The 57,671-nt window shown below is 68.4% G+C and carries 45 protein-coding genes, 1 pseudogene and 3 CRISPR repeat arrays (1 of these 49 cut by a window edge); of the genes and pseudogenes, 29 read left to right on the top strand and 17 right to left on the bottom strand.

From position 1 onward, the window contains the following. Window positions 1–175, bottom strand: the start of a protein-coding gene (locus tag HNR61_RS40815; RefSeq protein WP_182848495.1) for a hypothetical protein. The gene continues 434 nt to the left of window position 1, outside the view; only the first 175 of its 609 coding nucleotides appear in the window; its start codon is at window positions 173–175; its stop codon lies beyond the left edge, outside the window. A gap of 75 nt (window positions 176–250) precedes the next feature. Continuing rightward, window positions 251–481: a hypothetical protein gene (locus HNR61_RS40810; protein ID WP_182848494.1), complete on the bottom strand. Its 231-nt coding sequence runs from the start codon at window positions 479–481 to the stop codon at window positions 251–253. Window positions 482–718: 237 nt separating this feature from the next. On the opposite strand from HNR61_RS40810, the gene HNR61_RS40805 reads away from it, so the two are divergent. Further along, window positions 719–1,039, top strand: a complete 321-nt coding sequence (locus tag HNR61_RS40805; RefSeq protein ID WP_220510387.1) for a helix-turn-helix domain-containing protein — start codon at window positions 719–721, stop codon at window positions 1,037–1,039. A 449-nt stretch (window positions 1,040–1,488) separates the two neighbouring features. Continuing rightward, complete coding sequence (locus tag HNR61_RS40800; RefSeq protein ID WP_182848493.1) at window positions 1,489–2,955, top strand: site-specific integrase; 1,467 nt, start codon at window positions 1,489–1,491, stop codon at window positions 2,953–2,955. Window positions 2,956–3,404: 449 nt separating this feature from the next. Continuing rightward, window positions 3,405–4,831: direct repeats of the CRISPR family, unit length 37 nt; unit sequence GTGGCGCCCGCCCTCCGGGGCAGGCGAGGATCGCAAC. 288 nt (window positions 4,832–5,119) lie between these two features. On the opposite strand, the pseudogene HNR61_RS40795 reads toward HNR61_RS40800, so the two are convergent. Both HNR61_RS40795 and HNR61_RS40790 read right to left on the bottom strand, forming a co-directional pair. Beyond that, window positions 5,120–5,880, bottom strand: a pseudogene (locus tag HNR61_RS40795) (transposase family protein); the annotation flags it as partial. Window positions 5,881–6,012: 132 nt separating this feature from the next. Further along, the gene (locus HNR61_RS40790; RefSeq protein WP_376770305.1) at window positions 6,013–6,651 is read right to left on the bottom strand and encodes an IS630 family transposase; all 639 of its coding nucleotides are present in this window, start codon (window positions 6,649–6,651) and stop codon (window positions 6,013–6,015) included. A 680-nt stretch (window positions 6,652–7,331) separates the two neighbouring features. On the opposite strand from HNR61_RS40790, the gene HNR61_RS40785 reads away from it, so the two are divergent. After that, complete coding sequence (locus HNR61_RS40785) at window positions 7,332–8,216, top strand: hypothetical protein (RefSeq protein ID WP_182848492.1); 885 nt, start codon at window positions 7,332–7,334, stop codon at window positions 8,214–8,216. Next, complete coding sequence (locus HNR61_RS40780; protein ID WP_220510386.1) at window positions 8,213–9,028, top strand: AfsR/SARP family transcriptional regulator; 816 nt, start codon at window positions 8,213–8,215, stop codon at window positions 9,026–9,028. Before HNR61_RS40785 ends, HNR61_RS40780 begins: the two co-directional genes overlap by 4 nt. Before the next feature lie 11 nt (window positions 9,029–9,039). On the opposite strand, the gene HNR61_RS40775 is transcribed toward HNR61_RS40780, so the two are convergent. After that, entirely contained in the window at window positions 9,040–9,438 is a 399-nt protein-coding gene (locus HNR61_RS40775) for a hypothetical protein (RefSeq protein WP_182848491.1), read from the bottom strand. Between the two features lie 220 nt (window positions 9,439–9,658). Between HNR61_RS40775 and HNR61_RS40770 the strand changes: the two genes are divergently transcribed. The 5 genes from HNR61_RS40770 to HNR61_RS40750 all read left to right on the top strand — a co-directional run bounded on the left by HNR61_RS40770 (window position 9,659) and on the right by HNR61_RS40750 (window position 16,369). Next, window positions 9,659–11,167 (top strand): phage tail sheath family protein, encoded by a 1,509-nt coding sequence (locus HNR61_RS40770; protein ID WP_220510385.1) that lies wholly within the window; start codon window positions 9,659–9,661, stop codon window positions 11,165–11,167. A gap of 10 nt (window positions 11,168–11,177) precedes the next feature. After that, a complete protein-coding gene (locus tag HNR61_RS40765; protein WP_182848489.1) occupies window positions 11,178–11,696 on the top strand; it encodes a phage tail protein in 519 nt (172 codons plus the stop codon). Continuing rightward, the gene (locus HNR61_RS40760) at window positions 11,693–12,406 is read left to right on the top strand and encodes a hypothetical protein (protein ID WP_182848488.1); all 714 of its coding nucleotides are present in this window, start codon (window positions 11,693–11,695) and stop codon (window positions 12,404–12,406) included. The genes HNR61_RS40765 and HNR61_RS40760 overlap by 4 nt, the downstream gene beginning before the upstream one ends. 859 nt (window positions 12,407–13,265) lie before the next feature. Further along, on the top strand, window positions 13,266–14,513 hold the full coding sequence (locus tag HNR61_RS40755) for a Pvc16 family protein (RefSeq protein ID WP_182848487.1): 1,248 nt from the start codon (window positions 13,266–13,268) through the stop codon (window positions 14,511–14,513). Continuing rightward, window positions 14,510–16,369: an ATP-binding protein gene (locus HNR61_RS40750; RefSeq protein ID WP_182848486.1), complete on the top strand. Its 1,860-nt coding sequence runs from the start codon at window positions 14,510–14,512 to the stop codon at window positions 16,367–16,369. Before HNR61_RS40755 ends, HNR61_RS40750 begins: the two co-directional genes overlap by 4 nt. A gap of 17 nt (window positions 16,370–16,386) precedes the next feature. On the opposite strand, the gene HNR61_RS40745 is transcribed toward HNR61_RS40750, so the two are convergent. Genes HNR61_RS40745 through HNR61_RS40700 form a run of 10 tightly spaced genes read right to left on the bottom strand, consistent with a single transcriptional unit; the run spans window position 16,387 to window position 29,320 of the window. After that, window positions 16,387–18,990 carry a DUF6519 domain-containing protein gene (locus tag HNR61_RS40745; protein ID WP_182848485.1) on the bottom strand — a complete coding sequence of 868 codons (2,604 nt, stop codon included), beginning with the start codon at window positions 18,988–18,990 and terminating at the stop codon, window positions 16,387–16,389. A 1-nt stretch (window position 18,991) separates the two neighbouring features. Continuing rightward, window positions 18,992–21,109 carry a phage tail protein gene (locus HNR61_RS40740; protein WP_182848484.1) on the bottom strand — a complete coding sequence of 706 codons (2,118 nt, stop codon included), beginning with the start codon at window positions 21,107–21,109 and terminating at the stop codon, window positions 18,992–18,994. Beyond that, window positions 21,106–23,538, bottom strand: a complete 2,433-nt coding sequence (locus tag HNR61_RS40735; RefSeq protein WP_182848483.1) for a baseplate J/gp47 family protein — start codon at window positions 23,536–23,538, stop codon at window positions 21,106–21,108. The genes HNR61_RS40740 and HNR61_RS40735 overlap by 4 nt, the downstream gene beginning before the upstream one ends. Then, a complete protein-coding gene (locus tag HNR61_RS50285) occupies window positions 23,535–26,063 on the bottom strand; it encodes a putative baseplate assembly protein (RefSeq protein ID WP_182848482.1) in 2,529 nt (842 codons plus the stop codon). Before HNR61_RS50285 ends, HNR61_RS40735 begins: the two co-directional genes overlap by 4 nt. Then, entirely contained in the window at window positions 26,060–26,431 is a 372-nt protein-coding gene (locus HNR61_RS40725; protein WP_182848481.1) for a GPW/gp25 family protein, read from the bottom strand. Before HNR61_RS40725 ends, HNR61_RS50285 begins: the two co-directional genes overlap by 4 nt. Next, window positions 26,431–26,751, bottom strand: coding sequence for a hypothetical protein (locus HNR61_RS40720; protein WP_182848480.1), 321 nt, complete (start codon window positions 26,749–26,751; stop codon window positions 26,431–26,433). The genes HNR61_RS40725 and HNR61_RS40720 overlap by 1 nt, the downstream gene beginning before the upstream one ends. After that, window positions 26,751–27,245 carry a phage baseplate assembly protein V gene (locus tag HNR61_RS40715; RefSeq protein ID WP_182848479.1) on the bottom strand — a complete coding sequence of 165 codons (495 nt, stop codon included), beginning with the start codon at window positions 27,243–27,245 and terminating at the stop codon, window positions 26,751–26,753. Before HNR61_RS40715 ends, HNR61_RS40720 begins: the two co-directional genes overlap by 1 nt. Next, a complete protein-coding gene (locus HNR61_RS40710; protein ID WP_220510384.1) occupies window positions 27,242–28,369 on the bottom strand; it encodes a hypothetical protein in 1,128 nt (375 codons plus the stop codon). Before HNR61_RS40710 ends, HNR61_RS40715 begins: the two co-directional genes overlap by 4 nt. Before the next feature lie 14 nt (window positions 28,370–28,383). Next, window positions 28,384–28,692: a LysM peptidoglycan-binding domain-containing protein gene (locus HNR61_RS40705; protein ID WP_182848477.1), complete on the bottom strand. Its 309-nt coding sequence runs from the start codon at window positions 28,690–28,692 to the stop codon at window positions 28,384–28,386. 1 nt (window position 28,693) lies between these two features. Further along, a complete protein-coding gene (locus HNR61_RS40700; RefSeq protein ID WP_182848476.1) occupies window positions 28,694–29,320 on the bottom strand; it encodes a hypothetical protein in 627 nt (208 codons plus the stop codon). A gap of 435 nt (window positions 29,321–29,755) precedes the next feature. Here HNR61_RS40700 and HNR61_RS40695 point away from each other — a divergent pair, with 435 nt between their 5' ends. The 10 genes from HNR61_RS40695 (at window position 29,756) to cas2 (ending at window position 41,249) form a co-directional block, all read left to right on the top strand. Then, complete coding sequence (locus HNR61_RS40695; protein ID WP_182848475.1) at window positions 29,756–31,510, top strand: eCIS core domain-containing protein; 1,755 nt, start codon at window positions 29,756–29,758, stop codon at window positions 31,508–31,510. 226 nt (window positions 31,511–31,736) lie between these two features. Then, a complete protein-coding gene (locus tag HNR61_RS47070; protein ID WP_220510383.1) occupies window positions 31,737–31,949 on the top strand; it encodes an SRPBCC domain-containing protein in 213 nt (70 codons plus the stop codon). Beyond that, window positions 31,950–32,177 (top strand): SRPBCC family protein, encoded by a 228-nt coding sequence (locus HNR61_RS47065; protein WP_220510382.1) that lies wholly within the window; start codon window positions 31,950–31,952, stop codon window positions 32,175–32,177. A 1,566-nt stretch (window positions 32,178–33,743) separates the two neighbouring features. Beyond that, window positions 33,744–35,939: a CRISPR-associated helicase Cas3' gene (gene cas3, locus HNR61_RS40685; protein WP_182848474.1), complete on the top strand. Its 2,196-nt coding sequence runs from the start codon at window positions 33,744–33,746 to the stop codon at window positions 35,937–35,939. Between the two features lie 32 nt (window positions 35,940–35,971). Next, window positions 35,972–36,625 carry a type I-C CRISPR-associated protein Cas5c gene (cas5c, locus tag HNR61_RS40680; protein WP_312898330.1) on the top strand — a complete coding sequence of 218 codons (654 nt, stop codon included), beginning with the start codon at window positions 35,972–35,974 and terminating at the stop codon, window positions 36,623–36,625. A 3-nt stretch (window positions 36,626–36,628) separates the two neighbouring features. After that, on the top strand, window positions 36,629–38,398 hold the full coding sequence (gene cas8c, locus HNR61_RS40675; RefSeq protein ID WP_182848473.1) for a type I-C CRISPR-associated protein Cas8c/Csd1: 1,770 nt from the start codon (window positions 36,629–36,631) through the stop codon (window positions 38,396–38,398). A gap of 20 nt (window positions 38,399–38,418) precedes the next feature. Next, a complete protein-coding gene (cas7c, locus tag HNR61_RS40670) occupies window positions 38,419–39,297 on the top strand; it encodes a type I-C CRISPR-associated protein Cas7/Csd2 (RefSeq protein WP_182848472.1) in 879 nt (292 codons plus the stop codon). Then, a complete protein-coding gene (gene cas4 / locus HNR61_RS40665) occupies window positions 39,294–39,941 on the top strand; it encodes a CRISPR-associated protein Cas4 (protein WP_182848471.1) in 648 nt (215 codons plus the stop codon). Before cas7c ends, cas4 begins: the two co-directional genes overlap by 4 nt. Further along, window positions 39,934–40,959, top strand: coding sequence for a type I-C CRISPR-associated endonuclease Cas1c (cas1c, locus tag HNR61_RS40660; RefSeq protein WP_182848470.1), 1,026 nt, complete (start codon window positions 39,934–39,936; stop codon window positions 40,957–40,959). Before cas4 ends, cas1c begins: the two co-directional genes overlap by 8 nt. Further along, a complete protein-coding gene (gene cas2, locus HNR61_RS40655) occupies window positions 40,959–41,249 on the top strand; it encodes a CRISPR-associated endonuclease Cas2 (protein WP_182848469.1) in 291 nt (96 codons plus the stop codon). The genes cas1c and cas2 overlap by 1 nt, the downstream gene beginning before the upstream one ends. Window positions 41,250–41,379: 130 nt before the next feature. Continuing rightward, a CRISPR array of direct repeats spans window positions 41,380–42,217; the repeat unit is 37 nt; unit sequence GTGGCGCCCGCCCTCCGGGACGGGCGAGGATCGCAAC. A 435-nt stretch (window positions 42,218–42,652) separates the two neighbouring features. Here the strand turns inward: cas2 and HNR61_RS40650 are convergent. After that, entirely contained in the window at window positions 42,653–43,327 is a 675-nt protein-coding gene (locus HNR61_RS40650) for a hypothetical protein (protein WP_182848468.1), read from the bottom strand. Window positions 43,328–43,667: 340 nt separating this feature from the next. Between HNR61_RS40650 and HNR61_RS50280 the strand changes: the two genes are divergently transcribed. The 6 genes from HNR61_RS50280 to HNR61_RS40620 all read left to right on the top strand — a co-directional run bounded on the left by HNR61_RS50280 (window position 43,668) and on the right by HNR61_RS40620 (window position 50,903). Next, window positions 43,668–44,603, top strand: coding sequence for a LuxR C-terminal-related transcriptional regulator (locus HNR61_RS50280; protein ID WP_182848467.1), 936 nt, complete (start codon window positions 43,668–43,670; stop codon window positions 44,601–44,603). A 19-nt stretch (window positions 44,604–44,622) separates the two neighbouring features. Next, window positions 44,623–46,419: a S9 family peptidase gene (locus tag HNR61_RS40640; RefSeq protein WP_182848466.1), complete on the top strand. Its 1,797-nt coding sequence runs from the start codon at window positions 44,623–44,625 to the stop codon at window positions 46,417–46,419. Continuing rightward, window positions 46,416–47,651: an MFS transporter gene (locus tag HNR61_RS40635; protein ID WP_182848465.1), complete on the top strand. Its 1,236-nt coding sequence runs from the start codon at window positions 46,416–46,418 to the stop codon at window positions 47,649–47,651. Before HNR61_RS40640 ends, HNR61_RS40635 begins: the two co-directional genes overlap by 4 nt. A 259-nt stretch (window positions 47,652–47,910) precedes the next feature. After that, window positions 47,911–48,474 carry a hypothetical protein gene (locus HNR61_RS40630; RefSeq protein WP_182848464.1) on the top strand — a complete coding sequence of 188 codons (564 nt, stop codon included), beginning with the start codon at window positions 47,911–47,913 and terminating at the stop codon, window positions 48,472–48,474. Between the two features lie 128 nt (window positions 48,475–48,602). Beyond that, entirely contained in the window at window positions 48,603–49,070 is a 468-nt protein-coding gene (locus HNR61_RS40625) for a plasmid mobilization protein (protein WP_182848463.1), read from the top strand. Between the two features lie 21 nt (window positions 49,071–49,091). Further along, window positions 49,092–50,903 (top strand): relaxase/mobilization nuclease domain-containing protein, encoded by a 1,812-nt coding sequence (locus HNR61_RS40620; RefSeq protein WP_182848462.1) that lies wholly within the window; start codon window positions 49,092–49,094, stop codon window positions 50,901–50,903. Here HNR61_RS40620 and HNR61_RS40615 read toward each other — a convergent pair whose 3' ends face one another. Further along, window positions 50,904–51,611, bottom strand: a complete 708-nt coding sequence (locus HNR61_RS40615) for an HAD family hydrolase (protein ID WP_182848461.1) — start codon at window positions 51,609–51,611, stop codon at window positions 50,904–50,906. It lies immediately after the preceding gene. A 34-nt stretch (window positions 51,612–51,645) separates the two neighbouring features. Here HNR61_RS40615 and HNR61_RS40610 point away from each other — a divergent pair, with 34 nt between their 5' ends. The 4 genes from HNR61_RS40610 (at window position 51,646) to HNR61_RS40595 (ending at window position 56,931) form a co-directional block, all read left to right on the top strand. Then, a complete protein-coding gene (locus tag HNR61_RS40610) occupies window positions 51,646–52,854 on the top strand; it encodes a helix-turn-helix domain-containing protein (RefSeq protein ID WP_182848460.1) in 1,209 nt (402 codons plus the stop codon). 104 nt (window positions 52,855–52,958) lie between these two features. After that, window positions 52,959–54,341, top strand: a complete 1,383-nt coding sequence (locus HNR61_RS40605; protein ID WP_182848459.1) for a UDP-N-acetylmuramate--L-alanine ligase — start codon at window positions 52,959–52,961, stop codon at window positions 54,339–54,341. A gap of 208 nt (window positions 54,342–54,549) precedes the next feature. Next, window positions 54,550–55,413, top strand: a complete 864-nt coding sequence (locus tag HNR61_RS40600; RefSeq protein ID WP_220510381.1) for a D-alanine--D-alanine ligase family protein — start codon at window positions 54,550–54,552, stop codon at window positions 55,411–55,413. Between the two features lie 129 nt (window positions 55,414–55,542). Then, on the top strand, window positions 55,543–56,931 hold the full coding sequence (locus tag HNR61_RS40595) for a UDP-N-acetylmuramoyl-tripeptide--D-alanyl-D-alanine ligase (protein WP_182848457.1): 1,389 nt from the start codon (window positions 55,543–55,545) through the stop codon (window positions 56,929–56,931). Between the two features lie 215 nt (window positions 56,932–57,146). Then, window positions 57,147–57,620: a CRISPR direct-repeat array (repeat unit 37 nt; unit sequence GTGGCGCCCGCCCTCCGGGGCGGGCGAGGATCGCAAC). Window positions 57,621–57,671 lie beyond the last annotated feature (51 nt).

The following is a 57,671-nucleotide window of genomic DNA, read 5'->3' as shown; positions in this document are numbered from 1 at the left end:
GGGACAGGGCCGCCGCCGAGGCGACGCCCAGCGTCCCGGCCCGGGTCGCGAGGTTGGTGCGCATGGTGTGCTCCTTGCTGATCGGGTCGGCGGTGATCGGTGGTGACCACCGCTCGGAACCGATCCTGATCAGCGGACCGGCGGCCCGGAACAGGCCCGGCTCCAGTCGGGACACTGCGAAACGTCCCGCCTTCTGACCAGCCGGGACGCACCCGATGGCGGGACGCGCAGGGACGCCCGCGGGACGACGTCAGCTGGACTTGCGCGAGCTGCGCCGCACCCGTCGCGACGGCGCCACCGAGACCCTGTATGGCCGCTTGATGCGCAAGGGCTCGCGCTCCATCCCGATCCCGGTGCGGATGAACAATGGAGCCTCGGGCACCCGCTCCTGCACCAGCGACTTCAAGATCCGCGTCATCGGTAAATGGCTGCGCGCCCACGGTGCCAGCGCCGCCAATCCCGCCACGGTCGGTATCGGCATCAGCGTGGATGAGATCCATCGCGCCAACAACCGTCGCTGCGAACCCTACGAACGCGTCGTTTACCCGCTGCTGGTTCTGTCCCTTCCACCGGCTGACCAACTGGCAGGACATGCGCCGCGACGAACCCGAACTGTTCGCACGCGCCTGCGACCTGGAGACCACGATCAACACCCGCCGCGGTCCTGGGCCGCGACCCGGTCTGGCTCACCCGCTACGCCGCCCCGCTGGCCGACGTCGTGCCCGACATCGACGTCCTGCCGCTCGACGACGGCGACGGCACCTGCGACGGCGGCTGGTGCTTCACCTGGCCTGCAAGGAGGACATCTGTGCACGCTTTCAAGCGCTCTGATCTCGACCACCTCCCGACCGTGGTGGACATCCCCACGGCGGCTCGGGTGCTCGGGCTCTCCAGCTCCTACGCCTACGTTCTGGCCAAGGAAGGTCGCTTCCCCTGTCGTCTGATCCGGGCGGGCGCCGCTTATCGGGTTCCCACCGCCGCGCTTCTCGCGGTCCTCGGAGAGGAGAGGCCGCGGTCGGTGACTGACTCCACCGCGTAGGGAGGTCGGGAGTCGCCCGGCGGGATCACCCCGGCTTCGTGGGGTCGTCCCGCCGGGCGTCGCCCGATAACGATCATGTCGCGGTGATGTCCGATCGACGCCGCGCCGGTCCGCTGAGGTGCTGGTCAGGTGGCCGGAATCCGCCAAGATCACGCACGGTCACAGTGATGGAACCAGTGATAAAAGATCTTGAGCCCTGATCATCTTTGGATGATCAGGGCTCTGACCTGCGGTGATGGTGGAGCGGGCGACGGGAATCGAACCCGCGTAGCCAGTTTGGAAGAAAGTATTTCTGTCCAATTCACCTCCTCATCGACTTGCTGATTTCTTGCTAACCTGCAGGTCAGGGTCAAGATGATCGTACTGGGAAATCCATTCCCGTGTCACTCTGTCACTCATGATCCAGTGACAAATAAGTGACAAACGATCATCCTCTCAAGGAGGTTCGAATGGGCTTCACTCGAAAGCGGCGAAGCAGGAACGGCAAGATCCGCTACCAGGCCCTCTACGAGGACGCGTGCGGCGTCCGCCAGACGGCCGGCACCTACGCCACCCTCAAGGAAGCCGACAAGGCCTGGCAGCGCGCCGAATCCCGCACCGCAGAAGGAAAACGAGGAGATCCAAGACGCGCTAAACAGAGGTTCCGCGTCTACGTGGAGGCAACCTGGCTGCCCAACCACCGCATCGAGGAGAGCACCCGCCAGGACTACGTCTACGCGATCAACGCGCACATCATGCCGTTCTTCGGCGAGATGCGACTGAAGGACATCAGCTCCGAGACCGTCCGCAACTGGATCACCCACCTCAAGGAGCGCGGCGTCCCGGCTCACCGGATCAGGTACTGCAAGACCTCGATCCTGAACGCCATCTTCACTACCGCCGTCAACGACGGGATCCTGGAGTACCACCCCAGCAGGGGAGTGGAGACCGACCCCGTCCCCGAAAAGCCCCGCAAGACCATCACCCCCGAGCAGTTCAACCTGATCTACCAGGCGCTCCCGGACGCCGACGCCCAACTGCTCATCGAGACCGACATCGAAAGCGGTCTGCGCTGGGGCGAGCTCACCGAGCTGCGGGTCAAAGACCTCGACATCCCCACCCGCATCCTCACCGTCAGCCGAGCCGTCGTCCAGCTGGTCCGCAAGCACCACCCCGAAGGCAAGCGGTTCCTGATCAAGGAGTACCCCAAGGGCAAACGCTGGCGCCGCATCAAGCTCAGCGCCCAGATCGTCGCCAAGCTCAAAGCCCACATCGAAGCCGAGGGCCTGCAACCGGGCGACCTGCTGTTCGCCCGCCACCGCCCAACCCCACCACCCGCGCTGCAGATCGTCACCCCCGAAAACCTCACCTTCGAAGCTGCGAATGGCCGCACTTATACCCACGGCACGATCACCGCCTACAACTTGGGTAAGTGCAAGTGCGACCGCTGCCGCGGCGCCTACGCCACCTACCGCGCCAAGCGCCGCGCCAAAGGCAAGGACAACCCCCGCAAGCCCCGCACCATCGACGACGACCCGCACATCTCGGCGAGCTGGTTCCGCAAGCACTGCTGGTACCCCGCCCGAGACGCCGCCGACCTGGACTGGTCACCGCGCATCCACGACCTGCGCCACGCCCACGCCTCCTGGCTCCTGGCAGGCGGCGCCGACCTGCAGGTGGTCAAGGAGCGTCTCGGTCACCGCAAGATCTCCACCACCGAGCGCTACTTGCACACTCTTCCCAACGCCGACGAAACCGCCCTCGACGCCCTCGATAAGATCCGCGCTCCCCAGGCCGCGCCACAGGGCGACCAGCCCAACGCCGCTGAACTGGAACGCGAACTTGCGGAAGCCCAAGCCCGCATCGCCGAACTCCAGACGGTCATCACCGACCAACTGATCGCGCAAACGACGAAGTCCGCCCTCCGTCCCGCCTGACACGAACATGTGGCCCGCCGGACTCCACCTCCGGCGGGCTACGCATGTCCGATGCCTCGGAGGCTGCTACCGCATTAGCAGTGCCACACCCTGCGTGCTATCAGGTGTTCTGTCATCCCCCATGTTCCTGCTTCCGCAGGTCAGACGTCTAATGGGTGCATCATCATCCACCATGATCCATTGCAGTTCGTGTCCACTGTGTGCCCACCGTCATGCTGGCCAGACGTGCAGGGCCACGCTTTGAACTCTCACACAGAGTGATAATCGGCGAAGCTCTCATGGTTGGCGGTTCGTTGCTGGAGTGGGCAGCGCGCAAGTCTTCGGAACCTCAAGCTCCCATGGCTTCCCCAGGAGGTTCCCAACTACCTATGGCATCATTTGCGAAGTATCTCCGCAATCCATTTCGTATTCGAGTGATCGCTTACGGTGATTGGTGCAGGTGGGATGCTGTGGCGCCCGCCCTCCGGGGCAGGCGAGGATCGCAACCGCTCACCGGCCGCCGCGTCGGCACGGGCGGCACGTGGCGCCCGCCCTCCGGGGCAGGCGAGGATCGCAACCGAACTGGCGTCAACGGGATTTGTCAGGCACCGGGAAGTGGCGCCCGCCCTCCGGGGCAGGCGAGGATCGCAACCCGAGGGGGAACGATGGATCGGCAGCAAGTAGAGATCGTGGCGCCCGCCCTCCGGGGCAGGCGAGGATCGCAACCGGCCTCGACACCGTTTCCGGTCCCGGCGGCACGGGTGGCGCCCGCCCTCCGGGGCAGGCGAGGATCGCAACGTGCTGGCGCTGCTGTGCAGGCGTACGGGTCTGGACCTGTGGCGCCCGCCCTCCGGGGCAGGCGAGGATCGCAACGGTCGGGTGAGTGGCCTGGTGGGTGGTGATCACAGCGGGTGGCGCCCGCCCTCCGGGGCAGGCGAGGATCGCAACGTCCAGATCGATGACGTCCCGCAACTCCGGGTGGTGCGTGGCGCCCGCCCTCCGGGGCAGGCGAGGATCGCAACAGCACGCAGGACACGAACGACGAGCAGTCGGTACAGCTGTGGCGCCCGCCCTCCGGGGCAGGCGAGGATCGCAACGTTCCCGAGCCGGAGCAGGGTCCAGCCCGGGCCGTGTGGCGCCCGCCCTCCGGGGCAGGCGAGGATCGCAACAGGAAAGTCACGCAGGCCATGGCCCACGCCGTAAGCGTGGCGCCCGCCCTCCGGGGCAGGCGAGGATCGCAACATCGCGAAGGCCCGCTGCTTGACGGCGGCCGCAAAGGTGGCGCCCGCCCTCCGGGGCAGGCGAGGATCGCAACCACTGGAGGCCGCGCTCCTCCTTCTCCAAGACGTGGTGGCGCCCGCCCTCCGGGGCAGGCGAGGATCGCAACTACTTCACGGTGAACGTGTTCGTGCCGGCAGTGAGTCGTGGCGCCCGCCCTCCGGGGCAGGCGAGGATCGCAACAGTGCGTCGAGGAGGTCGGGGACGTCGCCGCGGATCAGTGGCGCCCGCCCTCCGGGGCAGGCGAGGATCGCAACAGTTTCGGCCTGGGGAACCTGCGGCACCTGCGCGCCGTGGCGCCCGCCCTCCGGGGCAGGCGAGGATCGCAACACCATGCGGACGGTGACGGTGTTGGCCGCCGACACCGTGGCGCCCGCCCTCCGGGGCAGGCGAGGATCGCAACAACGTCCGCCGCTACGACTTGACGCTGCTGGACCGTGGCGCCCGCCCTCCGGGGCAGGCGAGGATCGCAACTCGGGATCACCGGCCGCCGTCTGCGGTGCGGCCAAGTGGCGCCCGCCCTCCGGGGCGGGCGAGGATCGCAACCGTCGGCCGCAGCAGCCCGAGCTGCTGCGCAACGCAGTGGCGCCCGCCCTCTGGGGCGGGCGAGGATCGCAACGGGATGTGGGTGGCGGTCAGCAGTGGCGCGATCCCGATCAAAGCGAGCCACGCTTTGCAAGCTGGACGGGCTAGCCATCCGGCTTGCAAAGGAGGTGTGAGTGACTTCTAGTGTCCCGCGCCAGGAATTCGATCAATATATGAGGTGAGGTGTTCGAGGATTTCGTCAGCGGTTTTGCTTCAGGTGAAGGGGCGGGGATTGTCGTTCCAGGCCTTGATCCAGTCGCGGATGTCGTTCTCCAGAGCGCGCAGGGTCTTGTGGACGCCGCAGTGAGCCTTTTTCAGTAGGTGTTGGCTTGCGGTGCTGGAGCACCAGGATGGCCTTGGCCAGGTGACCGGCCCGGTGCGGGCAGCAGCGCAGCTTGTGCAGGATGCGCCAGGACTTCAGTTGCGCGTTGGCGCGCTCACTCGGCCCGCGCATTTTGGCGTGCGCGCGGTTGGCCTCTTTCTGCGACTCGGGCTTGTTGCGTCCTTTGTAGGGCGCGAGGGTCTCGTCCATGCCCTGGTAACCCTTGTCGGCCAGTACCAGCAGATCGGTGGTGCGCAACAGGCGGGGCACGCCCCAGATCCAGGTGGCGCGGGTGTCGTCACACTGTCGGGCAGCGTTCCCGACACCCACACAAGTTCCTCGGTCGGAGCGGCGATGACCTGCAGGTTCACGCCGTGCTTCTTATGTCTGCCCGAGGAGAGGGGCCGGTCGGCGGCCACCTGGTCGATCGCGATCAAAGTGCCGTCCAGCACCAGGTAGGGGTGCCCGTTGTGTTCGGTGGCCCGCAGCGCGGCGGCGAGTTTGGGAGCGCGGGCGGCCAGCAGAATCACGGTGTGGTTGATGTAGCGCCAGGCGGTGGCGGTCGAGCTGCCGAATCCGGCGGTCAGCGCGGCGAAGGTCTCGCCCTTGTGTGGGTAGACCAAGGTCATTAGCGCCTGCTGTCCGGGTGGGGGTGCGCGGTGCCGCCCGGCTCCGCGCTTGGCGCGGTCACGGCGCGCCATTCCGGCCAGGTAGGTCAGGGTCGAGCACGACAACGGCAGTGCGGCACGGTAGAACAGCATGTGGAGCCTCTGGTGCGGACGGTGGATGGTGAGAGATCACCCGTTCTACCAGGGCTCTGCTGTGTTCTGTGCTCCTCACATCGTTTACGGCCCGGCTCTGAGCACACCCCAACCTCCCGATCCTGAAAAGGCTCATTGCAGGCGCTGCTGGGTCAGCAGTCCAAGCCAGCGCTCCACCTGGTTGAGCCAGGAGCAGTAGGCGGGGGTGAAGTGCATGTGGAAGCGAGGATGGGCATCCAGCCACCTGATGAAGGTCGGATGCTTGTGGGTGCCGTAGTTGTCGCAGATCAGGTGAACCTCCAGGTCTGCCAGCACCTGCTTGTCGATCTTGGTCGGGAACTTGCGGAATTCCGCCGCCCGGTGGCGGCGGTGGATCGACCCGATGATCTGACCGCTGGCCACGTCCAGCGCGGCGAACAGGATGGTGATGCCGTTGCGCAGATAGTCGTGGGTGCGGCGCTCGGGCATCCCCGGCATCATCGGCGGCACCGATGCCGACCGGTCCAGGGGCTGGATCTGGGACTTCTCGTCCACCGCCAGCGCCGCATCGTCCACCGGCACCGCATTGCCGTGACGTTGGCCACCCAGGTGCTCCACCACGTAACCACGCAGGTCATCACGCACCTGATCGGTATCCCACAGCGCCCGGCCCAGCAGGTACTGCATTCCGTAGGGGTTGGCGTCACCGGCATGCTCGGTGATCGTCCAGCAGTTCTTGTGCGGCAACTCGGCCAGCAACCCCTGCAACAGGCCACGAAACCGCTGCGGCATCTCCACCCGGGAGAACCTACCGGTCATACGGCCGACCAGATCCTCAAACATCACCTGCCACCGGCCAGGGTCTACGCTGGCCCAGCGGCCACCACGCGATTTTCAGATGTCCTCACAAATGTCGATGATCGCGCGGTGGCCGTCCGCATTTTTGGGCACCTCCACAGCAAGATCACGACTTACCACTAGAGTGCTAGTGATCATCGTGCGTTAGGAGTCTTGGCTCGCCTGAGCTCATTTGACCGCAATGGCGACGGTGAGGTTTTTGCCCTGAAACAGCATGGTCTATAGCGCGGGTCCATGGTGCTGAGGTCTTGCGGATAGTTGCACCCAAGTCACCGCTTCGGTAAAGGGCGGGCAGGGCGCGGTGTGGCCGACATGCGACCGTCGCGGATGAACCGGCGTGTCTACGGCGGGGCGGACCGTCCATTGCGTGCGGACTGCCTGCTGATCGGAAACACCAGAGTCAAGGTGACTTTGAGTGATGATTAGCTTATGAGAAGTTATCCATGACCCGACGATGGGGTAGTTCAGTCCACACCGGCCAGCCGGGGCGGATGTTCCTCGGCACCGCTGCCAATGCGGCAGCCCATCCTGAGATCGAGGTCTACGGCGCAGACCCGGCATAGCGGCGGGCCTCAGGGCCGTGTCCTTTGGGGGCCGAGTACAGGGAGCTCACGGTGGAACTTGTTGGCAAGCCAACCCTGGTGGTGGAGATGCGTCCTGGCATGGCCGCCAGGTCGACCGCTCGTGGGCTCCTTTCGGTGGCGGGCCTCGACATGGCCTCCCTGAACGATCTGTGTGCGGCATACGGCGGCTCGATGCGACCGCTGTCCGGGATGAGCAAGGAGTGGCTGCTGAGGCTGACGGCCACGTTGCCGCCGTCGGCGGACTCGCTTGACCTGTCCCGCTACTACAGGGTCGCCGTCCCAGTCGACCAGATGGAAGAAACCGCCGCCGTGCTGCGGGCGAATCCGCTGATGGAAGACGTGTACGTACAACTTCCCGGCCAACCGGGCGTGTGGCGGAAGATATCGCCCACCGGCGTGGAGCCGCCCGCAGCCATCCCGGACTTCATCTCCCGGCAGGGCTACCTGGGCCCGGTGCCGGGCGGTTTCGACGTGCGTCGGGCGTGGGAATTACCCGGCGGTTGTGGTGCCGAAGTACAGATCGTGCACATCGACGCTGCGTGGCAGTTCACCCATAAAGATCTGACCGGCAATCAGGGCGGTGTCCTCCGTCCGGGCAGGTGGCGCAACCACGACACGGCCGCCGCCCTCGGGCACGGAGAAGACCCACGGCGAGCTCGCCAAGGCCCCGATTTGGAAACCTCCGGTGCCGGGGCGGCCAAGAACATTGACGACCGGCTCACCGGCCTGGAGCAGGCCATGGCGCGGCTGGCCCACTTCATCGGCACGGAACTACGCCCCGACCTGTCGGCCAGCGCGCTGTTCGACGAAGACCAACCGGTCGGCGTGACCGGCACGCTCGCCGACCAACTGCGCCATCGGGCACAACAGCCCAAGGACACCAAGGACATCGAAACGCCGTGGTCCGCTGGATGATCGACAGGAACGGAGTCACCACGATGCCGCACCCACCATCCGGCGGCTGCGCGAGGATAAGCGTCGCCGCCTCCACACCTGCCGACCCGTCCGCAGGCGGCTTCCAGCTGGACCTGTTCGACGGTTTCCGGTTGGAGCGTGCGGGCCGGTCAGTGACACCGCAGCCTGCCGCCGGACGCCTGATCGCCTTCCTCGGCATCCGGGGCCGGTGCAGCCGGGCTGAGGTCGTCGGCGCCATGTGGCCCGACGTGCCCGAGGAGCGGGCGCAGGCGAGCCTGCGTACGGTGCTGTGGCGGCTGCGCCGCCAGATGCCCGGGCTACTCGGCGGCCGGGAGGCACTGGCGATCAGCGGCACCGTGGACATGGACATCAGCAGGTTTCAGGCGCACGCCTGGTGCGAGGTGGGCAGCGCCCAGGCCGCGCTCGGCGAGCCGCCCTGCCCTATACATGCGGCCGGTTCGGCCGGGCTGCGGGTCGGCGAGCTGCTGCCCGGCTGGTATGACGACTGGGTGATCTTCGAGCGGGAGCGGCTGCGCCAGCTGCAGTTGCACGCTCTGGAAGCACTGGCGGTACGGCTGACCGCCGAGCATCGCCATGCCGAAGCGGTCGACGCGGCACTTGCCGCGGTGCGCATGGATCCGCTGCGCGAGAGCGCCACCCGCGCGCTCATCGAGGCATACCTGGCCGAAGGCAACCTGGTGGAGGCGATGCGGCAGCTGCGCACCTTCCAGGCACAGCTGCGCGACGAGCTGTGCATCGTGCCGTCGCCGGAGCTGGAGCGGCTGGTCATAGGGCACGGCAGCCCGCGCTGACACGCCGGAGATCACTGCGACGTCTGATCGAGGCAGGCGAGCACTTCGACGGAGACTGGTTGGTCGCCGGCGTTGGTGACGGCGGCGCTGCGCGGCCCCCCGCCGGTCACCAAGGCCTCCAGCGCGTCAGCGTTGGCCACCAGTAGGTGGCCGGAGACGGTCAGCTCGGCGCCTTCGCCAGCGTCGTTCCTGAGCTTCATCGTGACCTCGGCGGCTTCGCCAGCGCTGTCGCGGACGCGGACGGCCAGCAGGGCGGGCGTACCTTCCTGGGGCAGCAGCGCCACCGACTTGGTCTGGTTCGCGTCGAGATCGACCGCGGCGAAAGCGTACGAATCCGGATCGGCAGTCGAGGCGACTGACACCACCGGCCCGCCGCGGACCTCCACCGATGTCGTGACGACGACCTTCACTCTCCTCAGCCCCTGTCTGTGCTCGGCCTACCTGGGCGCAGCATCGCGGGCCGCCCGTCAGTAAGGCGTCACCGCGCGGTCACCTTCATCGCATCGGGCACGGTGTGCGCCGGATCTGACAGCGCGGTGACGCCACGGTGACGGCGGTCCAGCAATGTGCGGGTTACGTGTGCTGAGGGAGGAGCGAGCTATGCCGTCGCCGACATTGACGAGCCCAGGTGTGTACCTGGTGGAGCTGCCGAGTGGCAGCCGAACCATCACGGGGGTCGCCACCTCGGTCACCGCGTTCGCCGGCCGCGCGCTGCGTGGACCGGCCGACAAGCCCGTACCAATCCTGAGCATGGCCGAATTCGACCAAGTCTTCGGCGGTGTCTGGCGTGACAGCGGCCTGGGGTACGCCGTGCGCGACTTCTTTGGCAACGGCGGCAACTTCGCGCTTGTGGTCAGGCTGTCGGGCGGGGCGAAGACGGCGGTGGCCCGCGTCGGCGACCTGGTGCTGGAAGCCAGCGGGCCGGGGCTGTGGGGCAACAGCCTGGTGGTCCAGGTCGAACACCCTGACCCCGGCGACGCCGCCGATGTGGCCGCGGGGCAGGGCGTGGACGCTGCTGACCTCTTCCATCTCACTGTCCGTGAGGGGGGCGCGGAGCAGCCCAGCGCCGTTGAGCGCTTCCTCAACCTGACCGTCAGCGACGGCCCCCGCCGCGTCGATCTCGTCCTGGAGGCCTCCCGTCTGATCCGGACCCGGGACCCGCTGCCCACAACCCGCCCCGTCGTGGGCACCTTCGAGGTAGACGCCGCTGACCGGGGCGATGACGGGGCAGCGCTTGGGCGCGCCGACTACGTTCCGGAGGCGGATGACCCCTCCCAGGGCATCTTCGCGCTGCGTACCGTCGAACTGTTCAACCTGCTCTGCTTGCCGCCGCCTGCCCCGGCCGGGGACCTGCCGATTGGGGTGTGGAGCAAGGCACGCGACTTCTGCGCCGAGCGCGACGCGCTACTCCTGGTGGACCCGCCAGGCACCACCACGGCGGCGGGCCTGCCGGACTGGGTGGCCCAGGCGCTGCCGCAGCATGTCAACAACCGCAACGCTGCCCTGTACTTCCCGCGGGTGCGGCAACCGGATCCGGGCCGCGGTGGCGCGGTGGGCGAGTTCGCGCCGTGCGGCGCTGTCGCCGGTGTGATGGCCCGCGGCGACGCCACCCGCGGGGTGTGGAAGGCGCCCGCCGGCACCGAGGCCGCGCTGACCGGGGTGAACTCGCTGGCGATGCCGCTGACCGACGCCCAGAACGGGCTGCTCAACCCCCTCGGCATCAACTGCCTTCGCACGTTCCGCGACGCGGGCACCGTGGTGTGGGGAGCGCGCACGCTGCGCGGCACCGACGCCCTAGGCGACGAGTACCGCTATCTTCCGGTGCGGCGGCTCGCGCTCTTCCTGAAGGCGACCCTGTACCGGGGCACCCAATGGGTCGTGTTCGAACCCAACGACGCCCCGCTGTGGGCGCAGATCCGGTTGTCGATAGGTGCGTTCATGCAGGACCTGTTCCGGCAGGGGGCGTTTCAGGGCAGCAGCCCGCGGGACGCCTTCTTCGTCAAATGCGACGCAGAAACCACGACCCAGTACGACATCGACCGGGGCATCGTGAACATCCGCGTCGGGTTTGCCCCGTTGAAACCGGCCGAGTTCGTAGTCATCGGCATCCAGCAGAAGACATCGGACGCGGCGGCGTAGGAGGACAGCGATGCCCGAGTTCACCGTCAACCCGACCCGGTTCGACCCGTACAAGAACTTCAAGTTCCGGGTGCGCTGGGATGGACGTTGCGTCGCGGGAGTGAGCAAGGTGGGTGCGCTGCGGCGCAACACGGAGGTCGTGCGCCACCGCAGCGGCGGTGACACCAGCAGCAGCCGCAAGTCACCCGGACGCACCGAGTACGAACCGATCGTGCTCGAACGCGGTGTCACGCACGACGTCGACTTCGAGCAGTGGGCCAACAAGGTGTGGAACTGGGGCGCTGGCCCGGGCAGCGAAGCGTCACTCAAGGACTTCCGCAAAGACCTGATTATCGAGGTGTACAACGAGGCAGGCCAACTCGCCATCGCCTACAAGGTATACCGGTGCTGGGTGTCGGAGTACCAGGCCCTGCCGGAACTCGACGCCAACGCCAACGCGGTCGCCATCCAGACCATCAAGCTGGAGAACGAGGGTTGGGAACGCGACTACTCTGTCGCCGAACCCCAGGAACCCTCGTACATCGAATGAGCCGGGACCTCACCGACGGGCGCGCTCTGCTCGACGCCTGGGAAGCCGGTGCGGTCGCGCCATCGGCGGCCCGCGGCGCCACCCTGGCACACCACTGCGGCCTCGTCCCGGACGCCGACACCGCGCTCGACCTGCCGCTGGGCGAGATCGCCCGGCTGGCTGCACGGCTGTACACGGCTGGGTTCGGCTCGGCAGCCACCTGCGTGGTGTCCTGCCCCGACTGCGCTGAGAGGCTAGAAGTGCGCATCGACCTGGACCCATTAGCCGATGCCGAACCCGAGTCTGCGGCGCCACGGCCGGTACCCACCAGCGGTGGCGAGGTGCTGGTACGCCCGGTGACGAGCCGAGACCTGCTCGCCGCCGCCACCACTGAGGCGAACGCCGCACTGCTGTTGGCGTCATGCCTGGTAGGCGATCACCCGGCCGTGGACCGGCTGCAGCCGGATGACGTGGCCGCCATCGACACGAAGCTGGAGGAGCTTGCAGGGGCGGCGGCGGCCACGGTCCAGATGAGGTGCCCGCAGTGCGGCACCGCGATGCGCATCGGGGTCGACGTTGTGGCGCTGCTGTGGGACCAGGTCCGCAGTAACGCTCCCCGGCTGCTGGCCGAGATCGTGACGCTGGCCACCGCCTACGGCTGGAGCGAGCAGTCCGTGCTCGCCATGTCCGCCACGCGTCGGCAGGCCTACCTTGCGCTGGTACGGCGATGACCGGGCCGAACCTGGCGCCGTCTGAGGCGGGATTCCTGACCCGCATGGTGCATCGCGCCCGAGGCACCGAGCAGCGCCTAGAACTTCGCATTTCAAGCCGGTTCGAGCCGCAGCCACTGTTGGTCGGTGCCACATTCCCAGCCCTGATCGACGAGCTGCGGGAACGGGTGTCGGCCGAACCCATGACCGAGACTGAGGCTCCCCCCGTACCGCCGCCGGTGCTACCGCCGCTGCCCGCAGCCGATCCGCCGCCCCGGCCGACAGCGGACTCCAAGCCTGCAACCCGCGCCGGTACCACCCCGTCCCCACCGCGCCGGGTGACCGCGGCCAGTCCGCTGTCCCCGCCCGAGACCGACCGCCAGCACGTCCCGTCACCGGCACCGGTCGTCCTGTCCACATCCCGCCCCGCCCCGGCACCCGCGGACCGCTCCGCGAAGCCCACGGCGGACCACCCGGCCGAACGGAGCGAATCCGGGCCACGGCGCCCACCCCAGCGGCGCGTACCCGAACCGGAATCGAACGAACGCCCCCAGCCACCCCCGCCGGAGCGGGCCGAAACCCGACCGGACCACCCACCGCCGGAGCCCACCGAACAACCGACCGTGCAGGAACTGGTGAGCGAACACCTGGTCCCGGTCCTGGTCGCACGGGAACTGATACGACCGGGAGAACCTGTCAGCATGCACCTGGACGACTGGCAGCCAACACCGGTCCCCGCCGACGCCACTGTGCACCTCAACATCGGCCGGATCGAGGTCGTCCGCCCGGCGCCTCCCGCACCCGTCGCAGCGCGACCTCCAAGCCCCGGGCCATCAGAACAGCTCGCGCGGTACCTGGCCCGACGAGAGGCGGAGTGGCGATGAGCAATGTGCTGGCGGTCGCGGCCGTGACCTCGACGCTGCGGTTCCTGCTGGACAAGGCCCTTGGCGCGGACGAGCCCGGCCAGGTCGGCGGCGCGAAGGTGACCACGCTGCGGCCGGACCGGCTGCGCGACACCTCCGTGGCGGAGGACGTCGCTGCGGGCATCAACCTCTATCTCTACCATGTCGCCCCGAACCAGGCCTTCGGCCAGCGTAATCTGCCGACCCGCCGCAGCGACGGCTCGCTGGCGCGCCGGCCGAACGCCGCGCTGGACCTGAACTACCTGCTCACGTTCTACGGTGACGACACCAAACTGGAGGCGCAGCGGCTGCTCGCCCGAGCGGTGGCCCAGCTCGCCCGGGTGCCCATCCTCACCCGCGACCTGGTACGCGACGCGATGACCGCTCTGGCCGGGCAGCCCGGCACCGACCTCGGCTTCCTGGCCAAGGCCGACCTGGCCGACGCCGCCGAGACGGTGAAGCTGGCGCCCCAGCCGCTGTTGCTTGAGGAACTGTCCAAGCTGTGGTCGGTGCTGTTTCAGACGCCGTACCTGCTGTCGGTCGCCTACACCGCCACCGTCGTCGTGGTGGAGGCCGCCGTGACACCGTCGCACTCGCTGCCGGTGCGCCACCTCGACCTGCAAGTGCGCCCCGACATCTGGCCGCGCCTGCACCGGGTCGTCCCGGTCGGCGGGCCCGACGTGCCGGTGACAGCCGGTACCGTGCTGACGCTGCACGGCAGCGGCCTGCGCGGCGCTCGCACCAGGGTGCGCATCGGGACGGTCAGCCTGCCGGTGCAGGAGGGCGGCCCTGCCTCGCTGACCGTCGCGCTCGGCGTGGAGGTACCGGCCGGCGAGAGCACGATTCACTTGCTGCACCTGTCCGAGCCCAGCCCCGATGGCGCACCCGGACGTGTCACCGCGTGGTCCAATCACCTGCCGCTGCTGGTACGCCCCACGGTCAGCGTCGGGTCCGTGGCCGAGGACAAGATCACTCTGCAGCTGAGCCCGCCGTTGTTTCCCGGTCAGCGGGCTGAACTCGTTCTCACCGGGGCTTCCGGACAGACCACAATCCTCCCTCTGAGGGCACCCGACGAGGGTCAGCCCGCGCAGGCCGCCGTGTCAGTGTCCCGCGGCGCCGTTCCAGACGGCGAGTGGCTGGTGCGGGTCCACGTCGACGGTGTCAGCAGTCTGCCCGAACGCGACGGAGAGGTGTATTCCGCGCCCAAACTCGTCCTGCCACCATGAGCGCGTACTCGGACGGCGACGGCGGCTGGGCCGAGGCCAACCGCGACTACCTCGTCGCGGTGCTGAACCTCCTGCGCACCCGGATACGGTCCGGCGGTGAGCTGCTGGACCGTACCACCGTGACCGGCGCGGCCTCCCGGCTGTCGGCGCCCGCCGCCCTGGACACCCTGACCCAGGGGTTTGGCCTGACGGAGTTCGAGCGCGACGTGCTCGTGCTGGCCGCGGGCCCCGACCTCGTCGCCGAGACCGCCGACGAGTTGGCGTCGGCGTTCGGCACCCCTCGAATCACCTTCGCCGCCGCGATGTCGCTGTTACCGCAGGCGCACTGGAGCGCGATGACACCCGACGCGCCGCTGCGCCGCTGGAAACTGCTGCGCCTGGCCGAACCGCAATCGCCGTCCCACAGCCCGCTGCTGGTCGACGAGCGGGTGCTGCACCACCTTGTCGGCGCCGGATACCTGGCGTGCGAGCTGGCCGCGCTCAGCCGGCTGCGGTCGGCTCCCGCTGACCTGCCGCCGTCGCTGCGTACAGCCGCCGCCACGGTCGCGTGCCGCTGGGCCGAGCACCGCACCGTGCTGCTGCACGGACCGCAACCGGACAATGTGCTGGCCGCCGCCGTCGGTGCGGCTACCGCGAAGGGGCTGAGCCTGCGCGAGATATCCGCCGCCGACCTGCCAGGCGAAACAGCCGCACGCCACCGGATGGTACGGCTGATGGAACGCGAGACGGTCCTTGACGGCTGCGCCTGGGCGCTGGACGTCACCGACGCCACCGGTGAGGACCTGGCACGCTGCGCCCGCAGCCTGTACGCCGTCGCCGCGCCCGTCGTCCTGCTGGCGGGTGCCGACGCCCCCGCAGTCGCCGACGTCGTGCCGGTGGAGGTCCCGCGTCTCGGCTTGGACGAACGCCGACACCTGTTCCGGGACGCGCTTACCCAGCCCGATCCGCTGGCCGACACCGCCGCCGGTGTGTTCGACCTGCCCCTGCCCCACATCGGCGACGTCGTCCAGGAGGTGTCCACAGGAGTCCCGTTGTGGGCGGCATGTCGGACCCGCGCCCGGCGTACCTTCGGCGGCCTGGCCCGGGTGCTGCACCCGCAGGCGAACTGGGACGACCTGGTGCTGCCGACCGCCCAGCTGGACCAGTTGCGGGCGCTGGCCGGCCGCGCCCGGCACCGGGTGACCGTGCTGCACGACTGGGGCTTCGCCGGTCGCTCGGCGCGCGGGCTGGGCACGACAGCCCTGTTCGCCGGCGGCAGCGGCACGGGCAAGACCTTCGCCGCCGAGGTGATCGCCCACGACCTCGCCCTCGACCTCGTCCAGGTCGACGCGGCGACGGTGGTGAACAAGTACATCGGGGAGACGCAGAAGAACCTGCGTCGGCTGTTCGACGAGGCCGAGGACGGGGGAGTGGTGCTGCTGTTCGATGAGGCCGACGCCCTCTTCGGCAGGCGTACCGAGGTCCGCGACAGCCACGACCGGTACTCCAATCAGGAGGTCGGCTACCTGTTGCAGCGCCTGGAGACCTTCCGCGGCCTGGCGATCCTGACCACCAACGCCCGCTCCGCGCTCGACCCGGCGTTCATGCGCCGTTTGTCCGCAGTGATCAGCTTCCCCTATCCGGACCTGGCCGCACGGGAGGCGCTGTGGCGCCGCGCGTTCCCTCCCGGCACGCCGCTCCACGACATCGACACCGCCGAGCTGGCGGTACGCGATCTTTCCGGCGGAGCGATCGCTTCCATCGCCCTGAGTTCGGCCTACCTGGCCGCCACGGATGGCGGGGTGGTGACACCACGGCATCTCAGCGATGCGTTGCGGTGGGAGCTGGCCAAATCAGGCCGATTGCCCAGCGGCTGATCGAGCACAGGGACCCGCTAAAAAAACGCATTAGGATTATCCAGTTTGAATGGGAAGACGAACTGGTTCGCGAAGGTTGCATCGTCCCTCGGGAACCTGTGTTTGCCGCCGATCAGCTGCGAGTAGCAGTTGAGACTGCGCTCTGGCGCGGCTGCGGACCTGATGGCCCAGCCGTCGATCACCAGGCGGCAGTCCAATCTGTCGATAACGGACAGACTGTCGTCTCCGAAGTGAGTCCACAACCCGGTCTTCAACCACGGTCCCACCCATCCACCAGTCTCGCCACCGAAAACATTCCAGGAGATTACCTTTCCTGAAATCTCGACTGTCGAGTGAAGTTCCAGCCACGTGTAGCCGAATCTTCTTTCCCTGGCCGGCCACATCATCCGGAGCAGCACACGTACCGAGTCCTCCGGAGCGGTGATCATTTCGTCCAGTGTGACCTCGAAGCCCTTTACCAGCTGCTGGTACGATACAGATCCGGACTCCAGGCCGACTTCCAGCTCCGTTTTCTCGTTGGTGTTCGGATTTATTGTCTTCCATAGGATTTTCTCGATATGTACGTTGACTGGCCTCGCGCCCACGGCCGGTGACAGTTGTGCGGTGACGCGCACCGGTGCGGCGGTGACGGCGGCATCGGCGAATCGAACCTCCAATGCCGCGCTGTCGCCCGGGATGGTGAACGCCGACTGCCACCAGAATCCAAGCGAGCCGTCAGGGCCGGTCACGCCCGACGTCGACATGCCGAGAGTGTCGGGACGGGTCTCATTCGGGACGACGGCCTTGGCGAACGTACCTGCCAGCTCCGCCGGGGGAGCGCCCGCGGGCGCTCCCGCGATGAGCTTGACACCGGCGACCGGTCCGTGCGGAGTGTCGACGACGACACGCACCGGCTCCGGCAGGACCTTGTTGCGGCCCGCGGCCAACTGCCCGTCCCCGCCCAGCAGCCGCAGGGTGGCCTGGTTGACGCGGCCGGTCACCCGGGCCGCCGGGCCGACGACCCGGTCCTTGTCGTCGAGCAGTTGCGCGGTGAGCACCTGTGCGACCGGACCTGCAGGGTCGGGCCGCCAGCGTACGGCCACCGTGCCGTCGCCGCCGACGCCGAGGTCCAGCCGGTTCGGGCCGCTGTCGGGGGGCTCGCCGACAGCCAGCACGCCGCCGCTTCGGGTCTCGAAACGCACCCGGGCATCGGTGACCGGCAGTCCGCCGCGCCGCACGCAGACGATCACCGGCTCGGGCAGCGGCAGACCGCGCAGCACCTCCTGCCCATCGCCGCCCAGCAGGTCGAACGTGGTCAGGTCGGTTAGTGTTGGGTAGAGGCAGCGGCAGTCGGACTCCAGCGTCCACACTGGAGTCGCCCCTCCGCTGCGGACGAGGATCGCTAGCGGGGTGCGGTGGTGCACCGGGCCGTGCGGCGGCAGCGCCAAGGACTCGCCGCTGCTGCCTTTCGGCCAGTCGATGCTGCCGCTGGCGCCGGACAGGCCGTAGACCAGCCGGACCGTGCGCGCTGGGATGAGCCAGTACTGTCCGGTCTGGAACGTGCCGGACGCGCCGAACTGGACCTGGATACCGGCCTCCAGTTCGACCGACCCGGTGGCCGGGCGGGCCGCGCCCTCCCAGCGGCGCACGATCGGCGCGCGGCCGAGTTCCTTCAACGTCAGCGCCTGCTGGCCTTCCCAGGTCACGGGCAGCACCAGGTCCTGGGGTGCCCCGGCGGTGGCCAGCCGCCCTGGCCGCTGGTGCAGAGCCCAGTCGTCGCTGGTCACCTCGACGACGTCACCGGGCCGGATGGACAGTTCCTCGTCGCGGCCCGTCCGGTCGAGCACCAGCTCGGTGCCGCCGTTCGTGATCGCGGTGATGGCCGCCACAACGCTGCCGTTTTCGCGCGACCACAGGAACCGGAACCCCGCCTCGGGGGTGTCGTGGATTTGCACCCGGTAGAGCTGGTTCTCCAGCCGCTGGTACCCGCCGGAGGCGCTGAGCCTGCACGGGTCGGGCTGTGCCTCGGGCTGCTGCAGGCTCGCGGTGAGGCTGGGCGGCGGCTCGGCCAGCCAGCCGTCCCTGTGCAAGTCCGAGCACTTCTCGTTTGCGGTCAGCGGGACGATCCGGACTTGCCATACGGTACGCAGCCGGGTGCTGGTGTCCGGGCTTCCGAGCGCGGGCTCGTGCAGCGCCGGTTCCTGGTCGGCGGTGACGTGGTGGTGCCACACGTCGAGGTACACCGCGTACCGTCCGTCGACGGCGGGTTCGTCCAGGCCTGGGGTTTCGTCCTCGATGGCGGGCAGGTGGGGCTGGGCGGCCAGCGGCCAGCCCGCCGCGGAGGCGGCAGGTGTGGGTGCCTCGACCATTATTCCGTCGACGTAGTAGCGGCCGGGGGCGATGTGCAGCTGAGCCCACGGGGTGTTGGCGGGTTTGGCCCCGGCGGCGTCGACGATGGCGAACCCGGCCCCGGTCGCGGGAGCGCCGCACCGGCCGATCATGTCGCGGGCGCGGGACTCGTCCTGGTAGGCGGTGATCTCGCTCTGCTCGTTGAAGTCGGCGTCGAGCAGGACCCGGCCCTGCTGCAGAAGCACCGATCGGTGGCCGGGGTCGAAACGCAGCCTGGTGAAGTCTCCGTGCATGTCAGCTCCCGATGATCCCGATCTCTAGTCCCGCTGGTACGTATGGGGCCAGCTGCGCCCGGGCGGCGCGCAGCCGCTGCGGCCGGTGCAGGTGGTGGTGTGCGCCCATTTCGGCGTCACCCTCACCGCCCTCGGCGATGCTCGCCGGGCAGCCCCTGGCTAGGGCCGCGTACTGAGGGGAGGCGGGGTCGAGGGAGGCGAATACTGGGACGGAACGGTCGTCGGGGCCCTCGGGCACGCACCGGTAGCGGTGCGGGATGCGCGAGCCGGGCGCGACGTAGCTGAACCGTACGCAGCCGGTCTGGCGGTGGGTGGCGGTGGTGCGCGCGGTGAGTAGGGTGCTGCTCGCGTCGAGCAGCCTGGTGTCCACCGTGCCCAGCAGCGTGCAGGTGTCGACGGCCAGGCGGGCACCGGGCGCGGTCACCGCGGCGGTGGCGGCAGTGGCGGACAGCTGCGGGTCGACGATGCTGCCGGTCATGGCTAGGGCGGGCACGGTCTCGGCTAGGGCCACCGGTCCGGTGACGGTGCGAAGCAGCCGGACGCTCAGCTCGCCATTGGTGCTGCCTGCGGGGTTGCCCGCGACGGTGAGGGACCCCGCGAGCGTGCTCTGGGCCAGGGTGAGCGAGCCGAGATGGCCGGGCGCTGCCGTGAGGTCCCCCTCGATGACGAGGCCATCAAGGACCAGGCTGCTGCCGGGCTCGCCGGTGACCTGGATCCGGCCGCGCAGATGCGGGCGCAGCCCTGCGAAGTCGTACTCACCGGGGTCGGCCGGACCACCGGGTGGGGGTGTCGCTGCGACGATGACCAGCCGCGTCGCGGCAGGGATGGTGACCGTCAGGTCCTCGACGTAGGTGGCATTGTCGGCGACGGTGATGACGAACGTACCACCGGCCGCCGACGAGTCGCCGGGGGTCTCCCAGGCCAGCCGGGCCGCGTTGAGTGCGGCGCCCAATGTCGTGACGCTGAGGTCACGTGCGCCTGCGGCGTTCACCGCAATCTGCCCGGTCGTGCCGCGAGTGCCCAGGTAGGCATCTGATGCCAGCGCTTGCTCGTGCAGGTCCCGGCGGTCGTACGGACCGGCGCCCAGGTCGGCGATGCCGCCGTAGGTGTAGCGCACTTGCAGCTGTCGCGGTGGTGGCTGTCCTTCCCGAAAGGCGTGCAGGCGACCGTTCCGGGCGTCGATCATGACTTGGAGGTCGGGAGTGCCGGGCAGCAGGTCCTCAAGCCCGCAGACACGCAGGTGGGTGGCGGGCACGGGAGCCGACGTGGCGTCGAGGCGTACGCCGACGGGGAGGTCGCGCGGCGCGGCTGGTCCGCTGCGGGCGGCCCGCAGCAGGTCGAGTAGCCGCCGCGGGCGCAGCGGCACAGGCAGGTCGGCTTCGTCGGCCAGTTCCTCCACGGCGGGTTCGGCCGGTGGCGTGGCGAACAGGGGAGCGCTGCGGCCGAGCGGGTCGGCGGTGAACTCGCCGGGCGCGTCGCTCGGGCGGGCCGTCGCCCACTCGACGTCGTAGGTCTGCCATCCGAACAGGAACACGCCCACATTCGCGATGCCGTAGCGGCCACGGCCGCGGGTGATGCTGCGTGCCTCGGCGGTGTGGGCCAGGGGGTCGAGCGCACCGGCCGCATGCCCGCCGCAATGTTCGAGCCGCCCGGCCTTGCGTAGGTCGGCGGTGGCCGCCCGGTCCAGCCGTACGTGGTTGAGGTGGGCCGTTGTGGCGAGTAAGCAGTAGAACTCCACCGCGCGGGCGGGCCAGCCGGTGATGTCGCGGGCGATGCGTTCCAGGATCGCGACGGTGCCTTTGCGGCGGCGGTAGGCAATGGTGTTGGCGACGATGCTGCGGCGGCTGACCCCGGGCCCGAGGTCGGCGGGCAGGGCGTCCAGCCCGACTAGGTCCGCCAGGTACGGCACCACCCATTCGGGGCAGGTCTCGATGAACCAGCTGTCGTACAGCATGGCGATGTCGTCCTCCAGCACCTGAAGTTCCTCGCCGACCGCGGTCAGCAGCGCCGCCATCGCGTCGGTGGGATCGGCGACGCCGGTGGCGGGATCGCGGCCGGTCAGGTGGGCGGGCAGGAGCGCTTGCAGCCGCCGGGTGGCCTCGGTTGTTTCGGGGGTCATGGCATCTCCTCGATGTTGAGGTGGTCGCGGGCCAGGCTCAGCACCTCGGCCGGGGCGAGAGTGCCGTTCTCCAGCCAGCGGGCCGACTGGGCGAGGAGTAGCCTCTGCGACGTCGGGTGGGTGATCGGGGCGAGCTCGGGCATGGTGCACGCCCGGACACCGGGTACGTCGTGGACCATCACGAGCACGGCGGCTGCGGTGACCGCCGAGGCGAACGACGCCCAACCCGGTCCGAGCCTCCGGTCGAGCGTGTCGGCGACGGCCTGGTGCACGGCGCCGGGCTCGTAGGCGGGATCGGCCGCGACCCGGACGCGGGCACCGTACTCGATCACCTGCGCGGGAAGAAGCGCGAGCGTGGTGACCGGATCGCGCGCGGCCTCCAGAGCCGTGCGCAGGTCGGCCAGCAGGCCGTCGCTGACCGGTCGGCCGTCGACGCCGAGCACGGTCACCGCGAGGATGTGGCGCCTCCCGTCCCAGACCAGGTCGGCGCGGGCGTGGCCGACACCGGCGAAGCCCCGAGCGAAGTCCTCGTGGTCGCCGACCGACACCGCCCGCCCGAGCGTGCGCGCGTGCATCGGTGCGTTGGTCCGGGCCTGATCGATTTCCTCCGGCGGCGCCCAGTCCAGCGTGTCTGCGGGGTTGCTCACGTCCCGGATGCTCAACGGCCGCTGGGTGAGCAGGGCGAGGGCGCCGGCGGCGACCTCGCCGTCGCGCCCGATGCCCACGCGGTAGCGGGCGGTGATGTTCTCCTCGCCGGTCGGCGGGCGGGCGCCGTGCACGCCATCGCCGAACTCCACCGCGACCTCGCCGTTGTCGGCGGTCCGCAGGACGTAGACCCGGTCGTCGGGGTTTGCGTCGGTGAACGACTCGACCGCGCGCCAGCGCACGCCGTCGACGCGCACCTCCAGGGTGTCGGTGACGCCGGAGGCCGTGGAGGTACGCAGGAAGGTCAGCGGCGCGCGGCGCAGCCGGTACGTGGCGAACGCGGTGCGGCTGTCGCCGCTGCCCAGCACCTGATTGATCGTCTCACCGTGGCTGGCGGCGACGGCGTTGCCCAGCACACGTACGGTCGCGGCGGCATACGAGCCACGCAGCGGCTTGGTCAGCTTGACGGTCATCGTCGTGCCCGAGACCGTGCACGCCTTGACCACGGCCGGTTCAACGTTGGTCTCCGCACCACCGACCGTCTCACCCGTGACGAGGACCAGCCTGCCGGTGGGCAACGGCGGCTCGGTGGCGGCCAGCTCCAGTTCGTCGCCCCCGACCGGCTCCGTGCGTGGCCGCAGCTCGGCGGGCAGCGGCCGGGCATCGGCATGCACCAGCGCCTGCCGGCGGTGGAACTCGCCCAAGCCCAACTTGGTGTCGACGGTGACACGGGTAATGCGACCGCTGAGGCCGTACTTCTTAAGGCCGTCGGCGTACACCGTCTTGATGGAGTACAGGCGGCGGTTGTCGTTCTGCTCCAGGACCAGCCAGGTGCGGGGCTGCAGCGAGGTGTGGTCGCCGTCGAGTTCCAGCTCGCGTTGTTCGACGTCTATCTCGAACTTGTCCCATTCCACCCCCTCCGCCTCGGGCCTGCCTTGCAGCATCGCCACATCGGGCGCGGTCATGCCGAACAGATGGGCACGCCGACGCAGCACAAACACCTGCACGTCCCGATGGGCGATCATGTCGTCCCCGAAGGCGAACCCGATACCAGGTGTGATGGTCAGCCTGGTCCACCCACCCGAGCGGATGGTCTGCTCCGACACCGCCTGCACGATTCGGAAGTCCCAGCGGTTGGCGTCCGCGTCGCCGGGCTGCGGGCCCCCGGGCCGCTCGGCCAGTTCGGCGCGCTCGGCGCCGACGACCAGCACCCCGTCGCCCGCGTTGAGCCCGTGCCCGCTGCCGCGCAGCCAGATGACCTTGTCGCGGGCACGCAGAACCTGCGGCAGCGCATCCACCGCCGGTATCGCATTCCATGCCGCCTGCGCGGTCAGCTCCGCTGCGGTCTCGAACGTCTGCGGCAGCATGTCCTGCCCGGGAATGCTCTGCACGGGCAGCCCTGCGGGCACCAGGACGGTCGCCGGCGCGCCCGGCGCGTCCTCGACAGTGAACGCCAGGTAGGTCTGCGCCGCAACGCCCGGACGCAACTCGTATCCGACGGTGCGAGCCAGCTCGCGCAGCGAGCGGCGGTGGCGGGCCGTAGCCAGGAAGCCCTCCTCGGCGATCCGCTCGGTGTAGAACGATACGACGTCGCAGACCAGCGCCCACGCGTCCAGCAGTGCTATGGCCGGGTCCTCGGTGCCATGCTGGGCGAGCAACCGCACCGACTGCGGCTGGCCGGGCGCGCTCAGCACAGCCCGCATCCGCGCCATCGCCACCCCGTGCGGCGAGGTCCGCAGCGCGATCGCGGGCACGCCGGTGCCGCCGGACGCCTCGGTACTCATGCCTCGCCCCCGCGCAGTAGGATCTCCACCCGGCCGTGTTCGGGATTGCTGGGATCGTTGTCGGCGCGGGCCACCTCGCGCGGGCCGAGGTCGATGCGCCCGGCGGCGACATCGCCGCCGGGAGGCCGGTCGCGCCGGCGGAAGCTGTTCGGCGAGGGCGGCGCGTCGTCGACGTCGACGCTGATGACGCCAGGCACAGCCATTACCGCGGCCACCAGGTCGCTGAGGTACACCGGTTGGCCGAAGGTCAGGTTGTCCGGATGGAACAAGCCACGGCGGCCGTCGGGCAGCAGCCCGGTCCCGAGCACCTGCCCGAGCCGCTTGGCGACCTCTGCGCGCGGGTGGCCGGACCGCACGCATGCTGTCAGGACGATCTCCAGGGGGACGTAGACCGGCGGCGCGAACTCGACGTCCACTCCGGCCAGACGTTGAGTGTTTAACACGCGTGCGACCTGCGCGGTGACCGCCGGGTCCAGACCCTGGCCACCGATAGGGTCGATGGTCACCTCGACGGTGTACCAGGACCCCGTCCAGCGCCGCCGGGCGACGGCCCGCTGCACGGCGGGGTGGCGCATTGCCACCGCGCTGTAGTCACTCGGCGTGACCGCACGCAACGAATCGTGGAACGCGAACGGGGCGAGACGGCGCGCCTGCTCGTGCGACTGCGGCGCGCGGCCTCCCATGGCTCCCAACGGATTGGTCACGGCCACCCCGTCCGGCACCTGCCTCCCGGCCGCCGGAACCAGGACGGACAGCTGATCCGCGGCGACGTTGCCCTCCGCACCGCCCCCGATGCGGCACCGGGCCACCGGCCGGGCACCGGCCCCAGGCCGACGACCGAACTCGCCGTCGCCGAAACGCAGCCGCACGGACCCGTCCGCCTCGACCTCCACCGTCACGTGCCGGTCGATACGGCGGCTGGTCAGCAGGTCCGGCCGTGCCTGCCACTCGTGGCGTCCATCGTGGAGGGTGATCTGCGACTCAGCGCGGTGAGGATCGGGCCGCAGCATCGCCGCGGCCGAGTCCGTGGCAGAGGGTGCGTAACGCTGCGCCCACGCGAGACCAGTGCGGCGCAGCCGCGGCCGGTACGCACCGTTGCGGGGCACCCGAGATGGATCCAACGCCAACCCGGTGACTGTACCGCCATGGTCGGCGGCGACAACGTTGGCCAACGCGACCGCGGCGACGTCGGCTCTGCCGTCCGGGCGCGGCCGGGACACGGTAAGCGGCCCGCGTAGTGCGTCGTCGGCGTGCCAGTGCAGATGCAGCAGCGTACGCCCTGGCGCGGCCAGCGGGTCCGTGTGCGCGACCGGCGGGCGGTCCAAGCGCATCACGTAGCGCCGCTGCGGGTCGCCACCCGCGACCTCACCGTCCGGGCCGAGCTCGGCGAGAATCAGCACGTCACCCTCGTGCAACTGCACCGCCGCGCCGGTCGGCCCGGCGTCGACGTAAGCGCTACGAGCTCCGGCGTCCAGCCTGCTGCTCGTGTCGCCCCACGAGTGCAGCGCCATCCTGTTGCGGCCACGGGTCAGCGTCGCGGCATGACAGGTCTCGAACACGGTCGCGCCGCGCGCCAAGGCGTCTTCGACGTCGGCGAAGATCGTACCCGGCCCGCTGACCTGGTCGGCGACGGCGGTCCCTGCCGGCAGATCGGTGTCGCCTTCGGTGGTGAACGCTAGGAACGTCCGCGCCGCGCAGCCCTCGTGCAGCTGGTAGTCCAGCAGGCGGGCGTGCCGGCGCACCGAGGTGCGCCGCCGGGCGGTGCTTAGATACGCCTCCACCGCGACCGCGTCCTGCCAGTAGGCCAGCCGGTCGCCGACGTGGGCGAACAGCTCTGCCAGCATGACGCCGAGGTCGGCGGGGTTGCTGTCGGACCACCCCGGCAGCAGTGTCGAGAGCCGGTCCAGCAGCCGGACCCGCAGCGCCTCGTAGTCGCGGGCCAGGTAATCACCGGCAGGCACGGCGGTCTCCGGATCCGCCGCCGCGGCCTCCTGCCGGCAGTCCAGATCGGACTGGCAGTCGACGGTGAACGTGAACGGCGCCTCGGCCAGGGGCGCGTCGAATCCGGCGGGCACGCCTGCCCCGCCTGGCCCCAGCAGCCGCAGCACGTACGTCGACCAGTCCCCGCTGGTGGTGGTCCGCACCGCTAGGATCCGGTCGGCATGCTCGCCGGCCGCCGCGACCGCCAGCATCCTGTCGGCTTCGGCCACGCCAGCGAGCGGGTCGGCACCAGCGAGCCGGGTGACCGGGTACGCCCACAGCACCCGGACCGGGTTGACGCGCGGGTCCGGTCGCACCCCGCCGGCCACGGCCACTCGGCGGTGGTCCAGCTCATCCGGCACCGGCCCGTGCAGCAGGTACACCAGCAGGATCCGGTGCCGGGCTGCATCCGCGACGAACCCTGGCTCGCCCTCGCGGTTGGCCAGCACCTCCACGAAGTCGATGCCGTTATGGACGCTGCCGCGCGCCAGCGCGACCCGCGCCTCCCGGTCGAACGCGACATCGGCGAACCCATCGGTGCTCACGGCGTACCCGCCACGACGACCCGGGCGGTGCGGCGACCGCCGACCGCCGCAGTGGACGCCGGCTGGTAGACGACGGTGATCTGTAGCGTGCCCTCGTCCCCCTCGACCCGCACGTCCTCGACCTGCAGCAGATCACCGAGCCACTGCTGGATCGCACCGTGCACCAGCGCCTGCACCCCGTTGGCCAGCTCGTCGCCTGGGGCAGTGAACACCAGGCCGCTGACGCCGCTGCCGAATGTGGGCCGGTTGACCCGCTCACCGAGCCGGGTCAGCAGTACGTGCTCGATCAGGCCGCGCAGGTACTGCTCGTCGTCGGCCAGGGCCGTGTGCCCTCGGCTGTCGATGCGCATCGGTATCCCCAGGTGCATCACAAGCCTCGCACCCTTACCTGCGAGCAGGTGACGGTCAGCGGTACCCCGGTTGGGGCGCACACGCCGGACCCGCCCTGCAAAACCAGCGGCTGGCCACCCATCACCCGGACGCGGGTGCTGCCCGCCGTCCAGGTGCCGCTCGCGCACGGCCCGCCCGAGGCCGTCGGGAACGGACACCCGGCGATCGTGTACGGCGTGCTAAGCATCACCAGCGGCTGCCCGCCGCAGGTCACCCGGCGGTACGCGGTCACCGGCGCGGCCCGCCCGCCATGCCCGCACAGCACGGTCGCCGCCTGCTGGGCCAGGAACCCGGGCATCACGTTACCTCCAGCGCGTCTCCGTTGATCGACACGGTCTTCGGGTCCAGCGCGATGCTGGCCACGCCGTTACTGATTTCGATGCCCTCTGCCGAGAAGGAGAGCTTCATCGGGTTCGGCACGGCAGGCGGTCGGACCTCAATGGTGAGCCCGCCGACCTGCGGCAGGTCATTGAACGTGATCGTGACGCAGTCGGTCTGCCACTTCTTGATGTGCGGAAGGGCGGGCGTCGGCGACTGGCCGATGCCCCAGAAGCACCCGGCGAGGATCGGTCGCCGCGGGTCCCCGGCCTCGAACTCGACCCACACGTTCGTCCCCACCGGGGGGACGGCGAACAACCCGACGCCGTTACCGGCATACGGCACGCATGGCTCGGCCCAGCTCATCCTTCCATCACCGAAGATCGCAGGGACCGACACCTGGACCCGCCCTCGCATCAGCGGATCCTCATTGGCGCGAACCGTCCCGCGGTACTTGCCGAAGTACTTCTTCACGTGACCACTACCGGGATCGTCGACCCGTAACCGTCCCGGCAGAGGGTGAACCGTTGCTGGTAGGAGCCTGCGGACAGCTCGTGCACCACGCGCCGCACGTACCACAGCCCGTCGTGCGACCAGCCCGCACCGCGTACGCCCACCAGTGCCCGCGGGCGCAGCAGGCTGCCGTACCGGGCGCCGTCGAGCGAACCTTCGGCGACGACGGCGTCCACAGCCGAGTCCACGCGCACCTGCGCCCGCGCGAACGCGGTGACCGCGCTGATCCCGCTGTCGCGCAGCCTGCGGCGGCGCACATCGCCCCGGCGGGTCGCCCACAGAGGCAGCGCTGACAGCGGCGGCCGGAGGCTGGCCTCGGTGCGCACCGGGACGGTACGCCCGGTGCGGTCATCCTGCACCACCCCGGCGACGAACATCGGCGCCATCGCCTCCTGTCGGAACGAGACCTGCGTCACGTTGGTGACCGGCCCGAGGTCGACCGAGAGCGCGGGCTGAGGCCGTCCCGCCCGCACGGGCGGCCCCCAGTAGATGCCGCTGCTTCCCGGAGCCGGGCCAGGGATCGCGTAGCAGACGTAACCGTGCCCCGCGGCGAGGGCGCGCAGCAATCCCAGGTCGGTGTCCTGCTGCGTCGGGATGTACTCGATCGGCAGTGCCGGGTCCGCCACCGGCGGTGGCACCACGATCGGCGCGATCCGCTGCCCGGCATAGCGAGCCAGCACCTTCTGCACGATCGCCACGTCGGTCATGGCCGGGTGCTCGGTGTCGACCTCCTCCCGATCGAGCAGGAACGTCACGTCCTCGCCGATCGCCGTCAGCGTCGCCGACCCCGGCTCCTGGCCCGGCACCAGTTCCACCTGGGTGACGAAGCCGTCCATGAGCACCTGCGGCACCGCACCGAAGCGCACAACCACCACCACCCGGGCGAACGCGCTGATCGGTGACGCCCTCAGCGGCGCGGTGTCCAGGGCCGACGCGACACCCGCACGCCCGGCGTCGAACCGCAGCGCGAACACCGAGGGACCGCTGTCGCTCTCGGTGACGGTGGCCGACAGGAACCGGGCGGCCAGCGGCGCGGGCAGCGGCACCGGGATGGTCGACCCGGCGAGCAGGCTCAGGTGCAGCATGGGGGCGCCCACGGTCACACCCCGCCAGGGATGGCCAGTACGCTGCCCTCGGCATGCGGCCCGACCAGGTCGAACGGGTCCAAGGCCGCGTTGGCGTCACAGACCTGCCAGTACGCGGCCGGGTCACCGAGGTAGTGCGCGGCGATGAGGTCGATGCGATCGTCGGCACGTACCCGATGCCAGCTCGTCGGCGGCGCTGCGACCTGATTGTGCTCCTGCCCGCCGGGCAACAGGTAGCGCACCTCCCGCTGGCCGCCGCGCCCGTCGGACAGCATCAGACTGGCAGTCGGCGCGTCCTGGTACCGGCTGACCTGGGTGAACATGTCACACCCCCGGCCTGGCCGCGACGGCCGTGGCCGCCAAGATCTCCTTGCCGACCTGGTGCACCAGGAACAGGGCGTATCCGGCGTTGCTGGGAGGCAGGTCGCTGTACGACAGCACCCGCGCACGCAGCTCCACCCGTGCCCGTATCGGGTTGAGCAGCTGGTCGAACGCCTCCTCGGTCACCGACAGGCTCTCCAGCCGGACGGGGACCGCACGCGCCGGTCCCAGTACTAGGAGGGTGAGCGGCGACTCGGCCGGCAGGATCTCGATGGTGCCCGCCAGCAGGAGCGCGGTATTGGCGATCACCCGACTCACCGGCTGGTGCAGCAGCAGCTCCAGCGCGGCGAGTTGTCCGGCGATACCGGCGATGGCCCCGCCGGGGACCGCGGTCGGCTGGTCGGCGGCATCGACTTCGACGGTCAGGCTGATGGTCTCGATCGGGGCGCCGAAGACGCGGTGCACATCGGTGGTACCGCCCGATGCGCTGCCCCCGCCCCGCGGGGTGAGCGACCGGGTGATCGCATCCGGGTTGTACTGGAACACCACGGCGCGCGGACCGGGAGCCGTCGCATCGACGGCGAAGATCGCTCCGCGTAGCGCACGCGGACTGCCCAGCAGGCTGCTCATGCCTTGCATCCTCGGGCCTGCCACGTCACAGCCGCGTCAGCGCTAGGTTACCGAGCTCGGAGGGTTCTCCACTGGCCACTCACTCGGCGGCTTCACGGGGCGCCGGACAGCCCATGTGGACGCTCTTATATTCGAGATCCGTTTCATGAGGTCCAAGGCAAACTCGAACGCCTTCTCGATGAGGACGATCAAGGGCATGCGGCGGCGTTCTACGGTTCTGGTCCGCGACACCAAATCCATCGCCGCCTTCGATGAGGCCTTTTCAAGCCGGAGCATCCGGACCGTCAAGACTCCACCACAAGCCCATGATCGGCAACCGGCTTCACTGATTCCACCCCCGAGCCTCGGCGGCGTGATCAACCCGTACCACCGTGCGGATCCGCGCGATCAAGGGGGTGAACCATGTCCGCGTCTCCCTTCATGACATACTGAGGTATGCGCGAATTCGTGCAGCATGTCACCCGGGCCGACCGGACAGAGGCCATTCAGTCGCCGTGCGTACGCGAGGTGTTGGGGTCCGCTGGGCAGCCGCTGGACAGTGTCGACCGCGCCTACTACGAGCCCCGCTTTGGATACGACTTCAGCCGGGTGCGGATCCACGCCGGGAGCAGTGCTCAGGCGGCAGCGCGCTCGATCGATGCGGCTGCTTTCACCATCGCTGATCACGTCGTGCTCGGTGTCCAGTCAGTGTCTGAGGTGGGCAGTCATCTTCTCGCGCACGAGCTGGCGCACGTTACGCAGCAGGACCGCTCTGGTAACGTTCACCGGCAGTCGTTGGTGCTCTCCACGCCGCAGGACGCCAGTGAACGGGCCGCCGACGCCGCCGCTCGCAGCGTGATTTCCGGAAACAATGGGCGTATCTCGACTATACCGAGCACTGGTGCAACGCTCTTTCGCGCGCCGGTCAGCCACCAGCGCGGATACCACGGTGAGCAGGGGATGGGCTTTCTCGGCTATCCGCAGGAGCAGGGTTGGGCGTTCCTGGAAGGTCCCAGCGGAGCGGCCGGACACGGGATCACCGCCGCTGGTTTCGATGGGGTGGCAATACGTACCAAAGGGCCCTTGGAAATCCACATTATCGATAACAAGTCCGTGGCACATCGCGGCAACGTCTCCAGTGCCTCTGCGCTTACCAAGAACCTCGCGAAGAACCTCTCCGACCTGTTCTTGCGTATCAGCGATCCGTCGTTCGACAATGTTCCCCGAATCGGCCAGACACGTGCAGCGGTGCAGGCTGCCCGCGCAGCGGTTGTCAATGGCGCACCGCTGCCACAGAACGTGCAACTCATCGTCACCAATGTGGGCGGACAGGCCAGCGGCGTGACTGACCGGCTTGCCGGGCAGGGTGTGCAGTTCCGCAACCTGCAGACCGCCCCACCAGCTGGGGGAGGACCGCCTCCACCTGCAGCGCCTCCGGCTGGTCTCTCCGGGACTGGCGGCGCCGGGCCGAGTGCGGCGCGAACCGGGGGCGGGGCCGGTCCGGCCCCTGCCCCGGCCCCGTCGCCCAGCGCCACCGCGGCTAAGGAGATGGCAGGCGAGCTCGGCCAGACACAGTCAGCCCTTCGCAAGGCGCTGTCAGTTGCAAGCATCGTCAAGACCCTTGGGATAGTCCTGGCGATCGCGAATCATATCGACTCCGCTCTCAACGCCATCCTCATGGCGCAAGGCGCGGCGGCGGGCCAGCCCATCCTGCTGGGACCGGAGGTCCAGCGTGCCGAATCTCTACACCAGGAGGCGAGCGGCCTCCGCAAGAAGTACGACGCATACTCCGCCGACCTGTCCAACCTCCGGCCGACCCTGTGGGCGGCGTTCGCCGATGCCGAGAAGTCCAGGGCAGCCATCGGCACGCTTGTCAACGTCATCGGTGACCTGGGGAACATGCGCGACGACCTCGATGACCGTATAAAGAAGCTCACGGCGCTGCGCAATCTCGTGGAGGCGCGCGAGACCGCGGCGAAGAAAATCCTCGAAGACCCCAAGGCGATGGCGGCGCTTGCCATAGCGACCTTCGGCACGTCGCTCCAAGCCACCATCTTCGGCGCGTCCCTCGACCTCCAGTGCATCAACGGAGAGCTGGGTCAGGCCATCACAGACTTGCAGGCGGCTCACACAACGATCGTTGACGACAGCGCCTACCTCAAGGCCTGGCTCAACACCTATGCACAGCGGGCCGAGGGGGCAAAGACGTAGCTGCCGCTTGAAACCTGACTCGCTCGGCGGTTCCGTGTGGGTGCCCATATTCCGGTCACCGCTACGCGACCTGGTGTGGGACTGTGCCGAACACTGTGTCACTCCTGCGATTTGAGCGTTTAAGGCAACCAACGGTTGCACATGTTGAAGGAACGCCCTCTAGCCATGTGCAACTAAGGGTTGCACGAAGGGAGGAACGTGGTGAAGTACACCAGCATCCAGCGGGATGCTCCGCATCGACGCCACTCCCGAGATGGTCTACGAGGTGATCAGCTCTCCCGGGCACCTGTGCAAGTGTTGGCCCGACGGTGCCGAACTCGACCCGGTCCCCGGTTCCACTGGCGTCATCACCTTCGGTGACCCGACCTCGCCGGATGCGAAGGTCGAGCGCCTCACCGTCGTGGAGGCTGACCCGCCCCGCCGGTTCGCGTTCCGCTAGGTGTATGGCGCGGGCGAGTCGGCGGCGCAGGACAATTCCCTGCTGGTCACCTTCGACCTGGTTCGGTCCGGTGACGGCACGCTGCTGCGCTTTGAGGAGACCGGCTTCCGCGAGCGTGAGTGGGAGGCCGCCGTGCTGGAGGAGGCCGACCTCGGCCACGTCCGCGGTCGGGACCACTTCCTCCCGCGCCTGGTCAGCTACGTGACCCGGCTGGCGTCGAAACCGTGAGCGTCCCCATCGACGACGTGCTGTGGCGCCCGCCCTCCGGGGTGGGCGAGGATCGCAACACCGGGAGCTGCTGCGTGACGGCGACACCCGATGCGGTGGCGCCCGCCCTCCGGGGTGGGCGAGGATCGCAACGCGCACGGGCGCGGCATGCTGCATTGCCACCTGGACGGTGGCGCCCGCCCTCCGGGGTGGGCGAGGATCGCAACTTGGGGATCGTCGTGAACAGGTGCCGCACGATGACCTGTGGCGCCCACCCTCCGGGGCGGGCGAGGATCGCAACGACCGGGCGAAAGCACTCGCAGCGAGGATGCCGGGTGGCACCCGCCCTCCGGGGCGGGTGAGGATCGCAACAAGGCCATGGGCGAGGCTGGCGCCGCCGCGCTCGGCGTGGCGCCCCCTCCGGGGTGGGCGAGGATCGCAACAACGCCAGCCAGCAGCTCAAGGAAGGCTGGACGCAGGTGGCGCCAGCCCTCCGGGGCGGGTGAGGATCGCAATATCGACACCTCATGCCCCGGGGGATCCTGCGCGGCAGTGGCGCCCGCCCTCCGAGGTGGGCGAGGATTGCAACTGTCTGGCTGGCTGCCGCAAGGAGGCCGTCCGCCTGGTGGCGCCCGCCTTCCGGGGCGGGTGAAGATCGCAACGACATGTACGCCCTGCCCACACCCCCCCGGCGACTGGGGCGGCGCCAGCCCTCCGGGGCGGGCGAGGGTCGCAACATGCCGCCACAGGAAGGCAAAAGCGTCCGCGCCAGTGGCGCCTGCCCTCCGGGATGGACGAGGATCGCAACGCCAACGCCGCAGGTGGGGGACAATTCGCGCAGGGCGGCGGCGCCGGCCCCCGGGGGCGGGTGAGGATCGCAACCGCCAGCACACCAATCGTGAGGGCGAACCGCAACTCGTGGTGCCCGCCCTTCGAGGTGGGCGAGGATCGCAACGGGCTGGGCGGGTTCCTCGGTGCGGATGGCGCCCGCCCTCCGGAGCGGGCGACGCCTACCCTCTGGGTAGACGAGAGACAGCCTCACGAAAAAAGCGTTGGGTAAGCCAGGGAGCTTGTGGCTAGCTCAAACTCCCTGGCTTACGCTGGTGTTGCAGATCTGGGTTGTTGCTCAGCGTACGTATTGAACAAGCGCGATCGCTGCAGCGAGAACGATGATCAATGTACACAGGCGGACGGTTCGGGGAGTGCTGTCGAGGGTGTCCCCAACCGTTCGCTGTATGGCGTGAGCCAGTTCGAGCAAGCTGATCTTTATCACCTCCTCAGGTTGTGGCCACCTTTTCTAAACGATCTCTGTCGTGAGTGTGGTGTGCCCAAGTTGGTCTAGATCGTTAGATGGAAAGTACTCAGAAGCTGGGGGTCTCGTCATGGCGGAGTACCCTGGGCGGGTGGCGAGATGTGGATCAATGTAAGTCGTTGATCCACTTTCTCGGGGATCGCAACTGAGTTCTTTTTCATCTGGCGCATGTCCGAGCAGTGGATCTTCAAGTCACTGCTCGGACATGTGAGTTGAGCAGCCTTATCTTCCAACTGCCGTGTAAATGTCTTAGGGCTGCCCTATCGTCCTGCCTTGTGGCAGAGGAACCGTGGGCGCATAGCAAGAACTCCTCGGGGACGCGGCATGGGCTTGAGGCGCATCTACGCGGTACCGCTGAGCTGGCCAGAGGGTTTGCCTCGGCGTTCGGGGCTGGAGAGCTGGCTGGCTACCTCGGGTTGATCCACGATGTGGGCAAGGGGGCTTGCGCTTGGCAGGACGGGCTTCGTCGCGCTGAGTCCCAGGGCGGACGGGTGGTTGATGCGGGTGGACGCAGCATTGACCACAAGGCCGCCGGGATGTGGGTGGCCCTTCGTAAGGGTGGTATTGGGTCGTTCGCGTTGGCGGTGTTGGGACATCACGGTGGGATCCCGGCCCGGCATGCGCTTAGGGACGTGTTGGCCTCGGCCGAGGGCGCGGCGGCTGCGCAGGTGCAGGAGGCTGTGCAGCGTGTAGCGGAGCTAGTCCCGGAAATCTTGCATGATCGCCGTGCGACGGTGCCGGACTGGGGGCGGTCGGCGGATGATCCGCATGCAGCGGAGATGCTGTTGCGGATGGCGTTCAGCGCGCTGGTGGACGCTGACTTCCTGGATACCGAACGTCACTTCGCCGAGACAACGCGGCCCAGCGTTCCGTCTCTGGCGTCGTTGGCGCAGACCTATGAGGCTGAGCGGGCGGCGTATCTGGGCGGCGTAGCATCGCCGATCAACGCTCTTCGCACGGAGATCTATGAACAGGCTGTCTCCGCCGCTGCTGAACCGCCGGGGATCTTTCCCTTTCCAGCTCCAACCGGCTCCGGTAAGACGATCACATCGGGTGGGTTCTCCGTGCATCACGCCACCCGTCACGGGTTGCGGCGGATGATCGTCGCGGTTCCGTACCTGTCGATCACCGAGCAGAACGCGCGCGTCTACCGGCGGCTGTTCGGTGAGGCAAATGTGGTGGAGCACCACAGCGGGGTTGACCTGGACGACCTGGAGCCCGAGCTTCGTTGGCAGCGGCTGGCCACCGAGAACTGGGACGCTCCGGTGGTCGTCACCACCACGGTGCAGTTGTTTGAGTCGTTGTTCAGCAACAAGCCGTCGGCGATGCGCAAGCTGCACCGCTTGGCTGGCGCGGTGATCGTGCTGGATGAGGTGCAGTCGCTGCCAGATCCCTTGCTGTTGCCGATCCTGTCGGCGCTGCGGCACTTGACCGAGCACTTCGGGACGAGCGTGGTGTTGTCGTCAGCGACCCAGCCGGCGTTCTTCTCCCTGGAGATCTTCAAGGGCCTGAAACCGCGGCCGATCTTGGCGGAGCCCAAGCCTTACTTTGAGAAGCTGCGCCGGGTCCGGTTCGAGTGGCGCGAGCCCGCACCGACCTTGGAGCAGATGGCGCAAGAAGCCGCCATGCAGCAGCAGTCCTTGACGATCGTCAACACCACCAAGGACGCCGCCAGCTTCCACGAGCACTTGGAGGCCGTTGCAGCCGAGGGCGTTCCCGTGCTGCATCTGTCGACCCGGATGGCAGCCGGGCACCGTCGGGAGACGCTCGACCAGATCCGGCAACTGCTGAAGGAAGGCGCACCGGTTGCCGTCGTCAGCACTCAACTGGTCGAGGCGGGCGTAGATCTGGATTTCCCGGTGGTGTTGCGCGCCTTTGCCGCAGCGGAAGCTCTGATCCAAGCGGCCGGGCGCTGCAATCGTAACGGCCACCTGGACTGCGGTCGCGTGATCGTCTTTGACCCCGCGGACGGCAGTAGAACTGGGGCACAGAGGGTCTACGGGGCTGCGCTCGATGTCACCAGGGCGCACTTTGGGCCTGGACGGGGTGACTTGGACGACCCCGAGGCTTTGAACGCCTACTACGCGCAGCGCTATCAGATCAAGGGCATCGAACGGACCGGGCGAGGCGTCGAGGTTCAGCAACACCGTGCCGATTTCGACTTTCCCGAGGTCGCCCGCTTGTTCAGGTTGATCGACGAGCAGTCAGTGCCCGTTCTGGTGCGATATGGCGATGACGTCGAGCGCGAGCAGCTACGGGTTTTGCTGACCCAGCCTGGTGGCGCTGACCCATGGGTTTTCCGCAAGCTCCAGCCCTATCTGGCCACCCTGCCTCGCCAGCTCGCGGTCAAGGCGGTCAGACAGGGCTTCGCCAGATGTCTGCTCGGTGACCTGTACGAGTGGGATGGCGACTACCACTGTCAGCGCGGCATCGAATTCGCAGACCCGCGTGGAGAGGACTTCGTGCTGTGACTTCGCACCCTTACTACCGGCATCCTCCCCTGGTGGTGGAGGTGAGCGGGGAGTTTGCCTGCTTCACCCGCCCCGAGTTGAAGGCTGAGCGGTTCAGCTACGAGGTGATGACGCCGTCGGCGGCTCGCGGCATCCTGGAGGCGATCTTCTGGCGGCCGGAGTTCGAATACGTGATCGTCAAGATCGAGGTGCTCAAGCCGATTCGCTGGTTCTCCATCCGCCGCAACGAGGTCAAGTCGATGACCTCTGAGGACTGGGTGCGTCGGATGGCCGCTGACCCCTCGCTGCGGTACGACGTCGAAAACGACCGCGACCAGCGCAACACCGTGGCGCTGCGGGACGTGGCCTACCGCATCTACGCCCAGGTTCGGCTACGCAAGCGCGCCACCGAGGGCGAGGTCAAGTATCGCGAGCAGTTCCGCCGCAGGGTCGACAAAGGAGCCTGTTTCTCCCAGCCGTTCCTGGGAGTCCGCGAGTTCTCGGCGCGCTTTGGCAAGCCGTCCGATCTCAAACCGATCCCAGAGTCGCGGTTGCTCGGCCCGATGCTGCACTCGATCCACTACAGGGACGGCGCGGAGACCTACGAATGGTTCATGGCTGAGCTGAAGGACGGTGTTCTGGAAGTGAGCACACACGGCGCTGAGCTGCCGACGGCCACCTCGTCACGAACCCGGGCTAGGGCGTGAGCCATGCCAATCCGACAGCTTGTTGAGTTCGCCGCACACGAGTTCGGCGACACCGGTCCGCGCTACTACCGCAGCCGTGCCGTCCGATGGCTCATCAACATCAACCGCGACGGAACAGGCACCCTGGTCGACCGTGCCGACGCCGACAACAAAAGCGGCGGACAGGAAGCCACCCCGTTCCTCACCCGTACCAGCGGGGTGGCCGCAATGCTGCTGGCCGACACCCTGGAGTACGTCTTCGGCATTGCCAAGGACAACTCCGACAAGGCCCAGGCCGGAGCCGACCGCCGCAACGACGCCTACCTGCAACTGCTCCACGACTGGCACACCGCCACCGGCGACCCGGTCGCCGCGCTGGTCTGCGACTTCTTCGACCAGGAAAAACATCTCGCGCTGATCGAGGCCCTGCCCGAGGACGCGTCGCCTTCAGAGATCGCTGCCGTCATGGTCGACAACGAATGGTGCCATCGGCGCCCGTCGGCTATTGAGTTCTGGGGACAGGTGGCGCGCAACCGCAAGAGCTCTGGCCAGGAAGGGATCTGTCTGGCCTGTCACAAACACGGCCCGATGCTCAAGACCGTCCCCGACATGGTCAAAAGCACCCTCATTCCTGTCGGCGTCGATGCCAAGGGCCGTCCCAAGCGCGGCCGCGACGCCGCGTTGGTGTCGGTGAACACCAGCGCCCAGGGCCGGGGCGGTGACCTGCAACTGGTCAACACCCCGCTGTGCGAGGGATGCGGTGCCCAGGCCATGGCCGCCCTCAACCATCTGCTCGGCCACGAACGACACCGGCGCCGCGGCGATGACAGCGTTCTGACCTGGTGGCTGCGCACGCCCGACACCTTCGACCCGATGCTGTTCGAACAGCCCAGCACCACCGAGGTCAAAGCGCTGCTGGACGAGGTCTACCAGGGCAAACACAGGACCCAGGCCAACCCCAACGACTTCTATGCGCTGACCTTGTCAGCCAATCAGAGCCGGGTGGTGGTCCGCGACTGGGTGGAGACCCCTGTCGCCCAGATCAAGGAGCACCTAGCCGCCTGGTTTACCGACCACGGCTCGTTCGACCGTTGGAGCGACGGCATTCATTACGTGCCGCTGCGCACGCTGGTTCGCGCCAGCGGTCGTTGGGATCGAGTGACCAAACAGTACGTTCCCGGAACCGCCGCACATGGATTGGAACGCGACCTGTTGCGCGCCGCCCTCCACGGCACGCCGCCCCCCTCCAGCCTGCTTCCCCAGCTTCTCCAGCGCATCCGCAGTGACCACAACATCGACCTTGCTCGGGTCGCCCTGCTCCGGCTCGTGCTGACCCGGCCGCCCTTCAAGGAGAAGACCATGCCTGGTCTGGACGAGACTGACACCACGCCCGCCTACGTGTGGGGCCGCATGTTCGCCGTGCTTGAGGCGATCCAGCGCAAGGCGCTGCCCGACGTCAACGCCACTATCCGCGACCGTTTCTTCGGGCTGGCCATGACTCAGCCCGAAGCGACCATGCGGATGCTGCGCCTGAACGCCAACGGCCATCTCAAGAAACTTCTCCGCGGCGAAAAGACCCGAGGCAGCGGACGAGCCCTCGACCAGCGACTCGCGGACCTCTACCAACTCCTGGACGCCAAAGAAGGTCTGCCCCCACACCTGGACTCTCGGGGACAAGCCCGCTTCATCCTCGGCTACGAACAGCAGCGCTCTGCCGATATGGCCGCTGCCCGCGCTGCCAGAGAAGCCAAAGAAGCCGAGAAGAGCGACGACACCCCTGACACCGAGCAGTGAACCTGACCAAGGAGACCACCATGACCGACGCCACACACCTGGACCCCACACGCAAGCACGACTTCGTGTTCTTGTTCGACGTCGCCGACGGCAACCCCAACGGCGACCCTGATGCCGGCGGAATGCCCCGCACCGACCCTGAGACCATGCAGGGCCTTGTCACTGACGTCGCCATCAAACGCAAAATCCGCAACATGGTCGCCCTGCTTGGCGAGGGCAAACCCGGCTACGACATCTACGTCGAAGCAGGCGTCTCGCTCAACTCCCAGCACGAACGCGCCTACCAGGCCCTGGGCATCCCCAAGACCAAGGAGAAAGCCAAGAAGGACACCGCCGTCGAATCCCAGGCCCGCGACTGGATGTGCAAGACGTTCTTCGACGTCCGAACCTTCGGTGCCGTCATGACCACCGGCACCCAGCACGCTGGCCGGGTCCAAGGACCGGTGCAGCTCACCTTCTCCCGATCCATCGATCCTGTCGTCCCCCAAGAGCACGGCATCACCCGCGTCACCCGCACCAAGGAAGAAGACACCAAGGAAACCGAGATGGGCGGCAAGCACGCCGTGCCCTACGGCCTCTACCGCGGCTTTGGCCACTTCAGCGCCCCATTGGCGGCCAAGACCGGCGTGACCACCGACGATCTGGCCATGTTCTGGCGCGCCATGCAGCTGATGTTCGAACACGACCGTGCCTCCACCCGCGGCGAGATGGCCCTACGTCGCCTGTACGTCTTCACCCACAGCGACGCCTTCGGGGCCGCGCCCTCCCACACACTGTTCGACCTGATTACCGTCACCCGTCAGGTCGACGGCCCGGCCCGCAGCTTCCAGGACTACACGATCAAGATCGATGAAGACGGTCTGCCGGATGGGGTGACCCTGACCAAGGTCGTCGGGTGACCAGCGGGCACAACCTGCTGCCGGTTCCGCTGTCGGCGCTGGAGCACTACGCCTACTGTCCCCGGCAGGCCGGGCTCATTTTGCTGGAGGAAAGCTACGCCGACGACATCAACACTGTGCGCGGCACACTGCTGCACCAGCGCGTTCACGAGCCATCGGAAGAGACCAGACCGGGAGTACGCACTCTGCGCGCCCTTCCGGTCTGGCATGACCAGCTCGGCCTGAACGGCGTATGCGATGTCGTCGAACTTTACGACGATGGGCGAGTCATCCCCGTCGAACACAAGTCCGGTCGTTACACCCCCGACGGCCCTGCTGACGTTCAACTCGCTGGACAAGCCATCTGCCTGGAGGAGCGCTTCGCTACCTCGGTTCCGCTCGGTTACATCTACTCAGGCGCCGACCGTCGCCGCCACCCAGTGCCGATCGATGCCGACCTGCGTGCCCGCGTCGTCGAGCTCAGCACTGCCGTACGAACGATCCTCACCAACTCCGCCCTACCAAGCCCGACCGCCGACCAACGCTGCCGCGGCTGCTCGATGAACACGCTCTGCATGCCGCGCCTGCTCGCCGACCATCGGCGCTACCGAAACCATCTCGACCAGCGATTTTGTCCCGCAGCCGAAAGCGACTGGGATGACTGAACTGCTCAACACCCTCTACATCCAAACCCAGGGCGCCTCCCTCTACCTGGAGGGCGACAGCGTGCGCGTAGTCATCCCCGACGATCCTCAGCGTCGCACCTTGCCCCTACGCCGTCTCCAGGAGATCGTCGCGTTCGGCAACGTCCAGTTCAGCTCGCCTCTGCTGACCCGCTGCGCCACTGACGGCCGCCCGGTGGTGTGGATGAGCGCCGCAGGCCGCTTCCTCAGCCGCATGGACGGCCCGACTCGCGGCAATGTCCTGCTCCGGCACGCCCAGCACCTACGCCACGCCGACCCCGCCGCCACTCTTCCGATCGCCCAAGCGATGCTGGCCGGAAAGCTTCAGAACAGCCGCCAACTCCTCCTTCGCGGCGCCCGCGACAGCCACCGCGCCCAAGAGGAGATCCGGGCCTACGCCACCGCCATTGCCGAGGCGATCCCCACCCTTCCCGACGTCCAGGACCTGGACGAGCTGCGCGGCATCGAGGGGAACGCCGCCCGCCACTACTTCAGCGCCTTGCGTCTGCTGCTACGCCCTGATCTGGACATCCCTCCTTTTACTGGTCGGATCAAACGTCCACCGACCGACCCGACCAACGCACTGCTGTCCTTCCTCTACGGCCTCACCCGCTCAGCAGTCCAAGGTGCCACCGAACAAGTCGGCCTCGACCCCTACGTGGGCTTCCTTCATGGCCTGCGCCCCGGAAAACCTGCCCTGGCGCTCGACCTCATGGAAGAACTACGTGCTCCGATCGCCGACCGCCTGGCGCTGACTCTGCTTAACCGCCGCCAGATCCGCGCTGAACACTTCGAAACACTCCCCGGCGGAGCAGTCCAACTCACCGAAGACGGCAGAAAAGCCGTCCTGACCGAGTGGCAGACCTGGAAGAAACGCGAGTGGCCACACCGCCTCTTGGGCCGCCGTGTTCCCGCAGCCTTGCTGCCCTCGGTCCAGTCCCGCATCCTCGCCCGTCACCTACGCGGCGAACTGCCCGCGTATATGCCCTGGATGACCTAGTGGAGCTACTCCTCACCTACGACGTCAGCACCACCACTCCTGCAGGTAGGAACCGCCTTCGCCGCGTTGCCAAGCTGTGCGAAGGCTATGGGATGCGTGTCCAAAAGTCAGTCTTCGAGATTGTCTGCACCGAACCAGAACTCCTAACCCTCATCGATAAGGTCCAACGGATCATCGACCACGACGAAGACAGCATCCGCATCTACCGTGTACCCAAAGGTTCATTCCGCACCGTCCGCATGTTCGGCACAGCCAAACCCTTGCCACATGACGACGCCCTCATCCTGTAGCGCGGAACCCCTAGCTCACATGAAAAACCGGGGAGGTTCCGAAGAAGTTATGTGGCATAAAGGGCTCGTTTGACGGAATTGACAGCGTGGCTGAATGTGTTCGCTGGGTAGTAACTGCACTTCAAGTGCCGTGGCGCCCGCCCTCCGGGACGGGCGAGGATCGCAACGATCACCAGCACGCCCGGGTGCGGCGGGTCGGCCAGTGGCGCCCGCCCTCCGGGACGGGCGAGGATCGCAACCGCCGTCGGGGCTGGCGAACCTCTCCTGACGCCAGAGTGGCGCCCGCCCTCCGGGACGGGCGAGGATCGCAACAATGTCACTCTTGACATAGAAGTTTCTTTCAGGATGTGGCGCCCGCCCTCCGGGACGGGCGAGGATCGCAACGCCGTCACCGGTCACCTCCCACACCGCCGGTGCCGGTGGCGCCCGCCCTCCGGGACGGGCGAGGATCGCAACAAGCTAGGCGGCCGCAAGTCCGTCTACGTCCACACCGTGGCGCCCGCCCTCCGGGACGGGCGAGGATCGCAACGGCCTCGCGGTAGTGCTCGGGTCCGGTCATCACAGGACGTGGCGCCCGCCCTCCGGGACGGGCGAGGATCGCAACTACGAGCCGATGACGAGCTTCTCCCGGGTCATCATGTGGCGCCCGCCCTCCGGGACGGGCGAGGATCGCAACGCCGAGCCCGCGTTCCGGCCCGCTGGCCTGCACCAGGTGGCGCCCGCCCTCCGGGACGGGCGAGGATCGCAACGTCTCAACGGGCGAGGGTCTCGGGGATGACGCCGGGGGGTGGCGCCCGCCCTCCGGGACGGGCGAGGATCGCAACTCTTTGGCCAGGGGAGGGTTTGGCGGTATCGGGAGGTGGCGCCCGCCCTCCGGGACGGGCGAGGATCGCAACGGGCCGCTGGAATCCAAGATCGGCGGCGACGGACGGTGGCGCCCGCCCTCCGGGACGGGCGAGGGTCGCAACGTCACCAACCCCGGCGGCGGCGCGACCGCCGCGATCGTGGCGCCCGCGCTCCGGAGGGGCGAGGATCGCAACGAACAACTGGAGCTGCTGTGACCACCGACCAGCGCAGTGGCGCCCGCCCTCCGGGACGGGCGAGGATCGCAACGTGTACGTCGCGCTGGCGATCACGGTGGTGCCCTGGTGGCGCCCGCCTTCCGGGACGGGCGAGGATCGCAACGGCGAGGGCGTTATGGCGGCGATCCGATGGGTGACCGGAGTGGCGCCTGCCTTGCGGGGCGGGCGAGGATCGCAACGCCAACGCCGGGCTCACCGTGGTCAACGCGGTCGCGCGTGGCGTCCGTCCTCCGGGGCGGGCAAGGACCGTAGTCTTGACCAAGCCGCCAGAGTTGATCGATCTGACGCTGGCCGCCCCCTCGGGGCGTTCGGCGAGGTGATCTAGTCGCTTTGCTGGAGGAGCGCGATCGATTCGCTCACCGGCTGAGTGGTGAAGAGTTGAGCGTGGAGCGTCGGTCGGTGGGCAGGCTGGGGGTGGCGGTTGGGGCCGTGGGACCAGTTGCCGTGGAAGAGTGCGATCAGGTCGAGGCCGGCCCAGTACTCGATCGTTTGATGAATCACATCGGCGTCGTCGCCTGGGGTGGCGAACCATACAGTTGTCGGTGCGGCCTGGCCTGAACGTATGTCGTCTGCCTTGGCTTCGAGGTGCTCGACCACTTCTTCCAGGGCTTCGAACACATGTAGACGTTCGTTGAAGCCATGGGCGATGACCTGGCTGGACTGGCCGCAGAACATCAGGTCCAGGTCGTGGCGTGTGGTGATGACGTCGGGCAGGCGTTCGTCGCTGACGAGCGCTTCGACGAAGGCCGCGCGCAGCCAGTCGTTGGCGAACGCTCCTGCGATCCCGCTGTGCACCGGGCGCGCGATGTCGCGAAGAAGCCGTTGGTCGGTTGGTCCGGGGTAGGTGCGACGGAGGGCATGGCTCGTCGAGCGATCGGGCCGGTGGTGTTCGGCGAACGCCTCTGGCGTGTCGAAGCCAGAGCGGAGACGGTGACCCGGGGCTGGGGCGGAGGGAGCGTGGTCGACGGCGCTGCGTCCGTGAGCTTCATTGATCATGATGACTCCAGGTCGTTCCTCGGTCGCTGATCTCTATGGAACCCGGAACGCCAGGTCAGAGGGGTCGCTCAAACTCGCCAAGACAACAAGTGGCCGCGCCGCTTCGCATGCGTGCGCTGGGCTTGCTGCGGAAAACGCCCAGCAGAACGGGCTCTTGGGAGGGGCGTCGTCAGGCGCGGGCAGGAAGTGACCAGTTCTGACCACTGACAACGAGTGGTCACCACCTTGACACCTCCATTACTGTGAGTCACTCGCTGTTGCTGACTGTTAGTGGAGCGCTGTGACGGACACTGAACTCGAAACCGGCGCGCAACTCCTGGAGGGCATCGTTCCCGAGGAGGTGTACCGCGCCTACCGGTCGCTGGTGGAGGCAGCAGGACGCTCCTGTGACGAGCCTGCCGAGGCTCTTGGTGGAGCGGACGTTGTGGCCGCTCTTCTCGAACGGGGGATGGCCTACCGGCGTCCCGAACCGGGAGGGACGCACCGGCTGATCCCAGCACCGCCCGATCTGGCGCTGCAAGGCGCGCTGACCGAGATGAACCAGCGGCTGGCCGAGGAACACGAGCGCTTCCTGACCGGACACCGCCGTCTTGCCGAGGCACGCCCGACCCCGACCGCGAGCGAGCCCAGCTCGGCGGCGGGCCTCATCCAGGTCATCACCGAGCCGGATGAGATCACCAGACTGTCCGGGGTGCTGGTCAACGCGGCCCGGCACGACTGGCTGACGCTGGAGAACTACCTGGCCGACCGCCCGATTGACGAGACCGCCATCGTCGCTCCGCCACCGGCCCTGCGAAAAGGAGTGCACCGCCGCACGATCTATGACAGCCGGTGCGCCGAACATCCCGTCGTGGCCAAGAACATCGCCACCGCCGCCGAGCTCGGCGAGGAGGCGCGGCTGCTGGCCGACGTCGGGATGAAGATGAAGCTGGCCGATGCGAGTGTGGCGATGCTGCCCTTGGGGCCGACCGGCATGACCGGCGCGGTCCTGGTCCGTTCGCCGGTCATCGTGGCGGCGCTGCGCCAGTACTTCGAGCTGCTGTGGGAACGTGCCCTGCCCATCGGAGCCGTCCAGTCCGACAGCCCCCTGACCGAGGAGCTGCGCGCGATCCTGGAGCTGCTGGTCCAGGGCGCCGACGATGAGGCCATCGCGCGCCGACTGAAGATCAGCGCGACGACCGTGCGCCGCCGTATCACCGCCATCCGCGAGGAGCTCGGCACGCCCTCGCGTTTCGCCGCCGGAGCCGCCGCTGTTCGCCGCGGCTGGATCAAGTAGCCCGCGAAAGGCTTCTGTCTTGCTCGCCTACCAGGACTTCGTTCCCCGCCAGCGCTTCCAACCCGCCCTGGCGTTCTCGCCCGGCTGCGATCTGGTCGCCTATTCAAGCAACGCCGACGGTAGATCAGCGCTCTGGACTGTGCCCGCTTCCGGCGGCCCGCCGCGCAAACTCGCCCAACCGCCGGGCCGGGTCGTTCGGCAGGTCGCCTGGTCTCCCGACGGTGCGAGCGTGGTCTTCACGGCCGACCATGAAGGCGACGAACAGTACGGGATCTTCCTCATGAGCCTCGCCGACGACGAGCCGACCTCGCTCACCGAAGGATCAGACTGCCAGCGAGTGCTGGCCACCAACCCCTTCGACCCGACCGGCCGTTACCTGGTCTACGCGGCCAACGATCGCGATCCCACCGTTCAGGACCTGCTGGTCCGCGACCTGACGACCGGCAGCGAGCGACGCATCGAACCCGAGGAAGGCGTGGCTTTTGTCCCGACCGAGATCTCCCCGGACGGCCACTGGTTGCTGGCGTCAGGCTTTCGCTCCAACACCGAGATCGACATCTACCTGATCGACCTGACCGACCCGGAACCCAAACCGCGGTGCGTCACCGACCGATACGGCACCGCGCTGTTCCAACCACAGGCCTGGGCACCCGACTCCTCGGGGTTCTACCTGCTGACCGACCTATGGGGATTCACCGCCGTCGCCTTCTACCATCTGGCCGACGACACCCTGGACTCGGTCGTACAGCACGACTGGAACGTCGAGCTCCTGGACGCCGCCAACGGAACGCTGATCTGGACCGTCAACGAAGCCGGCCGCTCGACCCCCTACATCCGACGGGGCGAACGCATCACCACCCTGCCGACCATCCCCAGCGGCGTAATCTCGACCTTGACCCTGGCCGCGGATGGGCAGAAGGCGGCGGTGCTGCTGGACACCGCCAGCCGCCCCGAAGAGATCGTGCTGCTGGACCTCAACGACGGCAGCCTTCGCTACCTCACCGACGCCCGCCCACCGGCCCTGCACACGATCGACCCGATCGAGCCCGAGTCGATCACCTACCCGGCCGCCGACGATCGGACTGTGCACGCCTTCCTCTACCGGCCGCGCACTCCCGGGCCCCATCCGGTGCTGCTGTCGATCCACGGCGGACCCGAACAGCAGGAACGTCCCCGCTACTCCGCCCTCTACCAGTACCTGCTCCACCACGGGATCGCGGTGTTCGCCCCCAACATCGCAGGCTCCACCGGCTACGGCCGCGCCTACCAGAAACTGATCTACCGCGACTGGGGCGGCATCGACCTGGACGACCTCGACCACGCCGTGCGCTACCTGGCAACGCACACAGACCTCGACCCCCAACGCCTCGCCGCCTACGGCGGCTCCTACGGTGGGTTCGCCGCTCTGTCCTGCCTGGCGAGGCTGCCCTACCGCTGGGCGGCCGGAGTGTCGATCTGCGGCCCCACCAACCTGGTCACCCTCGCCCAGGACGCTCCACCCACCTGGCGCACCTACGTCGACACCGTCCTGGGCAACCCCGACGCCGATGCCCAACACCTGCTCAGCCGCTCGCCGATCACCCACGCCGACGCCATCGACGCCCCGCTGTTGATCCTGCAGGGCGCCCGCGACCCCCGCGTACCGCGTGCGGAATCCGACAGCCTCGTCGAACGCCTCCGCGCCCGTGGGGTGAAGGTGCGCTACGAGGTGTTCCCCGACGAGGGACACGGGTTCACCATCCCGACCAACGAGGTTCGCGCCTACACCCAGACCGCCGACTTCCTGCTTACCCACCTTCGCGGGAACGGCCAGTGACGGCGCTTCGTCTGGTCGCCAGCCCCGCCGTCGCTCCGTTGTTCGTCGCCCGGCTGGTTTCATCGGCGGGCGTGGGGTTCGGGCAGGTCGCGCTGGTCTGGGGGATGAAAGACCTGGGCTACAGCCCCGGTGAGATCTCGATCGTGGCCGCCTGCAAGGGAGCACCGGCTCTGCTGATCCTGGCAGGCGGTGTGTTCGGCGACCGCTTCCGACGGCATCACGTCCTGGCCATCGCAGAGCTCGCGGCGAGCCTGTCATGGCTGGCGATCGGCGCATGTCTTGTGACCGGCCGCGCTCCGCTGGCACTGCTGTGTTTGTTGGCGCTGCTTTCTGGAACGGCCTACTTCATCTTTCTGCCCACGGTGCGCGGCATCGTCGCCGACCTCCTCCCACCGGAACGGCGCCAGGCGGGAAACGCACTGATCGGCCAGACCGAAGCCGTGGGCCTGCTGATCGGTCTCGCGTCAGCCGGAGTGGTCGCCAGTTCGATTGGCGCGGCCTTTGCCGCAGGTCTCAAAGGAGTGTTGTGCGCCATCAGCGTCGTGCTACTCCTTCAGCTCAACACACCGCGCCAAAGGACGATGGTGCCAGGGCCTGTGGCCGACCTCAGAGCCGGTTGGAGGTACTTCACCGCGCACCGCTGGATGTGCGCGGTGGCGGTGCAGTTCACGATGGTCGTTCTGGCCACCGCGACCTTCATCGAGATCATCGGACCGCTCTACATGAGCGAACATGGTCGCGGCGCGAAGGCATGGGGCGCCGTCGCGGCATGTGAAGCTCTCGGCTCACTCGCCGGGGCGGCCTTGGCGATCCGGTGCAGGCCACGCCGCCCGATCATCGTGGCGGTCACCTTGCTGGCTTTGGCCGCGCTGCCAATGCTGCTCGTCAGCAGCGGCGCGCCATCGGTGGTCGTCGGGGCGGGGATGCTCCTGTCCGGGGTCGCCAAGGCGGTCTACCTCGTGCTCTGGATCACCGAACTCCAGAAGACCCTGCCGATCGGGGCACTCGCGCGTGTAAACGGCTGGAGCATCGTCCCCGCCTACTTCCTGACACCGATCGCACTGCTGCTCGCGGGACCGATCGTTGAGCTCAACGGCCCGGGCAATGCCGCCCTCGTCATCGGGGCGACCGTGCTTGTCACCACCGTGGCCGTACTGCTGGCCCTGCTGTTCGCGCCACGTACAGGCAGGGAAGACGCACAGCTCAAGGTGAGTGCCGCCCATCACTCCTAGCTTCGCTCCCGACATCCGGAGAGCTCAGCGGAGCAAGGCTCGGTCCTGAGGAGCACAGGTTCTGTCACTGAGAGCCGCTGAAGATGATCACCGTGCGGTGGCAACGGCTCTTGCGTTGACTGTTGACACAGCGTGACCACCTCGGGAGTATGGAGCGCAAAGCATGTCATCCACGCTTTGCGAGCATCATCCATTACAAGCTCAGCGAGAGAGGAGAGGACGTCGATGACCAGACCTACCTTGCGCATGGAGATCCTTCGTGGCGGAGCCACATTCGCAGAACGACGATCAAACCCTGCAACTGGCCTGTGATCTGCGTGAACGGGTCCGGGACCTGAACTACGCGACCTTTGGGCCGCCCAGCCTGACGGCACCGCAGACCATCTATTCGATCCTGGGCAACCTGTCGGAGGCCGCCTATGGCCTGGACCAGACCCTCACTCAGATGGGCGAGTTCCTGGAGGGGGAACTGGAGGCCGAACGCCTGGTCAGCGCCGACGAAGACGGCCCCGAACCAGCCGTGTCCCAGGCACGGGACGAACTGGCCGAAGCCATCGAACACGCTCAGGATCTGAGCAACGCCCTGGAACGCGCCCAGCGCCAGATCGGCCTTCTGGCCGTCCAGGAATCCGCAACGCCACCGACCGCCGAAGCCAAGCGGCGTGACCTGTCGGCTGCCAGCGACTCCGACCCCGCGGACCTGGCACGAGCTGAACTCCCTGCTCCGATCGGTGATCTGCTGCCCCCGCCGGGGTCACCGCCGGCACCTCCCTCGCCATCACGAGAACCCGCGTCACCATCGCATCCAAGACCCGCGCCGTAGCTCGGTCGGGCCGTGAGCCGTGCCCGGTCGTGGCTGGTGCCGTCACTGGGCGCGGCGGGCTCCGCTGGCGCGGAGCAAGAAATGGAAATCCAAAGGATTTCGCCTCGGACCGAGCGCGGTCCGAGGAGGTGAACCGGATCGAGCGCGATCCGAAGAAGGGACAGGCGGTGTCCGACGACGAGTTCCACAAGAAGGCGACGGGGAAGCGCAGGCCCACCGACCGCAACCGGCGCAGGCATCTGACACCGCGTCGACGCAAGCTGGTCTCGTTGTCGTTCTCCGACGAGGAGTATGCGGTCCTGACGGCGGCGGCCCGCCGCGAACGTCTGGCGACCGGCGCCTACATCGCTCGCGCGGCTTTGGCCGCTAGTCGCGAAACACCGCAGCAGGGGCAAACAGAGCTGCGAGAACTGCTCAGTGAACTCATGCGGGCTTCTGGACAGGCTCGTCGGCTGGGCGTCAACCTCAACCAGGCGGTGGCCGCCCTGCACGCAGGCGAGCTGACCGAGCAACTGCGCGCCTACGCCCAGGCGTGCGCCCGCACAGTGGACAAGCTCGACGCGGCGGCCGACGAGGTCTGCCGCCGGTTGCCGTAACCAGACCGCGGCCAGTCGAATGTGATCGGCAAGATCCGGCGCGGGAAGCGCGTGGAGGGGCTGCTCCGCTACCTGTTCGGCCCCGGTACCGACGGTCAGCACCGCAATGCGCACATCGTCGCTGGCTTCGCCACCCCGGCCGAACTGGAACCGCTGGCGCATCCGAATGGCGGTCGTGATCTACGCCGGTTGCAGGCTTTGCTGAACCAGCCGGTCACGCTTCTCGGCGACCGCAACTACGACAAACCTGTATGGCACCTGTCCCTGCGAGCAGCCCCAGAAGATCCGATCCTGACCGACGCCCAATGGGCACACATCGCGGCCGAAGCCATGGACAGGGTCGGACTGGCTCCGGACGGCGATCCGGACGGCGTCCGTTGGATCGCCGTCCGGCACGCCGACGACCACATCCACCTGGTTGCCACCCTCGCGCGTACCGACGGGCTGCGCCCAGAGGTGTGGAACGACGGCTACCGGGTCCGGGAGGCATGCCTCGCGGTTGAGGAGCGGTTCGGACTGCGCCGGACCGCTCCGGCCGACCGGACCGCCGCGCGCCGTGCCGCCCGCGGCGAACACGAGAAAGCACACCGCGCTGGCCAACCTCGGGACCCGCGTTCGGAACTGCGCCGCCGGGTCCAGACAGCAGCCGCCGCCGCGCGGACCGAGTCCGAGTTCTTCCACCTGCTCCGAGACGATGGGCTCCTGGTGCGTCTACGCCACAGCCAGCGACAACCCGCCCAGGTCACCGGCTACGCGGTAGCGCTGCCGGAGTACCGGACCGCGGCCGGACGAGCGGTCTGGTACGGCGGTGGCAAACTCGCCGCCGACCTCACGCTGCCTAAACTCCGTCACCGCTGGACGAACGGCACCCCAGGAACCGGTCCACCGCGTCCGGCCCAACAGACGATCACCGGACGGGGCCTGTCGGACCAGACCGCACGCGCCTACCTGCGGACCGCCCTTCGCCACGCTGCAGACCGGTCCCGGAACGCGACCGAGTTCTTCGCGGCGTTGGAACAGGCGGGCATCCTGGTCCGCCCTCGCTACAGCCACCGCCACCCCGACCAGATCACCGGCTACGCGGTCACCCTGCCCGATCACCATGACACCGACGGCGCCGCCCGCTGGTACAGCGGAGCCAAACTCGCCCCCGGCCTCTCCTGGACGGCGCTGTGCCGACACTGGAACGGGGACACCGGAACACGCGACCAGCCGCCCGATCTGACTCTGGACGAGCGCCGCGCAATCTACGAAGACGCGGCGCGAGCCGCCGCGTTCGCCACCGCACAGATCCGCTGCCACACCGTCACCAGCCCTCACCTGGCTCGCGACGCCTGCTGGGCCGCCGCCGACACCTTGCGTTCCGCCGCCCACGCCACCGGGAACCGACATCTACACCAAGCCGCCGACGCCTACGACCGCGCCGCTCGCGCCCCCTACGGGCGCATCCCCACTCCCACACCCGCCGGGAACAGCCTGCGCATCACCGCCCGCCTGCTGGCCCTCACCCGAACCAGTGGCAGCCCTGCCCTGAACCTCGTCACCGCCTTGGCCGCAGCACTGCTGACCCTCGTTGACGCGATCGGCGACCTTCACCGCGTCCATCACCATGAACCACAAGCTCACGCCGCCATGAAGGCCGCTAGACACTTGGCCGACCTCACGGCCAACCCGCAGCCCTGGCTCGCGGCCCAGCCGCCAAAGCCCGAGCCGGTGGCGCTGGCCATGGCCGACTTCCCGGTGCCCTGGACACCAGCGGCGCCCGCTTCCAGGATCGGCCCTCACCGAACGCCACGACCAGGACCACCAGAACGTCGAAAGCCAGCCCGCTGATCAGCGGAGGGCCAGCCCCTCCCGGAGCGCCTCCAGATCGACCAGGTCCTCCAGGACGAGATCGGCCCCGGCGTCGCGCAGCTCATCGGCCGTGCTCTTGCCCGAGGCCACAGCGATGACGCGCGCTCCACCTTCACGCCCGGTGGCGACATCGCTGGGGGTGTCACCGATCAGAACGGTGGTGGCGGCGTCGAAGACCATGCCGTACCGTTCGGCGGCGCGTCGCTGAGCGATCGTCACCAGACGTGGCCGCACACCGTCGTCGGAGCCGTAGGCACCCGCCTCGAAGTCGATGCGCCGATCCAGCCCGAACACTCGCAGCTTGGTCTCGGCCGCCGGACGGATGTTGCCGGTCAGCACCGACTGCGCGACCCGCGGATCGGCTGCCAGTGCCTCCAGCGCTTCGGCCGCTCCAGGCAGAGCCCGCCCCCGCTGCCGCATCTCCTCGGCCCGTTCCTCATACCCCTTGGCCAACTGCTCGGCGAACTTCTCGAACAGCTCCTGGTCGACTTCCACACCGTGCAGCTCGGCGGTCTCGCGGAAGATGTCGGGCTCGGTACGCCCGCTGACCTCGGCCATCTGCTCCATGGGACGACCGACCGCGTGCGCGAACGCGTCGGCGAAGATCTCACGGCCGACTCCGCCGGTCTCGATCAACGTATGGTCGACATCCCACAACACCAATGTGGTGATCCGGCGGTTTGCCATGTCGGCGGCCCCTTCGACGGCTTACGTTGACGGTATGGCAGGCTCGCCCGAGACTTCGATCGGCGATCGTATTCGGTTCTACCGCCACGCGGCCGGTAAAACCCAGGCCGTGGTCGCCGGATTGGCCGGGATCACCGAGGACTACCTGTCCCAGCTGGAACGCGGCATGCGGACACCGTCCATCACGCTGCTGCACAACCTGTCCGGCATCCTGATGGTCCCCACGTCGGCGCTGCTGGGGGAGTCGGGCAGCGGGCCGGTCGCCGTCGAGCGGAACTCGGCCGCCTCAGATCTGCAGGCCGCGCTGATGATCCCCGTTCACCACCGGGATCTCGCGTCCCCGCCGCCGCTTCCTGAGTTGCGCGACCGAGTCGACGCGGCTTGGGCGAGCTGGCAGCGTGCGTCCGAACGCTACTCGCAGACCGGTCCACTCCTCCCCGGCCTGGTCCGGGACGTCGAAGCCGCCCTTCACACCCATGGTCCAGAGCGCCGTCAGGCATGTCAGATCGCGGCGGACCTGTACTTCCTACTGCGCACCTACACCAAACGCATCGGACGCACTGACCTGGCCCTGCTGGTGGCCGATCGAGGACGGCGCGCCGCCGAGGACGCCGACGACCCCCTCCGTATCGCCGCCGCCCAGTGGAACGTCGGCCAAGTCCAACTGTCCACCAACGAAGCCGACGCCGCCGAGGACATCGCCATACACGCGATCGAAGAACTCGACCGGGCACGAGCCACTGTGGAGGACGTTCCGCGTACCGCCCTCCAAGGGGCGTTGTGGCTGGTGGCGACCATCGCTGCCGTACGCAAGAAGGACAACTGGGCCGCTCGCGAACTGCTGCGGGAGAAGGCTTTCCCCGCCGCGCAGCGTGCGGGGGAAGGCAACGTGTTCTGGACGGTCTTCGGCCCCACCAACGTCACCCTGCACGCGGTCACCGTTGAAATGGAGTCCGGCGAGACCGGCGAGGCCCTTCGCCTGGCCGACGAGATCGACATCGTCCGATGCCCCTCGGTGGAGCGCCGCGCCACCTTCTACCTGGAGCTGGCGCGCGGTTATGAACAACGTCGCGACGACACCGGCGTTCTGCTGCATCTGCTCGACGTCGAGCGTGAGGCGCCCGAGGACATGCGCTACAACCCCCTGGTGCGTGACCTGGTGCACGGCCTACTGCGCAGAGCCCGTCCCACGCTGGCCCCGCAGGTCCGCGACCTGGCCGACCGCATCGGCCTGGTGGCCTGACGGACCCGAGCCCACGGTCACCCCGAGCTGAGAGTTCGGTTTGTCGCCGTCGCTTCCTCCTAGCGTCGCCCGTGTCATGGCGAACGCGACCTCATGGAGGAGCGATGGAGACACGACGGGCCGGCCGACCCCCAGTATGGGTGCCGGACGTGGACCTGACCCGCCCGCACCTGATCGGCTGCGACGGTGCCGGAATGTCGGCCCTGATGAGGCTGTACGGCCAGGCCGGGCGAACGGTGACCGGCTCGGACCGCAGACGCGGTGTCATCCACACGCGGCTGGACGGCGCGACCTGCGTGGTGGTGTCGTCGGCGATCCCCGAGGACGACCCGGAGGTCCTGCTCGCCCGCAGCACCGGGCTGCCGATCATCCACCGCGCCCAGGCGCTCGCCAAGGAGCTGCACGACCGCGTGAGCGTCGCGGTCTCGGGGACCCACGGCAAGACCAGCACCAGTGCGATGCTCTCCCACATCCTGACCGAGGCCGGCCACGACCCTTCCTACGTGCTGGGCGGGCGCATCGTCGGCGGCGCCAACGCCCGCTACGGGACCGGCCCGATCGTCGTGGAGGCCGACGAGTCCGACCGGTCGCTCCTGCTGCTGTCCCCGCAGATCGCGGTCATCACCTCCATCGACGACGACCATCCCGAGACCCTGAACGGCCTGGGCGACACCTTGGCCCTGTTCGAGGACTTCACCCGACGCATCCCCACCACCGGCACCGTCGTCGTGTGCACCGACGACCCGGGCGGCGCGCTGCTGGCCGACCGGATCTGCCGCAACCTGGGACCGCGCGTGGTCACCTACGGCAGCACCCTGCACGACAACGTCACCATCCGCCACCTCCGCCTTCGTCCCGGCAACAGCCACACGACCGCGCTGATCGGTGGCCAGCAGATCGAGATCCACCTCGCGTTGCCCGGGCGACACATGGCCCTGAACGCGGTTGCCGCCGCGGCGACCGCGCACCTGTTGGGCGTGCAACCCGAAGAGGCCGCTGTCGCGCTGGCTTCCTATCGCGGCGTCGACCGCCGCCTGACCCTGCACGGCAACCACCGCGGCGTGCCCGTCGTCGACTCGTTCGCCCATCACCCCACCGCCATTACCGCCGACCTGAACGCCCTTGACAGCGTCACGGACCCACGCGGCCGGATCTGGGTGGCGTTCGAACCTTCCGGCGCCGCCCGCGTCGAACGCTTCGGCCCTCAGATGGGCCGGGCGCTCTCCGCCGCCGCAGGCGTCATGCTGCTGCCGGTGAACAGCCAGTTCACCGTGCCCGCCGCGGACCTCCTCGACCCGATCCGCCAGGAACTGACCAATCGCCGGGTACCGGTCTGGGACGCCACCGGCGATCCGATGGCCGCCGCGCGCTTGCTGGCCAGCCGCGCCGAACGAGGCGACGTGCTCGTGACCATGGGCGCCGGGACGGTCACCAAGCTGGGGCCGCTGCTCTGCGCCGAACTCGACCAGCCGGCTCTCGTCCGCTGAACAACACCGCTGCCCCGCCGCCACGCCACCTCGGCGTGGCGGCGCACCCTTTGGAGAGGCCGTGTTCCCATCCCTCTCAGCTCTGCTGAGACCGAGCTCCGAAATCATCGGCGTATGCACCGGAGGCAAATCCAAAGAACGAGACCGTTCACTCCGGTCCGGCGAAGCTGCCGCCAAATCCCTGCGACGCCAGGGCTACACCGTCACCGTGCTCGACATCGCCGTCCCCACGTTCATCGACGAGATCCGCGAGGTCGACGTCGCTTTCCTGGCCATCGCCGGGCAGTACGCCGAGGACGGCAAGCTGCAAGGGCTCCTGGAGATGCTGGGCGTTCCCTACACCGGCTCGGGCGTGCTCGCCTCGGCCCAGGCCATGCACAAGCCAACCGCCAAGAAGCGGCTGGACGGAACCATCGCACGCCCAATCCAGCCGTGGGTGCACTGTACGGAAACACAGCCCACCCGCTCAGCCGATGCGTTCGCACGAGAATGGACCGATCTGGTCCGAGCCACGCTCAAGCTTCCCGTGGTGGTCAAGCCCGCCTCGCAAGGCTGCTCCATCGATCTGCACCTGGCCCGCGACGACCAACAGCTCCACGACGTCTTCACCCAGCTCGCCCCCACCTCCGCCGATGGTCAAGAGCTCGTCGTCGAGCCATACATCCAGGGACGGCACCTGTCATGCGGCGTGCTGGAAATCGGCGGCGAACCGGTTCCCCTGCCACCGCTGGAAGTGGTGTTGAAGGGCGAACTGTACGACCACGCCAGCAAGCAGCACCCTGAGGCGCACTGCGTCTACCACTGCCCGGCACCACTGCCCGAACCCATCCACAACCAGGTCAGCGCAGCCGCTGTCCACGCCCACCAAACGCTCGGCTGCCATGGCTACTCACGCTCGGACTTCATCGCCGACCACGACGGCCAGGTCTGGTGGCTGGAGACCAACACCCTGCCTGGCCTGACTCCCACGGGAAACCTCGCCACCATGGCCACCGCCGCCGGGATCGACCACGACACCCTCATCGAGCGGATCCTGCAGACCGCCGCTGATCCCCGCCACTACCGACCCTGAAGCTCCTACACCGGCAGAGGCTCCCGCAGACCATGCCCCTGATCAGCAAGAATGGCCACGACTCGGCCGTCACACCGCGAAACGACACAGCGTCCTGACCCGACACCGACCACGTCCGCTGGAGCACTCGTGATCCCGATGACCCTGACCGAAATCGCCAGCGTGACCGGCGGACGGCTGGACGCAGTACCCGACCCCGACTCCAAGGTCACCGCCCCCGCCGCGATCGACTCCCGCCTAGTCCAGCCCGGCGGCCTGTTCGCTGCGCTGCCCGGCGAGCACGTCGACGGTCACGACTACGCCGCCCAAGCCGTTGCCGCCGGAGCCGCCGCGGTCATGACCACCCGCCCGGTCGGCGTGCCCGCCGTCATCGTGGACGACGTCACCGCCGCCATGGGTCGCCTGGCCAGCGCGGTCGCCGCCCGCCTGACCGACACCACCGCCATCGCTCTGACCGGCTCCTCCGGCAAGACCTCCACCAAGGACCTGTTGCTCCAGGTCCTCCAGCACGATGCTCCGACCGTGGCGACCGACCGCTCCTTCAACAACGAGATCGGCCTGCCGCTGACCGTTCTGCGTGCCGAACCCACCACCCGCTACCTGGTGCTGGAGATGGGCGCCCGCCACGCCGGCCACATCGCCTACCTCACCCGCCTGGTCCCGCCCCATATCGGCCTGGTCCTCAACGTCGGCACCGCCCACATCGGCGAGTTCGGCGGCCGCCACGCCATCGCCGCCGCCAAGGGCGAGCTGGTCGAGGCCCTGCCCAGCACGGCCGACGGTGGCCTGGCCATCCTCAACGCCGACGACGACCTGGTCGCCGCCATGCACACCCGCACCAAGGCTGTCGTCGCCACCTTCGGTCGCGCACCCCACGCCGACGTGCGCGCCACCGACGTCCACCTCGACCACGGCCGCGCCCGCTTCACCCTGACCACGCCCCTGGGCTCAGCCCTGGTCACCCTCCAGGTCCTGGGCGAACACCAGGTCTCCAACGCCCTAGCCGCAGCCGCTGTCGCCCACGGCGTCGGCATGGCACCCACCGCCATCGCCGACGCCCTCAGCAACGCCCAGCCTCTGTCCTCCGGCCGCCTGGAAGTCCTGGAACGGCCCGACGGCGTGGTCATTATCAACGACGCCTTCAACGCGAACATCGATTCCATGACCGCAGGTCTGCGCTCCCTGGTCAGCATCGCCGACAGCCGCCGCGCCATCGCAGTTCTCGGCGAGATGCGTGAGCTGGGCGATGACACCACCACCGCACACGCCGAAGTAGGCCGCTTGGCTGCCGCTCTCGGCATCGACCTCCTGATCGCCGTTGGTACTACCGCCGCCGCGATCCTCGCCGAGTCCGCTCGCGAAACCCGCCCCGATCTGCCGATCGAAGTGGTTCCCGACCGCCACACGGCCTACGACATACTTCACGGCCTCCTCAAGTCCGGCGACACCGTTCTCATCAAAGCGAGCCATGCTTTGCACCTGGACGAACTAGCCATCCAGCTTGCGAAGGAGGCGTGAGCGGGTTCCTGTCAGCGTGTGACGCAGGTATGTTCCGTGGTCGCGGCGAAAACATTCGAGCCTGGAAACTGAAGTTCTGCCGCCCTTCGGAACCTCAAGCTCCCATGGAAACCCCAGTAGGTTCTCAACTGCTTATGGCATGATTTGGGGGATATCTCCCGAATTTGTTTTGTACTCAGATGGATGCTCACCGTGATTTATGCTGGTGAGCTACTGTGGCGCCCGCCCTCCGGGGCGGGCGAGGATCGCAACCGGGATAAGGGGCGGGCGCCGGTCGAATTCCCGAATGGGTGGCGCCCGCCCTCCGGGGCGGGCGAGGATCGCAACGGCCTGGCCTGGTTCCATGACGGCGCGCACCCCAGCGTGGCGCCCGCCCTCCGGGGCGGGCGAGGATCGCAACCTCGACTGGTGGTGGAGCCGCGTCACGCTCCGCGACGTGGCGCCCGCCCTCCGGGGCGGGCGAGGATCGCAACGTTGTGTTCACTCTCAGGCGGTGTCGCGCGCCCTGGTGGCGCCCGCCCTCCGGGGCGGGCGAGGATCGCAACACTCCGGTCCGGGCGGGAGGCATGTGCGGGGGCGGGTGGCGCCCGCCCTCCGGGGCGGGCGAGGATCGCAACGTCGCGACGGGCTCCACTACGAGCACCAACGCGAAGTGGCGCCCGCCCTCCGGGGCGGGCGAGGATCGCAACCGCCCGCACCGCGCCGGTCACCCCATGCCCCGGGTGTGGCGCCCGCCCTCC

Source organism: Actinomadura kijaniata, from assembly GCF_014138665.1.
GTDB classification, from domain to species: Bacteria; Actinomycetota; Actinomycetes; order Streptosporangiales; family Streptosporangiaceae; genus Spirillospora; species Spirillospora kijaniata.
This window is presented reverse-complemented; position numbering and strand designations above follow the sequence as displayed.

Excerpts from the sequence above, each read along its gene's own strand:
- HNR61_RS40790 (WP_376770305.1), bottom strand. The coding sequence starts at position 6,651 with ATGCCGCAGCGGTTTCGTGGCCTGTTGCAGGGGTTGCTGGCCGAGTTG.
- HNR61_RS40765 (WP_182848489.1), top strand. The coding sequence starts at position 11,178 with ATGCCCGAGTTCACCGTCAACCCGACCCGGTTCGACCCGTACAAGAAC.
- HNR61_RS47070 (WP_220510383.1), top strand. The coding sequence starts at position 31,737 with ATGCTCCGCATCGACGCCACTCCCGAGATGGTCTACGAGGTGATCAGC.
- HNR61_RS40740 (WP_182848484.1), bottom strand. The coding sequence starts at position 21,109 with ATGACCCCCGAAACAACCGAGGCCACCCGGCGGCTGCAAGCGCTCCTG.
- HNR61_RS40710 (WP_220510384.1), bottom strand. The coding sequence starts at position 28,369 with ATGCTGCACCTGAGCCTGCTCGCCGGGTCGACCATCCCGGTGCCGCTG.
- HNR61_RS40700 (WP_182848476.1), bottom strand. The coding sequence starts at position 29,320 with ATGAGCAGCCTGCTGGGCAGTCCGCGTGCGCTACGCGGAGCGATCTTC.
- HNR61_RS40610 (WP_182848460.1), top strand. The coding sequence starts at position 51,646 with ATGGCAGGCTCGCCCGAGACTTCGATCGGCGATCGTATTCGGTTCTAC.
- HNR61_RS40810 (WP_182848494.1), bottom strand. The coding sequence starts at position 481 with ATGCCGATACCGACCGTGGCGGGATTGGCGGCGCTGGCACCGTGGGCG.
- HNR61_RS40800 (WP_182848493.1), top strand. The coding sequence starts at position 1,489 with ATGGGCTTCACTCGAAAGCGGCGAAGCAGGAACGGCAAGATCCGCTAC.
- HNR61_RS40650 (WP_182848468.1), bottom strand. The coding sequence starts at position 43,327 with ATGATCAATGAAGCTCACGGACGCAGCGCCGTCGACCACGCTCCCTCC.
- HNR61_RS40745 (WP_182848485.1), bottom strand. The coding sequence starts at position 18,990 with ATGCACGGAGACTTCACCAGGCTGCGTTTCGACCCCGGCCACCGATCG.
- cas8c (WP_182848473.1), top strand. The coding sequence starts at position 36,629 with ATGCCAATCCGACAGCTTGTTGAGTTCGCCGCACACGAGTTCGGCGAC.
- HNR61_RS40725 (WP_182848481.1), bottom strand. The coding sequence starts at position 26,431 with ATGCACCTGGGGATACCGATGCGCATCGACAGCCGAGGGCACACGGCC.
- HNR61_RS40735 (WP_182848483.1), bottom strand. The coding sequence starts at position 23,538 with ATGAGTACCGAGGCGTCCGGCGGCACCGGCGTGCCCGCGATCGCGCTG.
- HNR61_RS40760 (WP_182848488.1), top strand. The coding sequence starts at position 11,693 with ATGAGCCGGGACCTCACCGACGGGCGCGCTCTGCTCGACGCCTGGGAA.
- HNR61_RS40750 (WP_182848486.1), top strand. The coding sequence starts at position 14,510 with ATGAGCGCGTACTCGGACGGCGACGGCGGCTGGGCCGAGGCCAACCGC.
- HNR61_RS40615 (WP_182848461.1), bottom strand. The coding sequence starts at position 51,611 with ATGGCAAACCGCCGGATCACCACATTGGTGTTGTGGGATGTCGACCAT.
- HNR61_RS40755 (WP_182848487.1), top strand. The coding sequence starts at position 13,266 with ATGAGCAATGTGCTGGCGGTCGCGGCCGTGACCTCGACGCTGCGGTTC.
- HNR61_RS40705 (WP_182848477.1), bottom strand. The coding sequence starts at position 28,692 with ATGTTCACCCAGGTCAGCCGGTACCAGGACGCGCCGACTGCCAGTCTG.
- HNR61_RS40780 (WP_220510386.1), top strand. The coding sequence starts at position 8,213 with ATGATCGACAGGAACGGAGTCACCACGATGCCGCACCCACCATCCGGC.
- HNR61_RS40720 (WP_182848480.1), bottom strand. The coding sequence starts at position 26,751 with ATGCCCGGGTTCCTGGCCCAGCAGGCGGCGACCGTGCTGTGCGGGCAT.
- cas7c (WP_182848472.1), top strand. The coding sequence starts at position 38,419 with ATGACCGACGCCACACACCTGGACCCCACACGCAAGCACGACTTCGTG.
- HNR61_RS40605 (WP_182848459.1), top strand. The coding sequence starts at position 52,959 with ATGGAGACACGACGGGCCGGCCGACCCCCAGTATGGGTGCCGGACGTG.
- cas1c (WP_182848470.1), top strand. The coding sequence starts at position 39,934 with ATGACTGAACTGCTCAACACCCTCTACATCCAAACCCAGGGCGCCTCC.
- HNR61_RS40695 (WP_182848475.1), top strand. The coding sequence starts at position 29,756 with ATGCGCGAATTCGTGCAGCATGTCACCCGGGCCGACCGGACAGAGGCC.